Source organism: Dyadobacter sp. NIV53 (assembly GCF_019711195.1).
In the GTDB taxonomy this organism is placed as follows: domain Bacteria; phylum Bacteroidota; class Bacteroidia; order Cytophagales; family Spirosomataceae; genus Dyadobacter.
On sequence record NZ_CP081299.1, the window covers coordinates 1,211,104 to 1,268,774 of the forward strand.

Here is a 57,671-nt window from a genome sequence, read left to right on the forward strand (position 1 = left end):
AACAATCAGAATAATGTTACGCAACAAAGTCTGATACAGGCAATTGCTCCTTACAATGAAGATGTGCGCAATGATATTCTGATCGCAACCAAGTATCCTGACGTTCTGCAAAAACTATGACAGATACGTGAAAATACGACCAGTGCATTTCAGGCAACCATCCAGAATTATCCGCAAAATAAACAGAACTGGTTTTACGAGATTTCCCGTTATCCTGATCTGATGGATAAACTGGCAACGATGCCACGCAAACAGTCAAAAAATAATATAGAAGCATTGCTGAACAATCCTTCACCAGAATTGAAAGAAGCCGCGTGGAAATTGTATGATAAACATCACAACGACCTGGTTACCGTAAACAACCTGAACCAGCAGGCAGTGGGTTCTTTTCAAAATCTGATACAACTGTTAAACCCCGATGCAAAACAGGCGTTTAAAACTTTGCAGGAAATGCCAGATGTACTTTCACTTTTGAATGATCATATTGACATTACAACAGAATTAGGTCAGAATTTTAAAAACGATCCCTCCGGTGTTAGTCAGCAAATTGCAGAAGTGCACGATCAGCAGGAAAATCAAAATAAACAGGATCTTGCCAACTATCGTGATGAGTTATCACAAGATCCGCAAGCATTACAAGAATTGGCGCAGGCGTCACAACAATATGCAAATACCGGCGGATATAGCTATCCGGCTCCTGCCCAAACTCAGGTAATTAATTACGGAAGCCCGTATTCCTACTGGTTTGGTTATCCTTCCTGGTACAATTCACCTATGTGGTATCCAGGTGCATTTGGTTATGGATCAGGCATTTACTTTGGACTAGGAGGATATCCATCCATATATGGGTTGCCATCGTTAGGATTTTCAAACTGGTTTTTTGGAGGTGCTTATCGTCGTTATCCGAATCTGTACCGTCAATACGGACGTTATTATAACAGTTATGGATCCCGTGGCGGTTACGCATCCCCGGCCCGTAGTGCATTTATGGGAACAGCAAGCAGACATTTTGTTCCAAACATAAACGGCCGTTCAGGAGGATTTATTAACAACCAGGCGTACCGTCAATCATCAAGGAGTTATAGTGTTGCTCCGCGCCAAAACTCTTATGGTGGAAACGGTGGACATTCATATAGCCCTTCAAACGGAGGAGGTGCTCGTTCTTACAGCAGTCCGTCTTATGGTGGCCGCAGCATGGGTGGCGGATTTAGCAGAGGTGGTGGCGGTGGATTTGGCGGAGGCGGTTCACGCGGCGGTGGAGGTGGAAGACATTAACACTCATCAATAAACAAAAGGGCTGATCGTAAGATCGGCCATTTTTGTTTTAGCAAGATAGCGCGAACGTCCCCGTTCGTGATCACTATTGTAAGGCCTCTGGCCTTTATTTAAATATTAAATTACCAGGCCGGAGGCCTTACAAAAAGAATCACGAACGGGGACGTTCGCGCTATCTTCTATCATCAAAATGATACTTTTCTTATCATTCATCGTCGAAAAGAAAAATATCAATCATGGCAGAAAAATACAGATTTCACAAAGACGGTTTATTCTTTATCACTATCACAGTTGTCGGTTGGATAGACGTTTTTACTAGAAAAGAGTATGCTGATGATATTATCAAAAACCTAAATTTTTGTATTGATCAAAAGGGTCTGGAAGTTTACGAATTTTGTATTATGCCAAGTCATATACATATGATTTGTTCTGCCAGGAACGGAGAAGTTGGAAAAATAATAAAAGATTTTAAAAGTTTTACTGCAAAGGAAATGATCAAATTGATAGAAAACAATCCTCAGGAAAGCCGCAAGGAATGGCTTCTTTATTTGTTTCGCTACTTTGCAAAAGGTCAAGCTGACAAATCAAATTTCCAGTTTTGGCAACATAACAGCCACCCGATTAGTCTTGAATCAAATAAGTGGATAGAAGAGAAAACAAATTATATCTGGTATAATCCGGTCAAAGCGGGAATTGTAGATGAACCCCAACACTATATTTATAGCAGTGCTAATCCGTTTACAGAGTTAAAAATTATTTGTTAAGGATAGCGCGAACGTCCCCGTTCGTGATGTTTATTGTAAGGCCTCCGGCCGGGTAATTTAATATTTAAATAAAGGCTGGAGGCCTTACAATAGTGATCACGAACGGGGACGTTCGCGCTATCTTAGCACCTGATTCCGGATTCAAATTTGACACCAATCTCAACCCTCCTACCCTGATTCTATAAAAATCTTTGTATCCTGCCATTTTTTTTATATCCGGTAATTCTCCCAGGTTTAAAGCATTTTCAGCTATTTGTACCAAACTTTTCGCTTGCATCTGAATGTTAACAGGGCATTTTTTTCTTCTTTAAAAAAGCGCTTGGCCAAAATTACTTCCATCCCATAGCAGCTTTAAACTCAACTAAAGTCATATATCCATTTTCAGCTTCGACTGTTTGCATGATTTTTCCCAGATAACAATCTTCCAATTCTTCATTATCAATGATCGCAAGATTTTTTTCAACTTCTTCAATCGTCCAGTTTCCACACTTTTTTTGAGTGAAAAATTTGGAGGTGTTATTCCCAACTTCTCCGCAATAAAAGAATTCTTGTAAACAGATTTTTGAATAAAAACGCCAATATTTTTTCTTAAATCCTTATAATTTTATACTATTCCAAACATGGCCTTATTTTTTTATTAGCACAATTCACTAATTTTTCTTATTACCAAACATATAAAAAATTTGTTGATACTAAATTTAAACGCGAGGATAAGCACCAGAGATGGATTAGATTGATGGGGACATCTTCGCTATCTTACCCAATAATTGCTCTTCTTAAATAATCCGTTTATCTTTAAAAATCATCCACAAGAAATCTATAAATGGAAAGCAGCGACCTTAAAATACTTTTTTTTGACATTGGCGGAGTGCTGCTGAGCAATGGCTGGGGACACGAATCGCGGGAAATGGCTGCGGAAAAATTTGGATTGGACTACAAAGAAATGGATCAGCTCCACAATTTTATATTCAACGTATACGAAATTGGAAGCATTACTCTGGATCAATATCTTGATACTGTTATATTTAACCACCCGCGTGATTTTGTCCGGGAAGATTTCAAAGAGTTCATGTACGCTCAGTCGGTAGAATTACCGGATATGCTTGCATGGCTTAAAGAATGGAAAAAGGATTGCGGGTTCCGCATTATTTCTATTAATAATGAAGGAAAGGAACTCAATGAGTACCGGGTTCAGAAGTTCAAGCTGCATATATGCTTTGATGCTTTTATATCATCCTGCGAAGTGAAAATGCGTAAACCTGATCCGGGTATATTCCAGCTTGCCATGGGTATTGCACAAGCCACGCCAAGCCAGTGTGTGTATTTTGATGACCGTATAATGTTTACCAACACAGCAAAAAAACTAGGTATCCGTGCGTATCAGCATACTGGTTTTGAATCTACCAAGGCAATATTAGAAGGTTTGAAAAAAGAGCAGTTTGATCGGGTTATTTAAGGGTTTAAGCGCAGAGTTAGAATATTTTTGCGCAGGGTTTCACAGAGCTTTTTAATATTTACTTAGCGAAACTTAGTGCAAAACTGCTTTAACTCTGCGTTTAAACACATATTATCGTTTAACAACCGGCAATACAACCACAGAAGGATATTGCGCTGAATGAAATACTTTGTTATGCGCAATCACACCTTTCGATTCGTCATAATTGTTCCCGCCTGTATTCATATTTCTTTCAAAACGCGGGAAATTACTACTTGAAATTTCAATTCTTACCTGATGCCCCGGTTCAAAAAAATTACTGGTCGCCATCGGGCTTAAAGTAAGTTTATAAACTTTCCCGTTTTCCATCATTACTTCCTTATCAAACCCTTCACGATAACGGGCACGCAGAATAGTCTCATCCAGATTGTACGCTTTGCCGTCCGGATATACATCTATAAGTTTCACTGTAAAATCAGTATCCTTTACATCCGAAGAAACATACAGCGTGGTTTCAATTGAACCGGTAAGTTCCACACCGTCTTTAAATGGGTCAGTAGTGTAAACCAGGATATCCTGACGCGTTTCCATCTGGTGCTGATCCCACGATCCGCCCTGGATGGCAGTGCCGGTACAGCATACATTGCCGCCATAAGAAGGAACCGGGAATGCAGGATTGTAGGTAAAAGCATCCGGCCTTTCATCTTTACCAAGTGGCTTTACAGTCAAATTTCCATCTCCATAAAGACTGTTTGCACTTCCTTTGCCCGATAAATAATAGGTTGTTGGTTCTGAACCAGCAGGTGGCCAGGTTTCAGAAAACTGCCATTTATTGGATCCCATCGTGTAATATTGAACACGCGGCGTTTTTTTGAGAATATCATTTTCTTCTCCTTTCAGCCAATAATCAAAATAGCCATAGATAAGACTGTCGTAATCCAGCCGGGCATCTCCGACGCTGCGTTCACCGACAATTGTATTTTCCGTAGCGCGTTTGTAAGCACAATGAAGTGTAGGAGCGATGACCAGAAACTGTCCATCACGAATTTGCTGGTCTATTCCGTTTTTTCTTACATGATTGAATAATGCAAGATTGGGACCCATCGATACATCGTACCAGGATGTAAACCAGAAACTCGGAACGCCAAAAGGCATACTCTCATGGTACAGGCCTCCCTTGTACCATTCAGGATCATTGGGCTTTCTGACAATCATTTTCTCGTAAGTCCCTTTCGGCCCGTTCACATTCTGAATGATATCCTGAACCGGCAGGTGTTTCAAACCTTGCGCCCAATCCACTTTCGGCATTTCAGGTGCAAGGTCATAAAACCTCGAAACACGCGCCAGATCTTCACTTTTTGCATCCTTTGGAAAAATCGGACGAGCCAGATTATCTGTCTCTGTTCCGTAAAGCCAGGTTGTAAAAAGCATTTGCTGTGCACCGCCACGGTACCAGTTACCCTGCTCCATAAACGGCCCCACTTTGCCAACTCCTGCTCCAAAACCCATTGGAATCATTGCAGCATGAGCGGGATGATCCAAAGCTGCAACCGCCATTTGCCATTCAGCGGTGGATGAACAGCCAAGAGTTCCTATTTTTCCATTAGACCATGGTTGTGCAGCCATCCAGGTAAAAGCATCGTAACCATCCGTAGTTGGCGGGCCTAATATTTCCCAGTTTCCTTCCGAAAAAAACTTGCCGCGTTCGTTCTGCACTACGTATGCATAACCTCTTTTTACCGCATCCAGAGCCGCCTGGTAAGTTCCGGATTTCATTTCACCATCTCCCCAGGAATTGAAATTATAAGGAGTTTTGGAAAAAATAACAGGAACTTTTTTTTCCGTTTTAGGTCTGTACACATCACTTGCCAGTCGGACACCATCGCGCATCGGCATCATCACTTTTTGTTCAATAATGGCAATTTTCTGTAATTCTTTTAAAACATCGTCTTGGGCAAAAACAACCTTCGAGGTAAGGAAAAGTGTTAAAACAAAACTAATTATTCGAGTATTCGTATTTTTCATTTAAATGTGGTTTAGTAATAGAAGATTGCTTGAATTAAGTGATTTGTGTTATCAAAACAAAGGAATGTATCAGCTTAAAACTTAATGATACGACTGAACGAAATTTTGAAGACTCGTTTATCAAAAATTCAAAATTGTTTGAATTTCGCAAGCATCTGTTTGTTTGGCGCAAACACTTACCTTTCCTAACGCCATACCTTTGTTCCATCAGAATTTAAACAAAACAAAAGATGGAAAATAAAAAAGTATGGTTTGTAACAGGTGCCTCCAAAGGTCTTGGACTTACACTCGTAAAAGAATTATTATCACAAGGTTACCAGGTAGCGGCCACATCCAGAACGGTAGAATCTCTGACAAAAGAAGCCGGTGCATCATCAGATAACTTTCTTCCCTTAGAGGTAGATCTGGTAAGTGAAGAAAGTGTTAAAAAAGCAATTGATAAAACAGTTGAGAAGTTTGGCACCATTGACGTGGTAGTTAACAATGCCGGATATGGACAGTTTGGTACATTGGAGGAGATAACTGACAAAGCTGCCCGCCAGAATTTTGATATCAATGTGTTTGGTTCGTTAAATGTCATCAGATTTGCAATGCCTTATTTACGTGCGAACCGTTCCGGCCGGATTTTTAATATTTCGTCAATTGCCGGATTTTTGGGAAACTTTGCAGGCTGGGGAATTTATGCTGCTACTAAATTTGCTGTTGTAGGTTTCACAGAAGCATTGTCCGCTGAAATTAAATCATTCGGTGTGAAGGCAACTGTCGTATATCCGGGTTACTTCCGTACCAATTTCCTGGAATCCGATTCATTCAGCGTTATTGAAAGCAATATTGCTGAATACGCAGACGCCAAAGCTTCTCTGGATGCGCATCAGCAACAAATCAATGGCAATCAGCAAGGTGATCCGTTAAAGGCAAGCCTGGTTCTGATAAAAGTGGCAGCAGACGATAATCCCCCTTGCATTTATTTTTGGGCCAGGATGCAAATGACCTGGCAAAAACAAAAATTGAGGCGATTGAAAAAGATCTGACAAATTGGGAAGAATTAGCCACTTCAACAGCATTTGAAGTGGAAGCATAAATAACAATTGATGAATCACTGAAATATATTAACTCCGGGTCAATATCCGGAGTTATTTTTTTACACTAAAAATAAATTTCACTTCCTGCTCATTCTATTGCCTGTTTTCTGCTGACTTTTGTAATGTTTTAATAAAGGAATTAGCAACAGATGTACACTTCTCTCCTATTTTTTCATTCAATTGTCAGGTGGTTTGTACTGGCCAGTTTGATTTTCGCAATTTATCGGTCTTATACCGGATTTAAAACCAACGCTGTATTTTCTAAAACAGACGATTCAGTCCGTCACTGGACTGCAACCATCGCTCACATACAGCTGACGATTGGTTCTGTATTGTACTTTATCAGCCCGTTGATTAAATTTTTCCTTGCTAATTTTAAAGAGCAGATCAGGAATATTGACCTGGCCTTTTTTGGTTTAGCGCATATTTTGTTGATGACCATTTCCATAGTGATCATTACAATCGGATCAGCTTTGGCAAAACGCAAAAAATCTGATAAAGAGAAATTTCAAACTATTTTCATTTATTTTTCCATCGCATTATTCATCATATTCCTTTCTATTCCCTGGCCATTTTCTCCATTTGCGAACAGGGCACTGATCAGGACATTTTAGAGTGTGTTGGGATATTGAAAATATTAGGGATCGTATCAACTTTGTTGTGACCAAACTTCAAAGATGTGAACAAACAGTTTTTGGAACTGACCGATCCCCAATGGGAGGCAATTTTACCATTTTTTAATTTAAAAAGAAAAAGAAAATTAGATCTTAGGCAGGTGATGAATGCCTTACTTTATGTAGTCCGAACTGGTTGTCAGTGGAGAAACCTTCCTGCTCAATGGCCAAATTGGCAAGCTGTTTACTATTATTTTGACAAGTGGAAACGTAATGGATTATTTGAAAGGATCAACCGCGTCGTTAATCAACTGGATAGAAAAAATCAAGAAAGAGAAGAATATCCTTCCATATTTTGCATTGATAGTCAAAGTGTTAAACTGTCACCAGGAATTTTTGAAGATCGTGGAATTGATGCAAACAAAAAAGTTAACGGGCGTAAAAGACAGTTACTTGTTGACAGCGGTGGTCGCCTTTGGGCTGCCCATGTCCACGCAGGTAATATTGGAGATGGACCAGCAGCTCTAGCACTAGTACCACATATTTTGTATTATAGTGATCGTCTTGAAAAAATATATGGAGACCAAGCGTATAACGGCGTATTTGCTAAAAATATAAATGAATTTGGTTTCGATTTTGAAAAAGCTTCCCGTCCAGAATCAGCAAAAGGATTTGTTCCAGTGGCAAAACGGTGGGTGGTAGAAAGAAGCATATCTTGGACTAATTATTTCCGCAGGCTAGTCAAAGACTATGAATATACCACATCTTCGTCAGTTGCATGGCTATATTTAGCAAATACCCAATTAATGTTACAACGAATATGTCTTAAAAACCAAACTTAATTTCCCAACACACTCTTAGTTATTTCTGCCTGGGTTTCTTTAATGGAAGCTCGTGATATTTTACAGAGTACAACAATAATTACAAAAATCTAATGAAAAGAATCGCGCTGCTCGGCGGCACAAGCTGGCCTTCCACTATTGAATATTATACCAAACTAAACCAGCTGATTAATCAGGAATTGGGTGGGCATCACTCCTGCCCGATGATACTTTACAATATTGATTACCACGAAATAAAGTCCGGATATGCCAACGGCTGGAATGAAATTCCCGGATTGCTGAAAACAGAAATTGAAAATATTCTCAAACTAAATCCGGATGGCCTCATTATTTGCAATAATACGCTGCATAAAGCTTTTGACCTGATCAAAAATGAAATGCATATCCAAGTCCCGGTTTTTCATATTATAGATTTGACTAAAACTTATATTCTAGAAAACAACTGGCAACGCGTACTGCTATTAGGAACAAAGTTTACTATGGAGGATGATTTTTTCAAACAGCCTTTAATTGATGCAGGAATTCAGGTCGAAATCCCTGATTTACACGAACGTATTGAAATTCAGGAGATTCAATCGGAACTGGCAAAAGGAATTATTACCAAAGAATATGAAGAATATTTTCAAAAGCTTACCAATAAATACGTTGATTATGATGCATTTATATTAGCCTGCACAGAATTACCCCTTGCATTTGAAAAGGTAAATTCGAAACCGGTTTTGATAAATACCATTACATTGCAATGTCAAAAAGCAATTGAGTTCATTATCAATTAATTTAATTCTGCCGGAATAGTACAAAAATGCATTACAAATCCAATCCTGACCTGAAAAATATTAATTTGCCTTTTGACTGGAAGGGGACGCCTGTCGACAAACACGGAAGATTTGTGAACCATGAGTTTCCGTTTGTTAATTCTTTCAGTGATATGATTAAATGGCAGACTTCGAGGAATCCACAAAAAGAAGAAAAGAAAAATGATACCTGGAGACTTGAAGCAGATTTTGAAAGTGGTTTTTTAGAGTCAAAAACGGACTGTATTGTATGGCTTGGGCATGCTTCGTTTTTCATTCGTTTGGCAGGAATTTCAATATTAATTGATCCGGTTTTTTTCAATGTTTCTTTAATTAAGCGCTTATCACCCTTGCCGGTTTCTCCTGAGCAATTCCAAAATCTGGATTATATTCTGGTTTCACACGATCACCGTGATCATTGTGATGAAAAAAGTATTCGCTTACTGACCAGAAATAACCCCGAAGCAACCTGGCTTACGGGCCTGAACATGGACAAATTGCTGAAAGAATTTAGTGGAAGCAGTAAAATCCAGGCGGCAGGATGGTACCAGCTGTTTGAAACAGACAAGCGCATTAAAATAACTTATGTGCCATCCAGGCATTGGGGAAGGCGATCCATCAATGATACTAATCTGCGATTGTGGGGTGGTTATGTGATTGAAGGAATGGATAAAACAATTTATTTTTGTGGTGATTCGGGTTATGGAAGTCACTTTGCTGACATAGCCCAGGCCTTTCCAAACATTGATTATTGTATGATAGGAATAGGCGCTTACAAACCTGAATTTTTCATGGCACAGAGCCATACTTCACCGTCTGATGCTGTTAAAGCTTTCCAGGACACAAAAGCAAAAACGATGATTCCCATGCATTATGGCACTTTTGATTTATCCGACGAGCCAGTTGGCGATCCGTTTCGGGTTTTAAAAAAATTGGAAACAGATAAGGATTTAAAGGAGAAAATAAAATATTTGAAAGCAGGGGAAATGGTGCTGATGAATTAGGTTTTATTAGGCCATTCCGACGCAAACAGCTTAAATTCGCACATTAATCAAACCAAACAGTAAAAAATTTCATGAAGCAGTATCTTGTTCTTAGTATCGTGATTCTTCTTTTTGGCTGTAAGTCAGTGAAAGTTTCCGACAAAAGTTATACTTCCGATCAAATTATTATTCAGAAAGTAAAAAACAACGTTTACCGACATACAACTTACCTTCAGTCAGAAACTTTTGGAAAAGTATCATGCAACGGGATGGTCGTTTTTGATCAAAATGAAGCGATCATATTTGACACACCCATAGACGATTCTACGTCGTCAGAGTTGATAAACTGGATTGAAGACAGCCTGAAATGTAAAATCATTGCTATAATCCCAACGCATTTTCATGAAGATTGCCTGGGCGGATTGAAAGAATTTCATAAGCATAAAATCCCTTCCTATGCTTCCAACAAGACCATTAAATATGCAGGATTGAATAAATACGAAATTCCTCAAAACGGATTTGACAATTTACTCGAATTAAAAGTTGGAAGTAAAAAAGTTATTGCAGAGTTCAACGGGGAAGGTCACACCAGGGATAATATTATCGGTTATTTCCCAAGTGAAAAAGTAATGTTCGGAGGTTGCCTGATTAAAGAAACAGACGCTACGAAAGGTAATCTGGCCGATGCAAATGTACAGGATTGGTCCGCAACAGTAACCAAAATAAAACAAAAATATCCTGATACGGAAGTTGTAATTCCCGGCCACGGAAAGTCAGGAAATACTGCGTTGCTGGACTATACAATCAAGTTATTTAAATGAAGTTTTTACTTCTGGCAGCCGTAGCCTTGTCATTAAAATTCTTAATTAAGAGCGATGTACTGATATTTGAATTAATATCACAATTAGTAGAACTAGTTAAATAATATTAATGTTTGAAAATCACATTTGTCATGTTCTGTGTGTTTCTCTACAAAGGTTTTTTATAAATGGACTGACCACTAAGTTCTTGAAAATAGGATTGTTTCAAATTCAAATACCCGAAATTATGAAATTCTATTACTTCTCCTCCCTGTTGTTATCTATCCTACTTATCTGTGCTTGTGATGATCACACGCCAACCGATCCGATAAATCATTTAAGAGTGAAAAATCTGACGCGGATACTTCCAGACAAAAATGGAATTACAAATATAAGTGCGTTCAAATATGATAATGAGAATCGTCTCATTTCAATTATTTCATATCAAACTCCCGATAGTACAGCAGCAGCGGTTGGACGTACAGCATTTGAGTATGATGGTCAAAACCGGCTTTTGATAGTCAGGCAATCAATAAACCCCTCCGTTTCAGAAACATACAGATATGGTTATAATTCAAACAATCAGCTTGCTGTAATTGATTATGATGCCGGGAATCCTGAAATCTACCATATTACGTATAAGTATAATAGTAATATCTTAGAAAGCAGTTTGAGAGAATTTGACTTTAATGCTACCCTGAGATTTAAAAATGCAATAAACTATACATTCACAGGACAAAACCTCTCAGGAATTACTTCTGTCCAAACGATCGAAAAAGTAATTCCAACAGTTACGACATTTTCGGCCGCCTTTATCTACGACGATAAAATTAACCCTTTTTATGGCGTTTTTCTCGTTCCTGCACCGGTTCTGCCATCAAAACCTACCTCTGCGCAATTTAACTATTACACATACTACGGCGGTTATGATAACTTATTGACTCTGAGCCCTCACAATATGGTTAGCAATAGCCGGTCAACCGGTGAACAAATTACCTATAGCTATATTTATAACGACGCCGGATATCCCACAAGCCGGATTACACTTAAAAAAAGCAATGCGCAGGCTGATAGTTTGACGGAGGAGACGTTGTTGTATGAGTATGAAACTTACTAGTTTAAAACGAATCTCGTCGCATTATTCCGGGCGCACGGTTTGTAATTATTTCCAAAAACCCTGCGCCCGAATTCCGTTTGGCTGATCTTTTCTTCGTTTTAATTCTTTTCTCAGCAGTACACAAGTTGGAATATGCCCGGAAAGATACACGTCCGAATCAGCCAGATTTTCATTTTTTGTCCATTCCAATAATGAATTAAAACCACCTGAATCTTCCTGCAGAACAGGCTGGACTTTCCACTTGAAATATTCCAAAAATTCGTTGCAATGGCTTTCTTTCCCGATGGAAATTGCTCCGCTTAATAACTTATCACCAGCGAGTTGCTGCAAGGCCAGATAGTGGCCAATACTGCTCATATCACCCAAAACCATCATTTCTCCCCGATCAACAGGACGGTGCATCGTATTGCTGACACCAACGTATGTTATTTCATCGCCCTGCTGAAGTGATTTCACCCATTTGCTTCCCGGGCTGTCCTGAAGTGCATTGATATATAACGTACAGGTCCGGATATCGGCATCCCAGCCCGCAGGTGTATAATCGCGGTAAACACCGTTTGCTACTTTTACTTTAATATACTGTACTCTTGTCCAGGCAGACATATCCATATTGGAAAAATGAACGTCTACTTCGAAGAAAGTGGCAGGATTCCAGGCACGAACAGACAATACCGTCCCCGATTTTGCCCACGCGTTTTCTATTAAACTGATTGCTTTTTGTTTTATAATATTCATATTTAGAAGCTTTTAATTGCCCGCGTTTGGCTATTAGCTAATAGAAATAGATCGAAATACTAATTGCGCCGGCAATATTCCTGTGCTTTTAGAATTGACAGCAACACTATTTATTCATAATAATTTACAGATACAAAACAACACCGGAATGGTGGTAATGAAAATAGAGAAAGAGCGGTATTGATTGGACTATTTACGGTATTCACTTCTGAACTGTCCCGGTGAAGATTGGGTGACTTTTCTGAAAAGCCTTGAAAAATAAGTATGATCGTCGTAACCCAAAGAAAAAGCAATTTCCTTGACACTTAAATCGGTATAATAAAGAAGTCGTTTCGACTCCATGATTACCTCCCGCTGTATCCAGTGACTCACCGAAAAGCCGGTTATATTTTTAACAACTTCGTTGAGATATGAAGGTGTGATATTAAGCAACTGTGCATATTCCGAAGGGCTTTTTAAAGTTTTAAAATTTTTCGAAAGTATACTTTTGAACTGCCGTGTGATGGTTGCCGGGCGTAAATTATCTAATGGATCGGATTGCTTCTGCTCCTGAAAAACAGATGCAAAAATACCAAGGCAAACCTTGACCATGGACCTGGCAACAGGTTGATAGTTTAAATAGTTATCGCCGGACGAGATTTCTGACAAAAGCTGTAAACTTTTCACCAATAACCCTGCCTGCTCTTGATTGACCGAAACCGGTTGACTATTTGACGCATAGTTCTCAAAAACAGAACGCAGATTTTCATCCAGATCGGACAAATCAGTTGCCATAAACCAGCCGGATGCATGATTAAAAGACAAAGGCCGGTGAACCTGGCCGGGCAAGATGCAAAACGCATTGGCACCTTCAAGACTTACTTCCCTGAAATCTACCATAAACCGGCTGCTTCCTTTTTCATGAAAGAAGAAATTGCAATGGTTGTCCCGATGCGCTTCCATCATTAAAATTTCCTGAGAAATATCACCGTCCATCCGCCGCAGAAAAAAAGTGCGGTCTGTGTCATCTTTAAGGTAATGCAGTGGTATTATTGATTTTTCAGGCACAAAAAATATGTTCAGATTAACAATATTAATTCAAAAAAACACCTGTTTCTTCAATTTTACAGCCCGGTCAAGCATGTCTGTTGCCTGTAAAACCTTATTTTTCAAATAATAAGGATAATCGGGATTGGCTTTTAAAAATTGATTGGCTATTTCAGCAGCTTCCGGGCTGGAATGTCCGGCAAAAATATTGTGCGTCCAGCGTGTTGGAAAGAAAATATCACCGGTAAGTTGTATCTCCTGTAACATATCGAGCGAAGGACGCAGGTATTTTAAAGCGCTCTTTTGTCGCAATGGATGATGCAGGTAACTCAGTGCATCCAGTACCCAGGCCTCTTTTTCACGATTCTCAGGTTTTTTCAAGGATTCAAAAAATATATCTCTTTCATTTTCAATATTACTTAATGCAGGAATTACAAACTGCATTCTCGCCTTACGATCCGGATTTTTGGTATTGCTTAATTGTTTTATCAAAACCGTTTTCTGATTTTCCGGATCTTTCAATGCGATTTCACAAGCAAGCGAAATATTGTCTTCTTCGGACAGGACCAGATCTTTTACAATTAGCTTTTCAGTCCATAAACCTTCCAGTTTTTTCAACCCATCCGTTGTCATAACCATATTTTTAAATGCACGGAAATAGGAAGTTTTTATTCCTTTGTCTTTTGTATCTTCTAATAATGTCCACAAAAGTTTTTCCATTTTTTCCTGATGCGATTGCCGGATTTCGTCTGTAAGAAAAGCCCACCATGCCGTTTGCAGGTTTCCGAGCAGGTAATCAACAAGCAGAGGATTTTCCTCTTTTGGTAAAAGAGCAGCAATATTTATCACAAAATGTTCAGGTGAAATACCATCGCCGCGTACCAGGCCTTCCCATTGATTAACCAGCATTGCACCACGAAAAACAGGATCAGACGAGACAGAATCAGATTTTGAATTATAATTAATGTTGAAATCAGTCAAACTGGCACTATCCATTTTGAAATAACCATACCCAATTCCATCCGCGTTCGGGAAAGAAAACGAAGCTGAATTTGTATTCAGAATGCCTGGTTTCGAATCAATAATATTAAGCGTATTTTCCTGATAAACTCCTTTGTTTTTCCAGCCAAAACTCAATGACTGCTGCCAGATCCGATTGGAAACTGAATCTGCTTTTTGCCGGATTTTAATCCTGGAATTTTCTTTGGTCAGATCATACTCAGGCATTCCGCCCGTTTTGACCCACACATTACTCCAGTCGGCAATATCTAACGGTGAATTTTTATCAATAATCCCAATCAGGTCATCCCATTTTGCATTGCCAAACGCATACGTTTTGAGATATTCCTGTAAACTTTCCCGCATCATTTTTTCACCAATTTTCCTTTCCAGTTGCCGCATGACGATCGGTGCTTTCTGGTAAATAATAGCTCCGTATAATGTTCCGGCATTTTTCAGGTTTCCCAGTTCCTGTAATACCGGGTTCGTACCCGCAGTTCTGTCAACCTCGTAGGCACCCGGGTAATGAGCAAGCAAAAAACGCAGATTATGATTGATTTCCGGAAAACCGGGATGTACAATCTTGGCAGCCATAAAATTTGCAAAAACCTCCTTCAGCCACACATCATTGAACCAGTCCATCGTTACCAGATCGCCAAACCACATATGCGCCGACTCATGTGCGATTACGCTTGCTCTCGATAGTTTTTTGTTTACAGACGCATTTTCATCCAGAAACAGCGCAGATTCATTATAAAATATTGAACCCGGATGTTCCATTCCTCCATACTGAAAGGAAGGAATTAAAACGAAATCAAACTTTCCAAACGGGTATTTAATAGCTGTATAATCTTCAAGCCAGTTCAGGGCTTTTGCATGCAGTTCAAATACCTCATCCCGGTTACGAGCTACTTTTATTGTATCAGTTTCCCGGTAATACATGGTCATCGCCCGTCCGTTCACCGATTTCTCCGTTTTGAAAAACTTACCTGCCGCAAATGCAAAAAGATAGGAACTGATCGGTTTTGTTTTCTCAAAGTGAAAAATACCTTTTTCGTTTTTCACAGATTTTGCCTTTAAAGCTCCATTTGAAACTGCTTCCCAACCTGCCGGGGTCTTTAAAGTCAGCTCATAGCTGGCTTTAAGGTTTGGCTGATCAAATAATGGAAAACAGGTTGAAGCACGATCCGGAACAAAAAGAGTGTACAAATATTCTTCGCTGCGGTTCAGCGACATATCCCCTGCTTTAAAGTCTATTGAAATTTCGTTTTTTCCTTTTTTTAAATTTCCCGTTTCAATAACAATATGCTGATTGACAAAGGAATAAGAAACTTCTTTCCCAGCTGATCTGACAGAAGAAACATATGAGCTATCATTACTAAAATCCAGTATTACCGGCTGATCCAAGGAATTCAAATGAAACGAGACAACTACTTTGCCAAGAATTGCTTCATTTTTTAATGCAGGAATATTTAGCTCAATCGCATACTGGACACTATCAATTGTCTTTTTCCGAAGATCATTTAAAGCAATGGAAACCCCGCTTTCAGGAATTACGTTCGCTTGTTTTTTACAACTTAAATTGACGAGAAAAGTACCGATCAGAAACAGAAAAGAATAACGAAATTGCATGGAGTGAAAAAGCTTTGGATTAAAAAAACTGTTACAGCGAATTACACTGTACGGCAAAAAAACACTACTTCTCTTCTAATAAAATTAACTGGGTTCGCTGCTTATTTTTGAGGCCGGGATTATCATCGGTTACAACCAGCAATTTCCTTTTACCATTATCCGAAGGCCACCATGCCATTCCTTCCAGATTATCCGGCTGAAATGATAGTCCTTTGTTAAAATCGAATGCAGGTTCAGTGTCCTTTTTCAAGTGGGAACCATTAACAGTTACCTGCCACAGTTTTGCCTTTATTTTATTGGTGCCGCCATCACCGTTATCAAAACATCTTTCCAAAACCAGCAATTGATTTTCGTTAACTGAAAGGATTTCAGATATGCCTCCCCTTTTTTCAATATCACTATTGGGACAACCACTGCGGTCGATCACATAACTGAATGGAACGGGCTGCTGATAACTGGAATCAGTTTTAATGAATTTCAGAAAATGAATTGTATCCTGTCCTACCTCTGTTTCACCTGCCCAGCCTGCTTCCGGAGCAACCCAAACGTTCCCGCCGCCGGTCACCGCCATAGACTCAATTCCTTTGTTGTCGGCAGGAAGCGGTATCGGAGCAACCAGATATTTCATATTATTCAGTTCAGGAGGATACGAATCAAAATAGGATACATAACTAGTCGTGTCACGGTTTTCCCAAATGGGTACAAAATCGTTTTCAACAGCATATAGAAATCTTCCGTTTGCCTGGTCAAAACGAATAGATTCAAACCAGTAATTGGTGTATTTTGGCATAGCTACCTTATCCCATTTTGCAAAATCCCTGATTGTTTTTATGCTGTCAAAGATGAAATAAGAGCCACGGTCTGTCGCCAGGTGCCATTGTTTTTTAGCAGGAACATACTCAATACCTGAAACGCCATGTAATTGTCCGATTGGTTTCATTGACAGAACGGTACTGTCCGAAAAAGCAAATTGCAGTATTTGGGCCTGGATCTGTATGCAACAAAAACAGATCATCGTGATTAAAATTACTCGTTTCATTTTTGATTAGCCTGGATAAAGTTGTGAAGTGAAACAAAAATAGTATGGAATCACAAAGAAAGTATATACTGGATCCGCCTTTCTGCATTCTTCTGTCGCTTTTGTTACCTTTGTTTATGGAAAATACCAGAGAATTAAAAATTGCGGTTCTGATCGACGCGGATAATGTACCCTATTCCAATGTAAAAGGTATGTTGGAAGAAGTAGCTATTTATGGTACTCCTACCTTCAAACGCATCTACGGCGACTGGACAAAACCGACATTATCGGGATGGAAAACTGTATTGCTGGACAATGCAATTACGCCCGTTCAGCAATACAGTTACACTTCCGGCAAAAATTCTTCTGATTCCGCGCTGATCATTGATGCAATGGATATTCTTTATACAGGCCGTGTTGACGGTTTTTGTATTGTTTCCAGTGACAGTGATTTTACCAGGCTGGCTACCAGGCTTCGTGAAGCCGGTATGCAGGTATTTGGAATTGGTGAAAGGAAAACGCCTTCTGCATTTATAGCAGCCTGCAATAAATTCATTTATATAGAAATCCTGAAAAAAGAAGCCAAACCTGAAAGTCCGGCAAAGGAAACTTCAAAGTCTTCCAAGGAAGTTGTAAAAGAAGAAACTATTAAAGAAGAAATAACACCCGTTGCCAAAATCGACAAAGGACTGATCAGATTAATATCTGAAAGTATCAACGATATTGCTGATGAAGACGGATGGATATTTTTGGGTGTGTTAGGAAATATGATTTTAAAAAAACGGCCAGACTTTGATCCGAGGAACTATGGCCACAAAAAGCTCCTTGATCTGATACGCTCTATCAAAGCTGTTGAAGTAGAAGAAAGAAGAACCGGAAAAAATAATGCAGCGCATTTTTATGTAAAAACAAAATAAAAAAAGCGCATCGAATATAAGGTTCAATGCGCTTTTAGCCGTTAAATTTCTGTTTCATTTCCTGTTAATTTATTCATGCTGCATCCGATACTCTGATCAACGGATATCCGCCATAATTTTCCCACAAATCAGTAATCATATTTCTTTCCCTAACTGTCCGCGGCCGGAAGTCAATTACAATTTCGCCGTCTTTAATACGCGTTCTGTAATATTGGGCATAAATATCAGACATCACCGAACCAGTCAAAGCTCTTACACCTCCGTCATTAAAATCTCCTGCAACCATAAGTGCAACACCGGGAAATGCAACAAATTTGCCCAGACTTACCATAATGTCTGCAATGGTGTGATCTACATTTAAATTGTCGTGAGAGCTTTTGGCTAACTTATTCTGTGTCTCGTCGGACATAATGAGCGTAATTTCATCAGCAGTATAGCCAAGATCAATTAATATGTGGTATGCATTTTCAGCATCTTCTTTAGTTGCAAAAACACCTGTTACTGTACAGATATTTTTTTTGTTGTATCCATTTTCCATCTACACTGCGATTAGGTCAAAAAGTATTGTTCTTTCTTACCATTAAAAAATAATTATACCAAAAAATGAAAAATCCTTTTTCCAGGAGTTACAGCCTATCTGATTAAGGCGCAGTCGTTTCAGGGATATATACGGTGGATATTTTTGGTGGCGGTTATTCTACACTTTGACAAATTCACAAAGAAAAATCCCAAAAACAGTAACTATAAAAGTTGTTTGCCTTTCACAAAGGAGGCATTCCCGCCTTATGTAACTTTAAGTCAAATAAGCTAAATTCAAAATGAACAGATCTATTCTTAATAAACGTATTGCAGGAGCAAGCCTCCTTTTGCTGATCGGATTAAATATAACGGGTTTTGCCCAAACCGGAGTGGGTACCAAAGCGCCAAAGGGCGCTGAAGTATTTCTGGATGGAAGCCGTAAAATGCTGGATGAAAAATGGATATACTGGGAAGGCCCGAGGTTTGCTGCCAAACCACCCATTAAATGGACTGTTGTGAAAGATCCGGTTGATGGTGGAAATGTGATCAACTGTAACGACCCTGTTTCGGCAGGTGGTTTGTACGGATCAGCTGACATTGTGACCAAAAAACAATTCAGGGATTTTCGGGGGCATGTTGAATTTCTGATCACTAAAGAAGGTGGAAATAGCGGTGTTTATCTGCAAAACCGTTATGAAATTCAGGTACTGGATGGCGATACCACTTCGCACGGAATGGCCGCTGTGATCAACGAATCGAAATCTCCCTATCATGCTTACAATGGCATTGGCAAATGGAATTCCTACGATATTCTATTTCGGGCGGCCCGGTTTAAAGATGGAAAACTGACAGAAAAACCTATGGTCACTCTGTATTTCAATGGCAAAAAAGTACACAGCAATCAGCAGATAAGTCAGGTTTGGGGCGGCCCAAATTCAGGAATTGACGGTGGAAATGATGGTGGAAAAGGAATTACTGATACACCGGGAGGACTGAAATTACAGTCAGAAGGACACGATGTGTATTTCCGGAACATCTGGATTAAAGAGGAAAATTTGAAAGAAGCAAATACAGATTTCTGATGAATAATTGTTAGTTTACACAGTGGTACACTAAAAAAGACCGGATAGCGTGAACGGGGACGTTCGCGCTATCGCTATTAAAAACAAAACCAATAAATAATATGGAACACAGAGTTGTATTCGACTTTGAAGTGGAATTTACCAACGGAGGAGGCATACAAGGCCAGGATTTCAGGTTGGACATCGATGGCGATACCATTTCTGACTATGCCTTAGCAGATTATATTATCCAGGATCTGCGGTTATTAATGGTTGGAAAAGTTAACATTCTCAATAAAGTTTATATTCAGGAAAAGCATAAGCGTCAGATAATTGATACTATTCCGCGTGAAAACCTGATCGACCTGAGCCATACCATTTTTGACGGACTCATTACTTACAAAGGTCTCCCTGCTCCTATCATTTGTGATTATTTGAGCCGGGAAGATTCCAATGGAAAATATGAAGAAGGAACTACATTCCAAATCGGGAAGATCGAAATGGTAAGTAATACAGGCACTTACATCGACTGCCCGTTTCATCGTTACGAGCATGGAAAAGATTTATCAGAAACAGCCCTGGAAGCCTTTGCAAATCTGGAAGCTATTACTATTAATGTGCAGGGTATTATGGAAATAGGCGTGGAATATTTTAAAAATAAAGAGATCAGAAACAAAGCTATTCTTGTCAATACAGGTTGGTCAAAATACTGGAATACAGACTCATATTTCGAAAATCATCCTTTTATAAATAAAGAAGCAGCAGAATATATAAGAGATTGCCAGGTAAAACTGGTTGGGATCGACAGCCATAATATTGATGATACAAGAGGAAAAAGCAGGCCCGTTCATACTATTTTGTTAGGTTCTGAAATCCTGATTGTTGAACATTTATGTAATCTTGACAAACTGCCCGAAAGCAATTATAAGTTTAGTGCCGTTCCCCCAAAATTCAAGGGTGTGGGAACGTTTCCAGTCAGGGCATTTGCAACGGTATAAAAATCGTAAAAGCTCATCTTACAATCATTTATCCTTCATGAAAAATAAAATTATATTATCGCTGATATTCGGGGTGCTTTATGCGTGTGGGGTAAATGCACAAAGCCTGAACCGGGTAAAACCAGATAGTCTGTTTGCAATCATTTCCGACAACAATAAAGGGATGATGAGCGTAGCAATTTCTAAAAACGATTCAGTACTTTATCAAAAAGCAATTGGATTTGCATCCATCAATGATCAGGGTAAAGTTCCGGCTACTATTCATACCCGATACCGCGTAGGTTCAATTTCAAAGACTTTTACAGCAGTAATGATTTTTCAGCTGATTGAAAAAGGCAAACTGAGCTTGAATGATCCGCTGGCTAAATATTTTTCTACTATACCCAATGCCGATAAGATCACGGTCAGTAATCTGCTGAACCATAGAAGTGGTATATACAATTTTACGAATGACCCTGCTTACCTGCAATACATGACACAGCCTAAATCCCAAACCGAAATGGTGGAGATTATCGCTAAAAATAAATCTGATTTTGAGCCTGGTACAAAATTCGAGTACAGTAATTCAAATTATGTTTTGCTTGGTTACATCATTGAAAAAATTACCGGAAAAACTTATTCAGAAAACCTGGATCAGCGAATTGTAAAAAAGTTAAATCTGAAAGAAACCTATATTGGTACCAAAACAGATCTTAAAAAAAGCGAAAGTTATTCCTACCGGCTAAATGGTGTTTGGATACAACAACCTGAAACGGATCTGAGTACTGTTGCCGGCGCAGGTGCGGTTACTTCCACTCCTACCGAACTGAATATTTTTATAACGGCGCTTTTCAAAAACAAACTCGTTTCACCCACAAGCCTGACCCTGATGAAAACTTTAACTGAAGGCTACGGAATGGGGCTCTTTCAGGTACCTTTTGGTCAGAAAAAAGGCTATGGACATAATGGAATTATAGATGGGTTTGTCTCCAACGTTTTTTATTTTCCGGAAGATGATCTGGCTGTTTCTATTTGTTCCAATGGTGTTTCCTACCCATTGAATGATGTGCTTATTGCCATGCTGAATTCATATTACCAGGTTCCGTTCACATTACCATCTTTCAAAACCATTGCCTTAAAACCGGAAGAACTGGATATCTATCCGGGAATATATTCAAGTACTATGTTGCCCATTAAAATTACTGTTACCAAAACCACAAACGGTTTGATCGCGCAAGCTACCGGACAAGGCCCTTTCCCTCTGAGTGCATCGGAAAAGGATATTTTTAAATATGATGGGGCTGGTATTATTATGGCTTTTGATCCTTCCAAAAACGAATTTATATTAAAACAAGGCGGTAGGAATTTCCTTTTTACCAAAGAAAAATAAGGTTATCCCTAAACAATACCGGAAGGGTTTTGGTATTAAATCATTAACAATTCGATAAAAACAGCAAATAGGATGATAGCCGAAAAATTCAGCTTAGCTGGTAAAACTGCTTTAATTACGGGTTCCAGCCAGGGAATAGGAAAAGGAATCGCTCTGGCTTTTGCCGAATATGGTGCAAACATTATTCTGCATTGTAAAACAGATAAAAATGAAGCTGAGGAAGTGGCTAATGAAGTAAAAGGTATTGGAGTAGATGTTCATATTATTCAGGCTGACCTTTCTCATTCCGGAGCTGCGGCAGATTTATACCAAAAAGTATCTGAAATAGTTGAACAACTCGATATCCTGGTCATTAACGCTTCCGCCCAGATTCCTGCACGTTGGACGGAGGTCAGTGACAATGATATTGACATACAGGTCAATACGAATTTTAAATCCACCTTTCAGCTGATGCAGCAATTTGCGCCTGGCATGGCCGAAACAGGATGGGGCCGCATTCTTACCATTGGCAGTGTACAGCAAACCAGGCCTCATCCTTCCATGATTATTTATGCTGCTTTGAAATCTGCTGTTTTGAATCTTGTTCAGAATCTTGCAATGCAGCTGGCAGACAAGGGCGTGACAGTCAATAACCTGGCGCCTGGTGTAATTGCTACACCTCGGCTGGACGAGGACGTCCCCGAACCGGAAGAACGCATAAATAAGCGCCTGGAAACACCATCAGGAAACCTGGGAAACCCCGAAGATTGCGCCGCCATGGCACTTTTGCTGTGTTCAGCAGCAGGAAATTTCATTACCGGCCAAAATATTTATGTGGATGGTGGATTGAGTCTGTAAAACCTTGTCTATATTCATTTTCAAAACCTTAATTATTAAAAAATGAAAAACAGACTTCTATTACTATTGATGTTCACCATTTGCTTTTCAGTTTCGGCACAAACAAAAAAGACATATCCGGTAGGTCAAATCAAGACTTCTATGGGCGAAATACTGTTCTGGTTATACGACGAAACTCCGAACCATAAAACCAGTTTTATGAAACTGGCCAATGAGAGTTATTGGGATTCTTTAACTTTCAATCGGGTCATAAAAAACTTTGTGGCTCAGGGCGGCTGCCCGGATACACCAGCCGGTTTTTCAGATTCCCCTTACTTGCTTAAACCTGAATTTAACAGTAAAATACGGCATGTATACGGCGCAGTTGGTGCAGGCCGCGATGATAATAAGGAAATGTTATCGGCCGGATGCCAGTTTTATATTGTCCAGAACAAAGATGGTATTGCACGGCTAGACGATAAATACACCGTTTTTGGACAGGTTTTTAAAGGAATGGATATTATCGATAAAATTGTCAGCGTCAAAACCGACAGTACCGATACGCCATTAACGCCCATCAAGCTCGATGTGAATGTGGTGAATATGTCTGAAAATGAATTAAAGAAAAACGGATATAACCTGAAATAACAAAAAACCCGGAGCTAAAAACTCCGGGTTTTTGATTGAAGGTATTTCGAGAACCTTATTTTTTCTTGTAATCAATTTTAAAAATAGTCCCGTTCAAATCGTCCGTTACATACAATGCTCCGTCCGGGCCCTGTGCTAATCCGCATGGACGGTGCTCTATCGGGCCTGTCGGTTTTACCAGATCAACACCAGCAAAATTATCCGCGAATATTTCCCACTTACCGGCTTTGCCATTGACGAAAGGTACAAAAGCAACAAAATATCCTTTCTTCAATTCTGCCGACTGGCTGTGAAAAGCGATAAAAGCCCCGTTTTTGTATTTGGCAGGAAACATATTTCCCGTATAAAACATAAGCGCATTAGGGCCCAAATGGGCAGGAAACGCAGCTACCGGATTGATTGCCTTTTCACCTGCCGTTTTTATCCCGTCACCACCGTATTCGGGAGCCATCATTTTTTTATTCTGGAAATGATCGTAATAAATGTATGGCCATCCTGCATCGTCGCCCGCTTTTAACCGATATAACGTTTCAGCCGGTAGCTCAGCACTTTGTTTTGGTGTATAATATTTCGGGTAAAAATCATCGAATTTTCCTCTGCCGTGGATCGTTGCGAAAAGTGAGTTCGTTTTAAAATCCCAGTCTATACCCACTGCATTTTTTACGCCCGTTGCATATCTGACGCCATCCGAAAAGGTTTGCCCGGATTTACCCGCATTGAATTTCCAGATCCCGCCAGCAGAATCCAGGATTGAACAAGGTGACATTCCCTTTCCTGATCCTGCTTCCCGGCAATTATCATTATAAGAGCCTATTGTTACATAAATATTGCCATTGTTATCCAAGGCGAGTGGCTTGGCATTATCACGGCCATGATCAAGCAGGCCGTCGACAATTTTTTCAGGTTCATCAAAATTGAGAATTTCCTCTTTTTCGTTCAGTTTATAACGATAAATTGCCTTGTTGGAAGAGCTGTACAAATAACCATCTTTTATTTTAATGCCCGTACCAGGATAATTACCAAACAGCTTTTGATCATCAATCACACCGTCACCATTGGTATCTCTCAGCAGATAAATTCCTTTGCCGTCCTTTAATTTTGAAAGTTTTACATAGATATCACCACTTTTCCCAACTACAATGTGGCGGGTTGTGCCGAGATCGGAACCAATGATTTTTGCTGAGAAGCCGGCAGGAAGTTTAAGGTCCTTTGCATCTACTACTGTTTTATTTGCAGGTTCGGAATGAATATTCATTGTTAAACCGGATTGGATCAAAAAACCGCTTAATCCGGCTGTTACCGCCAGCATACCGGCAGCTAGTAAAATTTTTTTTTGCATGAAACAATTGAAAAATAAAAATAAAAGTCAGTAATTGTCTTTAATTAAATACAATTATTAAAGGTTTGTGTGTATGAGTTATTACTCAAATTTACTCTAACTATTTCGGTTCAATTCTAAATTTGAAATGATTTTTTATAATTTCTCTTCCTTAATTCATTAAGCTTGCCTTAATTGCAGCACAAAACTTTAATCAACCAAAAAAACATTCACTAAACTAAAAAAATAATAGTTATGGGACCATTCGATGACGATGACGACGATTTATTTGATGACGACTTACCAGGCAACTATCCTGCCTCTGACGATATTTTCAGCCGTGGGCTAATTGACGAAGAAATTGATCCTGAATTCATTGGCCGCGACAAACTGGCGAATGAAGAATCAACCGGATGGAATGAAAAAGATTTCGACGATGACGAAGTGGGTGATGATCTGGATGTACCCGGATCCGAGCTCGATGATGACGATGAAATTGATGGTAATGAAGATGAGGAAAACAACTATTACAGTCTTGGAGGAGACAATCACAACGATCTGGAAGAAAACCAGGGAGACTAAATTTAAGTTTAGAGTTCAGAGTTTAGAGTTCAGAGTTCACAGGGTTAAATAATGGTCCGGGAACCGACAATTAAATTATCGTTTTTCTCTGAATATATTTTACAGCATTTTCCAATACTGCTTCTCAGGGCGGCCGTTTGTAAATAAACGGCCGTTTTTTATTTAAAACACCATTTTGTCAGAGGTAAGTAACTTTGGATTATATATTTCTTTTGTAATAAAAATTAAAGAAATATTATGGCCCAGTTTACACCGGATGCTTTTAAAAATGAGCTGATAAATATTCTTGGCTATTGGGAAAAGTATGGACAGGATAAAGAAAACGGCGGCTTTTATGGAAGAGTAAATTATGAAAACCAGCCGGTACCTGACTCAGACAAGTCTGTTGTTCTCACGGGCCGTATTTTATGGACCTTTTCAATGGCTCACCGCCTTTTTAAAGAAGCCGGATATCTTACACTGGCCGACAAGGCTTACCAACAACTCATCAAACATTTTTTTGATCCCGAACATGGAGGTGTGTACTGGTCTGTAAAAGCAGATGGAAAACCCGGTGATACCAAAAAACAGGTCTATGGCAACGCATTTGCCATGTATGGATTAAGCGAATATTATCGTGTTACCAACTTTCCTCCTGCTTTGGAAAAGGCAAAAGAGCTTTTTAATTTAATAGAAAAACACGCATTTGATCCAAAAAATGGAGGTTACCGGGAAGCATTTGCCCGGGACTGGTCGGCCACTGACGACTATATTTTAAGTAAAAGTCCATGGATAAAAAGCATGAACACGCATTTGCATCTGGTGGAAGCTTATACGAATTTATACAGCGTTTGGCCTGATCCAAAATTGAAGATCCAGACTACAAACATGCTTGAAAGCATCCTGACACATATTATAAACGGAAAAACGAACCGTATGCAAATGTTTTTTGATGAAACCTGGAAACCAAAGGACAACATTATTTCCTATGGACATGATATTGAGGCTTCCTGGCTGTTACTCGAAACGGCCGAAGTGCTTCATGACGAAAAACTGATTGAAAAAGTAAAGAAAAAATCAGTGCAAATGGCAGAAGCTGCCAGCTCGGGGCTAAGTCCGGATGGTGCGCTCAATTACGAATATGACCCCGAAACAAAACACACCAAAACTGAAAGAAGCTGGTGGGTTGCGGCGGAACAAATGGTTGGTTTTTATAACGCATATCAGCTGACCAGGCAGGATCAGTTCAAAGTAAAATCAGAAAAAAGCTGGGACTACATTGTAAATGAATTTATTGACTCTGATAAAGGAGAATGGTTTGGAACGGTTGCAGAAAACGGCACGCCTGTAAAAGGAGATAAAATCAACTTTTGGAAGTGCCCATATCATAATAGCAGAGCCTGCGCCGAAATGTGGCGGCGGGTTGGAAAGGTTCAAAAAGGCTGATCAGTTAATGAACATTTCATCCACCAGTAACAAAGCTTTATTTCCTTTGCTCTTATGCCATTCCGGCATTTTGTTTAGTGGTTTGGCCACGATTTTCAGATAAGTAATACTTTCTGGTTTAAACTTCCCTTCTACGACTTTCAGCGACGGCTTGTCTCCTTTCCGGGGTAGAGCAGGTTTCATTTTAGTCAATAATTTCAATTGGTTCGCATTGTTTCCACCCCAAACCTCGACAACATCAGGAGGAAATATGCCCGTATCTTCTTCAATCATATAATGCAGCCCGATAGAGGAAATTGTAACCGGTTTTTTAAATTCCGAAACGAGCGCCATGTCGTGATCTCTTTCCCCTGCCCAATTGTTGGCCCAGGCCGGATTGTTAGCACCAATTGCACCTAATTTATGATCAAAAAATGTATGTGCGCCTTCCGCCTGATGAACACCATTTAACGGAAAAAGCAGGTGAACACTATCAGGAATATATGCACTCTTGAAAAATTCAAAAGTTGCCATATCACTTCCAAACCAACCGTTTTTAAATGCTTTGGCTTTTATTAACGCACTTCCGTTCAATACGGTTTTATTATCAAATACGGGTGATTTAATGCTGTCAGGCTCGGTTCCGTCTATTGTAAACCGGATGTCTACACCTTTAATCGGATGCCTGAGCTGCAAAGGTACCGTTTGCGCAAAAATCGTCGAACTGTTTTTAACCTGTGGCGGATTCAGCTTTAACGGACTTTTTCCGTCATCTTTAAAACCACCAATAAAGGTGATATTTTTATAGTTTTTTTGTAATTGGGCAATCTCAGGTTCTGATATGCCTGTTTCCCAAAGTGATATTGTTTTTAAATTTTTAAGGCCTGGAATCTGTGTTTGTAATTCCTTAAAATTCATCTTCGTACCCGATAAAGTCAGGCTTTGCAAATATTTTAAAGAAGTAAGTTCTTTCAGGCCTTTTGCCGTTACATCTGTGAAATTCAGGTCCAGTTTACGAAGATTTTCAAATTGGCTTACCCGTTTCAGATCCTCATCTTTTACTGGCATTTTATTCATGTTCAAAGAAACAATCTGCCTTTTAACCTCTTTCAACTCGTCTAGTTGTTTGGCATCAAAAGCACTTCTGTTATAAATATTAACGGATAATGCAGGGGATTCCCGGGCAAGATTCGCAACTGTACGGTAGTCATTATTCAGTTTCTTTATCGTTTCTTCATCAGCGGCTTCGAAGTCAAATGAATCTTCGGTGCTAATTACCGGTTTCAATTTGGCCATAGCAAGAATCCGTAATGAATCGGTTGCAGGTAAATCAATTACTTTCTTGCTGAAACCGGCGTTCTGTTTTACCCAAAGTGACAGCAGAATAACTTCCTGAGGTGTGAGCTGCGCTTTTCCGGATGGAGGCATATGTTTTTTGTCATCAGCCGGCAAGTGTACACGTTCCAGAAGCAAACTTATTTCAGGATTTCCAGGGACAAATAATTTCCCGGATTTCCCTCCTTTCAATATTGACTTTGAATCGGTTAATATTAATTCCCCTTTCAGTTTGTCAGGATTATGGCAACTCACACATTTCTGCTCAAAAATGGGTTTGATCACATCATTAAATACCATAGCTTTTTCAAGCGGAACCGCTTCAATTTCCTTTTGGGCCATGACCGGTTCAAAAATAAAATCACTTCCATGGGTGAGTGCGGCTCCATAATGACCAGTCAATACCAAACCAATGACAGTGATCAACGCGCTGGCTTTTGCTACGGGTGCTTTGTACCAATTGTTATTTCGTATCCAGTAAATAAAAGAAGAGATAAAAAATATTCCGGCACCTGTCCATTTATGCCAAAGTAATGTACTTCCGGCATAGCCTTCCTCGCGGGATAAAAACAAGCCCATTATGACTGTTACTGCGGCAAACAGCGCACCAATCAGCAGCAGGTTTTGTAAAAAATTACGATAAAAAGTATTAGATGCATTCTCAGGCCTGAACCGGAAAAACTCCATAAGCATTGCGCCAAGCAAAATTACGATCGGAAAATGCAGAATTAACGGATGCATTCGTCCGATTGTTTGCAGCCAGGCAGGAATAATTAATTTGCTTTCAAAAAGGAATAAAAAAGCGATAAAAATATTGAAAGCAAATAATAACTGACCGGCAAACCTTTTTAATCGTATATGCATTAGAAAATTATATTCAAAATTCCTAAAAGTGTAATTAGCTAAAGGCGTTCCATAGCGCGGCCAATTGCTGACAGCCAAAAGCCATCAGCTAATAATATCATTCACTACTTTTCCTGAAACATCCGTAAGCCTGTATCTTCTGCCCAGATGTTTGAAAATGAGTTTCTCATGATTTAAGCCTAACTGATGTAAAACTGTTGCCTGAAAATCATGCACATGAACCGGGTTACTCGCAATATTGTAACCTAATTCGTCTGTTTCGCCATAAACCATACCTGGTTTAATTCCACCGCCAGCCATCCAGATCGTGAAGCAACGCGGATGATGGTCCCGGCCATAATTATCAGCCGTTAATTTTCCTTGTGTGTAACTGGTACGGCCAAATTCGCCACCCCAGATAACAAGTGTTTCATCCAGCAATCCTCTCTGTTTCAAATCCGTTACCAGTGCCGCAGAAGCCTGGTCCACATCTTTTGCCTGATTGGCAATTTCGAAAGGAAGGTTTCCGTGCTGATCCCATCCCTGATGATAAAGCTGCACAAAGCGAACACCATTTTCTGATAATTTTCTTGCCAATAGACAATTGGCGGCATATGTGCCGGGTACCAGGCAGTCAGGCCCATACAATTTAATAATATCGTCGGGTTCTTTGGAGAGATCCATTACTTCGGGCACAGCAGTCTGCATGCGATATGCCATTTCGTACTGCTTTACTTTGGCAGTAATTTCAGGATCACCAAATTCCTGGTAAGACAATTCATTCAGTTGTGATAAATTATCCAGCATATCGCGGCGGTCCTTCCGGTTCATTCCTTCCGGGTCGCGCAGGTATAAAACAGGATCTTCCCCTTTGCTGAACTGTACGCCCTGATGTACCGAATCAAGAAATCCGTTTGACCATAATTTAGAATAAACTCCTTGTCCGTTTCCAACCCCACGGGAAAGCAAAACAGTAAAATTGGGCAGGTTTTTATTTTCATTACCCAAACCATAACTAAGCCAGGAACCCATACTTGGCCGGTTTCCCTGCTGTGAACCGGTTTGTAAAAATGTCAAAGCCGGATCATGGTTGATGGCTTCGGTATACATGGATTTTACGAAACAAAGGTCATCTACAATTTTGGCCGTGTATGGTAGAAGGTCACTGACCCATGCACGCGATTGACCATATTGTTTAAAATCGACAAATGACCCAACCAGCGGAAATGATGCCTGATTGGCCGTCATACCCGTTAATCTCTGGTTTCCACGAACTGATGGCGGAATCTCTTTACCTGATAAATCCCTGAGTTTGGGTTTATAATCGAATAATTCCTGCTGGGATGGTGCTCCGTTCTGGAATAAATAAATGACACGTTTTGCCTTTGGTGCAAAATGAGGAATGCCGGGAGCAAATCCTTCTTCTTCCATTGCCCCTTTTCCAAACAGATCCGGCATGAGCAAAGAACCCAAAGCAACGCCTCCGATTCCTAAACTTAAAGAAGACAAAAAGCGCCTTCTGTTAAAATTCAGGCCATGTTCCAAAATTTCCTTTTCCATTTCTTTTTAGCTTTTAGCAATTAGCAGTTGGCTATTATATTATACAATTAAGGTTATAAAAAACCTTATCAGGCTTAACTTCTTAATGGTTGGTAAGCGGCAAAACGAACAACATTCATAGTTTAACTAACTGGACATCAACCATTATATCATTTAAAATTTACAATTAACCACTAATATTTAACAATTAAACTAAGTTTTAGTAATCGTTTCTTCCAGGTTATAGATGGTTGTAACAACACGCATTAACGCTGCCAGCGTTTTCTTATCCAGATTCTTCGTCATTGGATACTCTCCTATCGCAATTGTTTTTTCAGCAGTTGCAGGCGTCATAATTTTCAGCTCCTTTTCATAATAAGCCGTCAGGACTTCTACCTCTTTTTCACTTGGTGTACGACAAACAATAAGCCGGAATGCCTTGATAATTTTGTCTTTGGAAACACTTTTTTCGAGTAACAATTTCGCTGCCAGTACTCTCGACGCTTCCAGCACAGCAGGGTCGTTCATCATAACCAATGCCTGTAATGGGGTATTGGTTTTCAATCTTTTCACCTCACATAAATCCCGGTTACTTGCATCAAAAATACCCATTGTCGGTGGCGGGACAGTACGTTTTATTAATGTATACATTCCTCTTCTGTAAAGACTTGCGCCATGATCCTGATTGTAAATGGACAATAATCCCCGGCCTGATGTAGCACCTTCCCATAACCCCGCTGGCTGGTAAGGTTTCACACTTGGCCCGCCAAGGGTTTTATTCAGCAACCCGCTGCTCGACAATACGAGATCTTTAATAAACTCAGCATGAATACGATAACGTGAACCTCGGGCCAATAAAATATTTTCCGGATCTACCGCTAATTTCTCCTTTGTAATAATAGCAGATTGCCGGTAAGTGGCCGAAGTAACCATTTGTTTTACCAGTCTTTTGATATCCCAGTCGTGCTCCATAAAATCAGATGCAAGCCAGTCGAGCAAGGCAGGATGTGACGGAAGCTCTCCTTGCATACCAAAATCACCGGAAGTTTTGACAATACCTTTTCCAAAAAATTCCTGCCATAAAATATTCACATATACTCTTGCAGTTAATGGATTTTTTTATCAAACAGCCATTGTGATAAACCCAGGCGGTTTTTAGGATATTTTGCATTGAATGGTAAAATAGATGCCGGTGTGCCAGGCTGCACTTCGTCCCCGGGTGCATCGTACACTCCCCTTTTCAAAATGTGTGTTTTGCGCGTCGTATCCAGATCACCCATTACTGATACGATCAGGCGGTTTGTGTCCGGCTTATTGACGAAAGTCAGGATGTTCTTTACGTCATCATTACTGATTTCCATTAGTGGCTTTTTAGCATATGTTTCCGGACCGCCAATAACCGATTCAATTCCCTCCTCTCTTACATTATTAAAAAAAGCGAACATCTGGTAATATTCTTTCTGAGAAAAAGGATCATACTTATGATCATGACAATGCGCACATTCAAGCGTTACACCCAGTAACCCTTTGCCAAACAAATCGTTACGGTCTGTCACATACATGATCCGGTATTCTTCGGGAATAACCCCACCCTCTTCTGTGATTTTATGATTCCGGTTAAAACCTGTTGCCAGTAATTGTTCTTTTGTAGAATTTGGCATTAAATCACCCGCAATCTGCCAGGTCACAAAATCATTGTAATGCATATTTTTATTGAAAGCATGAATCACCCAGTCGCGCCATGGCCATTGCGTACGGTAGCCATCATCCTGATAACCATGTGAATCAGCATATCGCGCAAGATCCAGCCAGTGTAGTGCCATTTTTTCCCCGTAAGCCGGATTTTGCAGCAACTGATCTACCATTTTTTCATACGCCTTCGGACTATTATCTGCCATGAATTCGTCCATCATTTTGAGTGTCGGAGGCAGCCCGACCACATCCAGGCTTAGTCGCTTCAGCAATCTTTCTTTGTCCGCTTCTTCATTAGGAGCCAATCCTTTTTGTTCCTGTTTTTGTAAAACGAAATAATCAATTTCATTTCTTGGCCATTCCTTCATTTCAACTTTCGGAAGTGCAGGTTTTTTAGGAGCAACAAAAGCCCAGTGTTTTTCATACTTCGCACCTTGTTTGATCCATTTCCCGATCAGGTCTATTTCACGGTGTGATAGTTTTAAATTGGAAGCTGGAGGCGGCATCAACAAGGATGTATCAGCAGTAGTTATTCTCAGGTAAGCTTGTGATAATTCGGGTTTTCCGGCAACGAGTGCATGAGCTTTAGGGTTTTCTTTTAGAGCCTGAAAAGCATTTTCAGCAATATCCAGGCGTAAACCGGCCTCTCTTTTATTGGCATCGGGTCCATGGCAGGCAAGGCATTTATCCGACAAAATTGGCCGGATATCAAAATTATAACTGATCTCTTCCGGTAACTTTTCTTCCTTTGTTTGACTCGAAGAATCGTTGTCACAACATTGAAACGCCAAACCAAAGACTGTAATGAGAATTAAGGTTATTGAAGTTCTAAACATAACGAAGGATCACAGATTAAAACAACATACACTTTGTAATATAACTAATTAACTAAAAAAATGTACATTTATTGGAGCAATTTAGTCAATTATCTGTCAGTCAACTATCCTGCACTATGCTGTTTTCTCAAATTATGTGCCCTGAAATACATTTAAATTAAAAGCGTTCTGATTTATAAATAGAAAATCCCGGCCAATTATTCAGCCGGGATTTCCTTATTTTTTCGAAGCGATCCAGAAATTCACTTTGTCTTCCAGTAATTTTAAAGGCACGCAACCAGACTCCAGTACCAGATTATGAAATTCTTTGATATCAAATTTGGCACCCAGTTCTTTTTCAGCTTTTGATCGCAGTTCACGGATCTTTAACTGACCAATTTTATAAGATAAAGCCTGGCCACCGGCTGCCATATACCTTTCAATTTCCGCAGTAATACTTTCTTCCGATTCGGCTTCATGATCCAGTGAATACTGAATGGCCTTTTCGCGGGTCCAACCTTTGGAATGTAATCCTGTATCCACAACCAAACGGATAGCGCGATGCATTTCCGCACTTAACATGCCAAAATATTGATAAGGATCCGTATATAACCCAAGTTCCTTGCCCAGTGATTCACAATACAAAGCCCAGCCTTCGCCATAAGCGCTATACCACAAATTTTTACGAAATTCAGGAAGTTCCTTATTTTCCTGTTGTAACGAGATTTGATAATGATGTCCCGGAATGGCTTCATGCAGGAACAAACTTTCATCTGAAACTACATTATACTTTTTAGCGTTGGGAACCGGAACATAAAAAATGCCAGGCCTGGTACCGTTTGCAAGGCCCGGATTGTACTCCGCAGATGCAGAAGCTTCCCGGAATGCCTCAGTACGGCGAACCTGAAAAGCAGTTTTCGGGGTCAGGTCAAACAGCTTTTTCAGATTTGGCTTCATTGTTTCATGAATGTGGTTAAAATTGGCAATAACCTCCTCCGGCTTGCTGAATGGCATCAGTTTCTGATTGGAGCGAACATCATTAAAGAAAGATTTCAGGTCACCTTTAAATCCAACCTGATTTTTAACAGTTTCCATTTCCTTTGAAATTCGCTCCACTTCATTTAATCCGAGCTGATGAATTTCATCAGCGGTCATTTCGGTTGTCGTAAAATATTTGATACTAAAATCGTACAAAGCTTTGCCGTCGGGAAGCGCATCGAAACCTGATGTTTTACGGCCGGCAGACAAATATTCCTTTGCTGTAAATTCATGCAGTTTTTTAAACACCGGAATGATTTTATTTTCCACCATCGCAGCATATTCTTTTTCGAGCTTAGTTTTGTCCGCATCAGAAAAATCCTTCGGAAAATTCTTTACAGGAGTATAAAACAAATGTCCTGTGGCTGGTCCATGATCCATGTCTGCCAGTTGTGGTATCAGCTTTTTGATCAGCGATGTTGGTAAAACATATCCCTGCTTCAATCCGGTTTTCATATTTACCATCGCTGTATCTGCCCATACCACAAATCCATCCAGTCTTTTTAACCAGTTTTCGTAGTCTTTTACGGTTTTAAAAGGTTGAATACTAGTACCGCCCGCCAATTGCGCAATCATGAGATGAGTCGAAAAGATCTGATTAAGCGGCATCAGTTCGGTATGAAAACGTAAACCTTCCAGATTGATATTGCATTCCCAAAGCACAAGGTCATAACTTACTTTTTCCTCAGCAGATAACTTTTCCCTGTCATATTTTTTCAGTTCAGCCTGGTACTTTTTGTAAAATGCAGTCAGTTTGTCCTTCCCGGCTTTTGTGAGATCATCCGACATTAGATCGTTATAACGGTTATCTCCGTTCATGGTTGCTTCAAGCGGATACAACGGAAGCCGTTCTTCGTAATAAGCATCAAAAAATTTACTGACCGGCATCGCCGATTCATCGTTCGTGGATTTTTGTTGACAAGCCTGCATAAGCATTCCAAAAGTGATGGCGAATAGCGTATATTTCAGCATTTTATCGATTGTTTATATTGAAAAAGTAAAATAAGAACCTTTAAATGATTATTTCGACTCTACGACCAATTTATCGAATATTTATTTACCGGTAATCAACAGACTAAATGAATACATTTCAAAAACGTAACTTGCGCGACCGGAAATTACCTCACGTTATTAAAACTCATTCAGCTAATATAAAATGGACATATTAACATTCATACAGGAAAACTTTCTTGCCGATATTAAAACTTACAAGCCAACAAAATTTACAAAACCTGATAAGTTAATTGAAATCGCATCTGCGTGGAAAGGCCTGGAAATGGTTATCGAAGATATCATTGAACACTTTGGACTGGACCGAAAACGCTGCATAGAATTTGGCGTTGAATTTGGCTACTCCTCGGTGGTGTTTTCTAATTATTTTGAGAAAGTTGTAGGTGTTGATACATTTGAAGGCGATGAACATACGGTTAATAAGGGCGATCATTTCGAAGAGACAAGAGCAAGACTTGCTTCATTTACCAATATTGAACTGTTCAAATCGGATTATAAGGACTGGATTGTAAAAGATTCGGGACACTATAATCTTGCCCACGTAGATATCGTACACAATTATAAGGAAACATTCGAGTGTGGTTTGTGGGCTGCACAACACAGCGATTGTACTATTTTCCACGATACTGAAAGTTTTCCGGCAGTAAGACGCGCTGTTATCGACATTGCAAAAGCAACCGGCCAGAAAGCATACAATTATCCCAAACATTATGGGTTGGGAATACTCGTCAACACAAAAGCAATTAATAAAATAAAAGAAGAATATGAGTAAAAAAGTACTGATTATTGGTAGTTCGAATACTGATATGGTGGTAAAAACAAAAGAATTTCCAAAACCTGGTGAAACTGTTTTAGGCGGAACTTTCCTGATGAATCCTGGTGGAAAGGGAGCAAACCAGGCTGTTGCCGCAGCCAGGCTTGGAGCTGATGTACGCTTCGTAACTAAAATTGGAAAGGATATTTTTGGTAAGCAGGCCGTTGAAGGATTTAAGAAAGAAGGTCTAGATATTAATAATTTGATTGAAACCAGTGAATTTGCATCAGGCGTTGCGTTGATTACAGTAAGTGAAAGTGGTGAAAATGAAATTGTTGTGGCATCCGGTGCCAATATGGATTTAAAACCGGACGATCTTCCTGATTCAGTTTTTGAAGATGTATCATACGTTTTAGTACAATTGGAAATACCGCTTGAAACTGTTAGATATATTGTAAAAAAATGCGATGAACTTCATATCAAAGTAATCCTGAATCCTGCTCCTGCTGTAAAACTGGATGATGAGCTACTGAAAGGAATTTATCTGATTACACCTAATGAAACTGAAACACAGATCATTACCGGCATTTTACCGAATGATGCCGACTCATTAAAAGATGCCGCTTTGCATTTTCGAAAAAAGGAATTGAAAATATTATTATCACCATTGGAAAAAAAGGTGTTTTCTTAATGAACGAACAACACTGCGGGATCATCCCGGCCATGGAAGTAAAACCGGTTGACACCACTGCCGCTGGTGATGTATTCAACGGTGCGGTTCTGACTGCTTTAGCGTCTGGAAAAGACTGGATCGAAGCCTGTCAATATGCCTGCAAAGCCGCTGCCATATCTGTTACCAGAATGGGTGCACAAAGTTCGGCTCCGTTTGAAAATGAAATAGAATAAAAATATATAACCTCCACTTCACAACATGCAAAAAATACCCGTTATAATAGATTGCGACCCTGGCCATGATGATGCATTGATGCTAATGCTGGCGTTTGGCAGTGGCAAATTTGATGTAAAAGGGGTTACGACTTCAGCCGGAAATCAAACACAGGACAAAACCCTGGCCAATGCGCTGAAAATCCTGACACTTATCGGAGCTGACGTTCCGGTGTACAGAGGTTGCGAAAAACCACTTTTCCGAAATCTGATCATCGCGGATTACGTACATGGTGAAACCGGGCTGGACGGCCCGTCCCTTCCACAACCTGCTTTTCAGGCAAAATCTATTTCGGCAGTTGAAGGAATTGCTGAAATTCTGAGTAATAGTACTGAAAAAATAACGATCGTACCAACCGGGCCTTTGACCAACATTGCGACTTTTTTATTGGCTTATCCGCACTTAAAGCATAAAATTGAACGTATTTCATTAATGGGGGGCGGAATTTTCCGGGGCAATATGACTCCCCTGGCAGAGTTCAATATATTCGCTGATCCGGAAGCAGCACATATCGTTTTTAAATCAGGTTTACCGATAACCATGTGTGGCCTCGACGTTACACATAAGGCATTGGTTTTCCAAAAAGACATTGATATGTTCAGGTCTATTGGTAATAAATCCGGTTTGGCAACTGCTGATCTGATGGATTTCTTTTCGATATTTTACAGGGCAAATCGTCTTGAACTGGATGGCGGAGCGGCTTTACATGATCCGTGCGCTATTGCCTGGCTGATAGATCCGGATATGTTTTTAACCCGGTCATGTTATGTGGATGTAGAGCTCAATGGCAGCCTGACAACCGGCACTACCGTAGTGGATTTTTATAATGTGATGGGTAAAGAGCCCAATGCGGAAGTTGTGTATGATATAAACCGGGAGAAATATATTCAAATGCTTTACGACGCGATCAGTACGTTACCATGAATTTACAGATTCATCTTTTACACCAGTTCCCCGCAGAAGGTTAGGGTATGTTAACGGTGGCATGGCTGATCAAACAAGCTTCGTGAAATGGTTGTTTCGATCATCCGTGCCACCGATTCCATGGCTATTCCTATATCAGCTTCACAGAAACCGTTTTCCCATTTATTTCAAAAAAATCAAATTTCCCATCCGTTTCAGGTTTCACCGTTTTTCCATTAATCTCCCATTTCTTGTATTTATTTCCTGGAAAAGAAATAATGAGTTTCCAGTTCTCTCTGGATTGTTTTACGTCAAGTTGTAACGCTGTTGCGGTCTTCTGATATTTTATATCTATTTCATTATCACCAATCATCACCTGATCCAGACTGGCATTATTCCACCTTGCCGGCATTTGCGGCCTGATAGTGATTGTTTTGGCTGATGCGTACGGTTTTATTCCAAAGAACTGAGTAACAATTGGTACTGCATAACTATAAATATTCCAGGCTTGTGACATCATTCCATAGTCAGGCGACACTTCGTATATAGAACCAGGCAATGCGTAACTGAACGATTTGGTCATTCTTTTTAAATAACCTAATGCTTCATCCGGCCGGCCGTAATTATTTTCTGAAATGGCCAGCACACCCGTTGGAAGCGTCATTACAGCACCTGTATAAGTGAAAACTTTTTTATTTCCAGCCGCTGAACTTTCATCTTTTCCTGCCGACTCATCGCGATCAATTCCTGTAACAAAGACACCAAACGGATTCACAAATTTTGAGGCGGTTTTCAAAGCCGCCAAAGCCTTGGCGCTATCTGCAATTCCCATCTCCATGGGTGTATTAACAACCCAATTGTGATGTACAACAAATCCCTGTTTCTGATTTGCCGGAAAGCTTTGCAATTTTGCTTTTGTTGAACGTAGTTCTTCCACGGCCCAAGGCTTTTTAAGCGTATCTGCCCTAACAATCGCATCATCGATCAGATGAATTGCCTGAATGGTTGTACCAATAAAATCAGCATAGGAATTACTGTTTGCAACCCAAAAATCTTCATTGATCTTTTTTCTAAGCTGATCAGCAATGTCTTTATATTTTTTTGACAGTTCGCCTTCTCCCATTTCGGCAGCCATCTGAGCGGCATCCATAAAGGCTTTTTGCGTATAAACCGCTACATCAATCATCTCGCTGTTCATACCATGGATTTCCATCATACCAAAACCATCCGGTAACAAATTCCCATCTTGGTCATTTTCCTTTAACAGCCAGGCAAGGCCTTTTTTGATAGTCGGATAGTACTTTTTTAGAAACTCTTTATCACCTGTCCACAAGTAAACTGTCCAGATTAAAGTCGCGAATTGTGGCGTTTCGTTAACATTACCAGGATTGAAAACCGCCCCGTTTGTTGAGACTTCATGCACAATGCGTCCGTTGCCGTTTGCTTTTTCGGATAACCGGTAAATATTAGCAATGGATTCGTAGACCAAATCTTTTTGTCCGGTTACAATTAATCCCTGAAGAGCGTATTCGCTGTCTACACCAAACCACCATGGATAATCAGGTGCACCTGCCGAAAGGCCACGTCCGGTTTCCGGAACATCCCTTACCAACCAGTCTGTATTGTATTTGATCCATTGAAATGCCTGTTGCAAATCATTGTCCGGAACCGTTAATCGGGTCTTTTTAGCCAATTCAGCATATCTTTCTTTTTTAGCATTCAATAGTTGAACAGCATTTCCTTGTACAAAATCCAATGTTTCTTTCGCTTTGGATAGCGATTGGTAAGAACCGGAAATGGTAAATGGAAGACTTACCGAAGAATTGGCTGGAATTTCAATGTCATAGGTCAGAGAAGCCCGGCATCCTTTTCCCTGTGGTTTGTAATCACAGCTTTGAATATTCTTCTCATGACTTTTTGGTGCAAGGTTAGAGCCAAACATTACGTACCATTCATTCAGACTATCCTTTGCAATCCAGCTTTTAGATTTTTCATCCCAGGAAACTGCATCAATACCATCAACCATATTCGTTTTTTCTCCCAGCCAAACCGGACGCAAATCCGTGTAAGCATTAAAATCAAAAGTGATGTTTTTAGCCTCATTTCCTTTATTTACAAAAGAATATTCAACAACAACCGCTTCTTTTCCGTCAGGAGCGAATTGAAAACGTTCCACCTCTAAATCGTGCAAACCGGAAATGAAAACGTGTTTGTTAGCGAACGGATAATTGATAAACGTATCTGCTTTTGTAAGGCAGATAGATTCACCATCAATTGTTAAACTAGCTGTAAATCCATCCATCAACTTGATCGGATGATCCCAGATCCCGCCCATTTCCCCGGCAACATGCCAGCCAAGATCAGGAAACTGTCCATTCTGATTACCAACCATATACACACGGTCTCCGGCGGTAACATAGGGAGAATTAAGATAAGTACTTTTGCCTATAATATTCTCAGATTCTGAAACGATATTCGATAACCGTTTCTCTGACTGTGTACTTTTTGTACATTGGGTAAGTGTTACCAATGTAAACAATGAAGCTAAAACTGCAATTGTAAAATTGACATTCTTTTTAGTTTGTAATGAAGTTGTTGTTTTTAAATGCTTTACCATATCCTAAAATATCCATTAATTATAATATTTTTTGAAGGTAAGGAAATTATAAAACATTTATCATTTATCGGAGTAGTGACCTTTTGCCGCGATGATAAAAACAGTGATTATTTCTTCTGTTATTTGATAAACCAGTCTGTGCTTTTTATCCAGTCTTCTTGACCACAAACCCGTAAGGTTATGTTTAAGTGGTTCGGGTTTTCCTATTCCTTCATAAGGATTCTGCCCTAATTCTTCAAAAATTCGTTCGATTCGATTTATGAGAGCTTTTTCACCTGATTTATAAAGAAAAGCCAGATCCTTCTTTGCTTTATCAGAAATAATTAAATGATATCTGCCCATATATTTTTAAGATCCCTGATTGTAGTTACTCTACCCGCTTTGACATCTTCGATGCCTTGTTTAATAGCGTTGAGTATGTTAGGATCAGAAAAAAATATCGGTTTCAGTACTTTCATCAATTGGCGTAAGCAATACAGACTTTCTATTTTTTCCACGGTGAATAATTACTCTTTCTGATTCAGCTAAATCTAAGTAATCTTTTTGTTTTTCCCGAAACTCTCTTGACGAAATCACCCTCATATTGTGTACTTTATTGTGTACACAAATATAACTTTAAAAAAGATCAGTATAACATTAATTTCTTTAAATCCGGTAATCTGGTTAATGAACACCATGAAACTTATACTCCCTGTTAGTTAAAGAAGCACTGAAACACTTTCTTCAACTTCGTGATTAGCTGCTTTTTGAAGAACTATCGCATTGCCAACATAGAGAATTATGAGTCCGCCGATTGAACAGAAAGCCATCATTCCTACCATAGGCATGGCCGTGTTATTATGCAGAAAACTTACAATTGCAGAAATAATTGCCCCTGCTCCCATTCGCCAGCTCCCCATCAATGCTGATGCGCTTCCAGTGTGTTTTTTGAACGGAGCCAATGAAAGTGCGGAAGTATTTGGCCCTGTTAAACCTTGTCCTGTTAAGAATACGAACATCATTCCAATAAGACTATATAACCCAAACCAATTATTGTAAACACCAGTAATCAACAGCATACCGACTACACTCTGGTAAATCAATGTGATTTTAATAATTTCCTGGCTTTGGAATTTTTTGAGGAGAAAATGATTCAGCTGGGTCGATCCAATCATGGCGAAGGCCAGAAACGCAAATATCCAACCGTATTGCTGCTCAGTAACTTTATACAGATTCATGAAAACATCCGAAGAGCCTGATATATATGCAAACGGAGCCGCTGTTGCAAGTCCGCCAGCCAATGTATAAACCAAAAATTGTGGCTGGCTAATTACTATAAAATAACTTGATAATACCGATTTAGGCTTTAAAGAGACCGAATTGTCAGGCATTTTACCAACAGGCAGAAAGAAATAAATTCCAGCGATCATGATGGCAACGATACCAGCCAGAATGATAAATAGCCAATGCCAGGAAAAACCAACTGTAACATAACCGCCAACGGTTGGGGCAATCATTGGAGAAACTGCAATAACCAGTGTGATCATCGAAAAAACTTCCGCTCGTTTGTTGGAGGGAAACAAATCGCTCACCAATGCCTGCGAAGCAACTAATCCGACACATCCACCCATTGCCTGGAAAAAACGCATCAGGATCAATTCGTCAACCGAAGAAGTCATAGCACATCCAATGGACGCTATTACATATAAAATTAATCCGGCATACAAGGGTATTTTTCTTCCAAACCTGTCCAATAAAGGGCCATATAAAATTTGCCCGATACAAATCCCGATCAGGTAACTGGTAAGGGAAAGCTGAACTTTATCAATAGTAGTGTTCAGGTCATTTGCAATTGTCGGAAAACCCGGCAAATACATGTCAATAGAAAAAGGGCTTATTGTAGCAAGCGAGCCCAGAATAAGAATGATGAAGGAATATCGTTTACGACTCATGAATCAAATAGAACTTAATGAAGTATTAACGGGTGAAATATATCTTTAAGTTCCTCACTTTTAATAAGTACAACAATAAAATAATATAATTATATCTTTATTGCAAGCTATTTATTTAATGACTTAAATGACATTTTATAAATGATATTATTTACAAAATATTTGTTTGTGAAAGTAGACCAAGACTGTACATTATATTTATCAAACCCAAAATTTCATACATTTAGCTATTGATAATTAAACCCGGTTTAATTTTTAACCAAACAAAAAATCACTTATTCCTTACAACCTATGAAACTAATCTCATTTTTGGTAGCAGTGCTCGTCATGAACGTTTACACACCAAAAAAACAGGAAACAACAACAATTCCATTATGCCATTCTCCCGCTAACGACATGGCCATGCTCGCAGCAAGTCCGGCTTTCCAGCAACTCCATGAAGTCCCGGTTCCATTTCATTATGCAGGCGAAGGAGAAATGATCAGTTTTCCTACTTCCGATGGTACACCTGCTTCAGGATTTTTACTAAAATCAGCCAAAAAATCCGATAAATGGTTATTGGTGTATCAGGAATGGTGGGGATTGAATGATCACATCAAACAGGAATCTGCAAAACTGTATAAGGATTTGGGTGATGTGAATGTACTGGCACTGGATATGTATGACGGAAAAGTAGGTACAACCCGTGAAGAAGCAGGTAAATTAATGCAATCTGCCAGTAAAGAACGCCTGGCAGCGATTGAAAAAGGCGCCATTACTTACGTTGGAAAAAAGGCTAAGATTGCAACGATCGGCTGGTGTTTTGGAGGAATGTTATCGTTACAAAGCGCTATAATCGGCCAAAATCAGATTGTAGCCTGTGTGATGTATTATGGAAGTCCGGAAAAAGATATTGATAAACTTAAAACACTGGATACGGACGTTTTGGGGATATTCGGCAGCCAGGATCAGGGAATAAATCCTGCAACAGTCGAGCAGTTTGAAAAGGATATGAAAGCCGCTGGAAAGCAGTTAACAGTAAAAATGTATGACGCTGTACACGGTTTTGCGAATCCAAGTAACCCTAAGTATGATCCGGCTGCAACTGCTGACGCCTACAAACTTTCATTAAGTTACCTTAAAAAGAAATTAGGCTAAAAATGCAATAAAAGACTTTCCAGGACTTGAAGTCCTGGAAAGTCTTTTATTGCATTTTTAAATACCACAATTATTACTTTTTCGTCACTCTGATTGAAATGCGGCGGTTTTTTGCCCGTCCATCCTCGGTATCATTGGAAGCAACCGGATGCTCTTCTCCATAACCTTCTGCTTCCAGCCGGGATTGATCAATTCCCAGATCAGCGAGCGATTTTTTTACTGATTGTGCACGATCCGTAGAAAGTTTCAGATTTGCAGCAGGATCACCCGTTTTGTCTGTATATCCTCCTAACTTTACATTAACAGCCGGATATGCCTTCAAAATTTCAGCCACATTTTCCAATTGTTCCCCCGATTCTGATTTTAGTTTAGCACTGCCGGTTTCAAATAACAAGCGGTCAAAATCAAACCAGGTTTCTTTATCAGCCCCTCTGTCAGATTCAATAAAATCAAGCAAAGAAGGTTCAACAGGATTGCCGGAAGAAGCAATGTTAAGCTTCATCCCGTTCATTTCCAGAATCGCCGTTTCTGTTGCAACCGGTATTTCAACAACCTGTTCGATTACATCTCGTTCTACAATTGTAGTATCCTTCACAGCAATATGCGGTGCAATCACGAGCGAAACAATAGACATCAGTTTGATAAGGATATTCATCAGAAGGGCCAGAAGTATCTTTAAAAGGATCACCTACCGTATCACCTGTTACTGCGGCTTTGTGCGGCTCAGATTTTTTGTAATAGGTAACACCATTGATTACTGCCCCCTTTTCAAAAGATTTCTTGGCATTATCCCAGGCACCACCTGCATTGTTCTGAAAAATTCCCATCAGAACGCCTGATACTGTAACCCCGGCCAATGTTCCACCTAGTACTTCCGGGCCAAATAAAAATCCGACAATGACCGGTACCAATAATGCGATCAGTCCGGGTGCAACCATTTCACGAATGGACGCTTCGGTTGAAATTGCCACACATTTATCATACTCCGGCTTTGCAGTTCCCTCCATAATTCCCGGTATTTCCCTGAATTGACGGCGTACCTCTTCTACCATTTTCATGGCAGCCCGGCCAACCGCCGCAATGGCAAGGGAAGAAAATATAAATGGAATCATTGCTCCGACAAATAAACCTGCGAGTACATTCGCTTTATAAATATCAATTGAATTTATACCTGCAACTCCACAAAAAGCCGCAAAAAGTGCAAGAGAAGTTAGTGCAGCTGATGCAATGGCAAAGCCTTTTCCTGATGCCGCGGTGGTATTACCCACAGCATCCAGAATATCAGTACGGCCACGCACTTCCTCAGGCAAATGTGCCATTTCTGCAATCCCACCAGCATTATCGGCAATTGGCCCAAATGCATCAATCGCAAGCTGCATAGCTGTTGTGGCCATCATACCCGCAGCTGCGATGGCCACACCATATAAACCGGCAAACTCGTAGCTGATGTAAATACCGGCGGCCAGAACCAAAGTCGGAATAACCGTTGATTCCATCCCAACAGACAAACCACCAATAATATTAGTCGCATGGCCGGTTGAAGACTGATTGACAATAGACTGAACCGGGCGCTTGCCCATGGCTGTATAATACTCCGTAACCGTAGACATGATAGCGCCGACAATTGAACCTAAAAGTATGGCCCAAAATACATCCAAAGATGTAAAGTCAACACCCCGGATCGTGAGTGTTCCATTAGGCAACATCCACATAGTCAACGGATAACTCACAATGAGCACCAGAATTATAGAACCCCAGTTTCCTCTGTTCAGAGCACCCTGTACATTGCCATGATCGTCACTTACACGCACGAGAAGCATACTGATAATAGAGGCAATTAATCCGATTCCCGCTATAACCATAGGCAACAAAATAGGAGATATTCCGCCAAAATTATCAACACTTTGTGTTACAATTTCACGTCCCAACACCATGGTTGCCAAAATAGTAGCAACATACGATCCAAACAAATCTGCACCCATTCCTGCAACGTCACCCACATTATCACCTACATTGTCAGCAATAGTTGCCGGATTTCTCGGATCATCTTCGGGTATTCCGGCCTCCACCTTACCTACCAGATCGGCACCAACATCAGCGGCTTTTGTATAAATCCCCCGCCTACGCGTGCAAAAAGTGCTATAGATTCAGCACCAAGTGAAAAACCAGCCAGTACTTCAAGGACTTTCTCCATGCCCAGGCCGTTCACATCCTTACTATCACCAACAAAAAATGAATATAAAATAATGAACAAGCCACCCAGGCCGATAACCGCCAGACTTGCCACTCCGATTCCCATAACAGAGCCGCCGGTAAACGAAACTTCAAGTGCTTTGGTAAGACTGGTACGTGCGGCCTGAGTTGTACGAACATTTGATTTGGTTGCAATATTCATCCCGATGTACCCTGCGAATGCAGAAATAAAAGCACCGGCAACAAAGGAGGCACCAATAAAAACACTGGAATTTTCGACCAGTGTTCCTGAATAACCTAATAAAATACTGACAATAATACCAAAGACGATAAGAACCCGCCATTCAGCTTTGAGGAAGGCCAGAGCACCATCAGCAATGGCGTCTGCTATTTCTTTCATTTCCGGGCTTCCGCTATCCTGACGGATCACCCATCCTCTTTTAAAAAACATCACCAGCAAGCCTACGAAGCCTAATGCCGGCACTAAATAGGTAATATTACTCATGCGCGATTAAGGGATTAGATTAAAAGGTTGAAAATCCCGTAAATATAGAGAATGGCACCTCATAACAAAATTACTTACCGCTTATTTTTGGTTAATTACTATATAATTTATAAAAATATCATGACAATTTTGATTCAAAAAACCTCAAACTTATTGTATTATACTGACAATCATACAGTAAGCATGAATGATACTTAACAGGGTTAGTTATTAAACAAATGACTATTACTTTGCCAGTTTTTGATGATAAAATCCGGATAAAAACTGGTATAGTTCAGGGTGTTTTTCATAAAACTCTTCGGGGTCACTGAAAAAATATTCACTTACTACTGCCAGAAATTCAGCATTATTTGTGATAGCATAAGGATTTATATCTGAACTGCCACTTTTTATCTGGTTCATTTCTTTTCTGATCAAATGCAGCCATGGGAGCGTAAAATTTTGTTCAATCAGCCGCTCAGGAATACCATCCGTTTCACCGTCCTCTCTGTCGAGCAGATGAACAAATTCATGAATACCAACATTTTCTTCTCCCTTTTGCCCATTGAAACCTGCCAGTAAAGAAGGTTTTGAAAGTAGCAACGAATGATTCATATACCGGTTGCCAACCATGCCTTCAATATTTTCTGAGGATTGATTATCTCCTTCAATTTCAAATTTCTGACTGAACGATTTAGGATAGACCAGCACTTCATTTAATTCCGGGTAATCGAAAGCAGGAAATGCAAACGTCGGGATTATTGCACTAGCGGCCACCAACAATTTTACCTCATCATCAATGTCAGTATCGATTCCCTCAACTTTCTTTTCAGTTAAAAATATTTGTACTCTTTTTTCAAAAAGCGCTCTTTTAGTATCGTTTAATTTTTGAAAGAACAGTGAGTGTTTAGTAAGAATGTCCCGCCATTCTGTTGGAAATACAGTTTTAAATAAGGAAACCCGGCGGTAGGTTTTTTTATAATTATTCCGGTGAATCATAGCAATCATTATAACTGATAAAAGACCGGCAAAATATAAAATCTGTTTTTGACTAAAATAAGCCAGCAAGCCAAAAAATATCATAACGACCAATTGCAGACCAATGGACCGAAGTTTGGCCGATTTTAAATTATTTTGGTAATAGGTTAAAAGATTGTCTGTGGAAGAGATTATCGGATCCATAATAAATGATTTAGTCAATATTGGTTTGTTATATCGCTACGAGATTGAGGGAATTAATAATATTGGATTTTTGCTTCCTCGCGGCGGACCGTCGATATTACATCAAGGCGATAAAAAGAATTAATTGCATTAGAGTTGTATTGCGCTATTTCCTAAACATTTTCAACAAAATAAACGACAATCCAAAACCAATTAAACCAGAAAAAACAGCAAGGAATGTTCCTCCAATAAAATATTGCACAAAATTAACGTGAATAGATTCCATTGTCAGGTCTTTTACAGAACCTAATTGTGTGCCGTTCTGATAGAATATTCCACCAAGCTTATAGCTCCCAAAAATAATAAACGGGATCATCGGTGGTAAACTGATATTGGCGGCTGCCAGAAACAGTACTTTATTCATTTTAAAATACATCGAAATCGGAATACCAACTAATAGCTGAAATCCCCAAATCGGCAGAATCCCCATAAAAAAACCAAAACCAACAGAAGCCGCTTTGCTCATATTAGACTCGCCGGGTTTTATTGCTTCCTGCTTAATAATAGCAAAAAGTCCTTTTTTACGAATATAGACAAACAGCCGTTTAGGTAAGTAATAGAGCAGGGTGAGAATGACCAGCCAGGTGTTGAGTATACTAATTCTCGTAAAATCGCGAAAGGGACGAAAATGTGAAATACGTTCGTTTTTATCGTAAATAACCTGAATATTAATGGGAATGATCCTTACATTTTTCCAGGCCAATTTAACAATTACCTCAATTTCAGTTTCAAATTTTGTTGTAAATAATCTGGTATTTTTAAGCGGTCCGAGAGGATAAAGCCTGAAACCTGTTTGTGTATCCGGCAATGTCAAACCCGTTTCGAATTTAAACCAGAAATTAGAAAATTTATTCCCAAATGAGCTTTTACCCGGCACTCCCTCTTGCTCCATATTCCGCGAACCCATAAGTAAGGCACCTGGATTTTGATACGCTGACTCAATAAACAAAGGAATATCCTCCGGCAAATGCTGTCCATCGGAATCTATTGATATAGCATTTTTATAACCCAGTCTGATTGCTTCCTTAAAACCGCGCCTTAATGAAAAACCTTTTCCGCGGTTAACTTTGTTGGTTAAGATTTGTATTCTATCCTGATAGGTTGAAAGGATTTCGTTTGTGTTGTCTGACGAACCATCATTGATGATAATTACATCCTTTTCCTGAGCATACAGCAAAACACCATCAATAACACGTTTAAGTGTTTTTTGATTATTAAATGTCGGAATCAAGATGCAGCAGTGAATGTCTTGGAGGGTCATTGCGGAGATAACACTGAAATGTAAGTTTTACTTTTAAATGGTTTAAAAGTAACTTTCTTTATGATACATACGATAGCTGTGCTTTAAAAAATACATTTCCTTCAAAAGCTCCTGAGGCTGTAACTTCCAGTAATTCTTCCTGTTTAAATTTAATATCTATTTGTAAAACCGGTGTTTCGTCAGGATTAATCACCTTCAAAAACTTGCAGGTTCGCATCGTTTTCATTCGTAAACTTTTATTTAATTGTTGTTCAATAATCTCCTTCACAACTTGTAACTGAATGACTCCGGGAGTAACAGGTGAACCAGGAAAATGTCCGTCAAATATAGAATGATTTGCATTCAGTCTAATTTCCGCTGAAATGGTTTCGGAAGTGGAATTCAGGCTGTTTATTGTGAATAGGTCGTTCAGGAACATGAATTATATGGTAATTATCAAAGAGAAGCAAATGAGAAGTCAACTTTCAAAAAGTTGACTTCTCTGTGTTCCACTATAAATTCAAAAATACACTTTCTGCAATTGGCTGATTGATCTTTTCATTCTGGAATTTCATCGTGTTCTTATCACCGCTTTTTTCAAAAAATGTAAGTTCCTTTAAACGTAATGTACTTTTGGAAAACATCAGATTAATTTTCGAATACACATTTTTCATTCGTTTATTAACTGGAATCAAGGTAACCTGATAATTATCAGTACTTTCCATTAATATTTGCTTAAAAGCTTTATTTTCCTGAAAATCACCATTAACCAGCCCTATCATAAGTTCCTTGATCTGAGCGGCCATTCTACCAGCCGAACCAATATTTTTTTCTTTGCCTGCCTCCTGGACCCGTAATTTATTACCATTAATTAATATGATATATTTAAACGGCGTTTGCTGTTCCCAACGCATTTTGTCATTCTTTTTGTAATAAAATATACCGGAAGATTTTTCAGGTTCTTTCAAAACCGCCAGATGTTTTTCTTCCTTAAAATCTGCCTGGATAGAATTGGTTGACCTGGAAGATTTTCTCAGTTCATCCAGGATTGTTTCAGGATTTGAAACGGGTTTAAATGTTTGCGCAAAGCCCGGGGAACACAAACAGACATAAAATAAAAAGCAAAACCCAAAACAAAACTTAAACATAAGGCTCTTTATTTATGACTTTGGATAGCAGTTCAATATCAATTTTTTTATTATTAATGTGCTCAATAATATCTTCCAGAGCATCAGCAGTAACTGAAATATGGTCGTGTAATAAAACAATGTCACCCCGTTTTAAATTGGAAATTACCTTTTCAATAAGATCATATTTACTTTTTGCCCTGGTATCCATGCTACGCAACGACCACCCAATGGATTGCATGCCGGTTTGTAATAATGCCCCATTATATAATGGATTGGTAACTCCAAATGGAGGACGAAAAAAAGCAGGTTTTTTGCCGATAGTTTGCAAAATAAACTCATTGCATCGTTGAAGGTCTTTTGTTAGTCTGGAGGTAGAAAAAAATGCAATAAGGTAATTGTGGCTGTATGAATGATTGGCTATAATATGTCCGTCTTCGTATATCTGCCGTAGCAGATCAGGGTATTTCTCAGCCTTTTTACCGATGATGAAAAAGGTGGCTTTTACCTTCTTCTCCCTTAATATTTCCAGTATCCTTGGTGTGGTTTCCGGATCAGGCCCGTCATCAAAGGTAAGAGCAACTGACTTTTTGCCTTTGTTAACAGACTTTATAAAATAATTGGCCTGGATCTGATAAGAACCGTAAGCAGTGATACCCAGATATAATAAAAATATAGCCAGGACAACAAACCACATATAGTCGGTTTCCATAAAAATAACACTGCATAAAACAATGACAGTTAGGGAAACGAAAGTAACAATGTTATGCTTCAATGGATTGAACAAGGGTTAGTCCTAAATTTATTTTATTCAGATTATTACAAATCAATACATTCCGAATGTCTTTATTAACTTGAATACTGTCTATTGCGAAATGTAAAGCAAAAGCCGAATTTGTAAAATACATACCGGAATATAAAGAATAATTGATGTAACCGGACGGAACAGATATATGGTCAAAACGATTATGAACAATAGATTCTACATCATCTTCATCATGAAAACCGCAATACAAAACCTGGTCTATTTCTTTACGTTCCAGTGAATTATTTTCCAGAAATAAGTCGACTGATCCCGGAATATCCCTGACAAACCCAATCGTTTCTACATCCGTAATCCTTGCCAGGGCTTCATTGGTTTTTTCATTGGATAACATAAAAAACGATGCTCCGGACGATAGTAACACTGGTGCCAAATTAAGCTCACTGCCTATTTTATTCAAAATCTCTATATGCTCATCAGCCGCACCAACCAATACATTTTTATCTTCTTCATTTAATAATAACAAACCATCAAGAAGAGCATGTTCAAAAGATAATGAGTTTTGCGTATGGGTCATGTTATATCCATGATTACCAATACTTAATGAGATTTGCCCTGCAATCGTGTTATGTGTGGATTGTATAAATGAAGTGGGCGGAAGCAGACCTTCGATGGTCAGATAATTATTAAGAAATTTCTCTGTGTCCTGTAAACAACCTAAACCTGTGCCAACAATAATCGAGTCCGGCTGCTTTATTCCAGACTGTTCCAAACAATCTTTTGCACAAGTTACAGACATCCGTAAAATCTTGCTCATTCTGCGTAGCAAACCGGCGTCAATATAATCCTTAAAATTGGGCACAATCAATTCAGAAGATTCTTTTAAGGGTTCAATAGAACCGGAAAAACCGGCATTTTTGAATGTCGGCTGATGAGAAATAGTTGAAACTGCTGAAATGTAGGGCAATTTAATTGTTAATTATTAATTGTAAGTTATTAATGCGTATTGGCGGCACCTCTAATTACCCAAGCTGATAACGGGCAATTTGAATCAGCCGTGCCACGGATTTCACCTGGATAGTTTTTATTCAACATCTGAAAATACCAATGATGAATTGTTACCTCCAAAACCGAAGCTATTGGATAAAACTGTGTTTACAGGTTTGTCAACCAATAATTCTGTAACTGGTACCAGTCCGGTTTCTTCAATGACCGTTTTATAATTCAGGTTTGGATAAATCAAATTATGTTGTATTGCCATGATAGAAAAAACCGCCTCAATTGCTCCTGCTGCTGCCAATGTATGTCCGGTAAATGGTTTGGTCGAACTAAATACGGGCACATTCTCACCAAATATATTCTTCAAAGCAACGGATTCGGACAAATCATTATTTTTTGTTCCCGTACCATGCGCGTTGATATATGATATTTCCTCCAAAGATCTTCCGGATTTGGCAATTGCGTTTCCAATAGCCATTGTAGCTCCTTTTCCATCAGGCGAAGATGCAGTCTGATGATAGGCATCAGCGGCATTAGACCAGCCATTTACATAACACAAGGTTTTATTTCCGGAAAGAGCTATGCTTTTTTCATTTTCCAAGAGAAGAAATCCAGCTCCTTCACCCAGATTCAGCCCGTTTCTGGATTCATCAAAAGGACGGCACCACTGATCATCATATATCATGAGCGACCGGAATCCATTGATAGTAAATTTGGTTAACGCGTCAGTTCCGCCTACCAGCACACGATCCAGTTTTCCCTGGATCAGCATGCGTGCACCAAGCATAATTGCATTAGCTCCTGATGAACAAGCAGTTGACAATGTATTGATATAACCAGATATACCTAATTCTGCTGCGATTCTTTCGGTTGTGTTACCGCTGTCATGGCATTTTAGTAAGTTATAATCCGGATTGGTATGAGCCAGATAATCTGCATAAAAAACTTCACTTCTGTCCATTCCGCCAACAGATGTAGCTGAAATAATTCCGGTTTTTAGTTTCTTATCCTGGTTCGTTTTACCCCATGCCTGTCGTGCAGCAGCAAGGCCTAACAACGACGTACGTGAAATATTTGGATTTTGAACACCTAATCGGGTTATCAGATCCTGGTTCGAAATTTTAACCTCACCAGCCAGAAAACCTCTTTTTTCATCCAGATACTTTACCGGTGCAATTCCCGTACGGCTCTCTTTCAGCGAAAGTAAATTTTCCTCAACTGTAAGGCCAATGGCAGAAATAATACCAATTCCGGTAATCCGAATGCTCATTTATAAATGGGAAAAGACATTTTGCAAAAATAAAATCCTGAATAAGAGCAGCTAAGCAATCTGTTCTGCTTTCCTTTTCCGAATATAATCCGCCATAGTACTAACAGATAAAAAAGCTTCCTTTCCTTCGTCAGGATTTACTACTTGTATGCCATGATATTGTTCCAATAAAACAATCAGTTCTAAGGCGTCAATTGAATCCAGGCCTAAACCCTGATCACTAAACAGCAATGCGTCGTCATCAATGTCCGATACCTGCAAATCTTCCAGATTCAATTGCTCTATAATCTGCTTTTTTAAGTCTTCTTTTAAGTTATCCATTTCTGGAATTTATCTTTAAATGTAAAATTATAACAAACCGGGCCCGGCAATTTGTGCCAGGTTTCCTGTATTGAATTCGTTTCCTGCCAAACCTTCTTTTTCAACCAGAAATACAAAAACATTCACCTGCTCTCCTGTAATTCCAAGCCATCCGCAAAGTACCGCCTTTGTTCCGGCTGACATCAGAATATCTATGTAGTTAACAAAAAAATCAGGTGCAAATTTAGGCAAAACGGCAAACATATTCTCACCATACCATTTGTTTAAAATTGCAATTTCGCCCAGTACAATATTAGGCAGTGTATATACAAATAATGCCGGACTAGGTGTTCCCTGTTCCTTGTACGACTTTTCAAAGCGTAGATCGCTGTCCGCACTTGAAAACTGATTAGCAAAAAGCATGGCTATTTCATCATCATTATAGGAAGTTATAAGAGAAGGCTGAGCCCTTTTTATCATTTCAGAAAGCAAATATCCTGATTGGGAAAGGGTATCCATTTTATAAAATTTGGGATAGACAAATTCCTGGCTTTTATACAATTGTTTGAACCAGCTATCCTCAGATTCCCTGTCACGTTCTGCAATTATCTCTCCGTTTACGGAACAGTTTTCATTATTTAAATGGCAATATGATGTAATGAAACTCATAGTTTCTGAATGATCAGCGAGGCATTTCCTCCGCCAAATCCCGAGGCTGTTTTTAAAATAGTATGAAGTTTAGCTTTCTTATTTTCTGTAATGACGTTTAATACCTTTGAAGTACCGGTTTCACTAAAACCCAGGCTTTTTACCAGTATTTCCTTTCGTATCATTTGTATAGAAGCCGCAGTTTCAATTACACCTGCCGCACCCAAAGTATGTCCAAAATATCCCTTAAAGCTATTCAGTGGCACATCTGTCAGACTCAGCCGGTCGAAAGCAATAGATTCCATTTCATCATTGTAAATGGTACCAGTGCCATGGGCAGAAATAAAATCTATTTCATTATCAGAAATTTGATTGATTTCCATTGTTTTCTTTACACTTCTGTATAATCCCTCACCAGTTCTGGACGGGCCTGAAATGTGATTGGCATCGTTCGCTGACGTTCCTTGTAACAATTTCAAAGGCGATTCTTTAAAAATTGATACTGTATTAGAAATTACTACTGCACCGCAACCCTCTCCCAGCGAAATTCCTTTTCTATTGGCATCAAAAGGGATACAAGGTTCATCGCTCATTGCAAAAAGTGATTGAAAACCATAGACCACAAAATCCGAGATCAGGTCACAGCCAATTACAATGGCATGTTCATACAATCTGGCAGCAATAAAATTACGGGCTGCGTTAATCGCCAATACTCCTGAAACACAGGCATTGGAAATAACAATAGGCTGATTTACAAGCTCAAATCTGGCCATTAATGAAGCAACCGACTGCCCGAACGGATCGGTCATATTGTCTTTCAACTCGCCCTTGGTCGAACTAATGATCAATATAGTTTTGGCCGACGACAGAACATTCTTATCTATTTTTCCCGATACTGATATGAGCATCGAAGCAGTCAGGTTTTCAAACTGACTTTCCTGAGGTAAGCTCAAAATCTTTGAAAGGTGAACAGAAATTTTGTTAAATCCTGCATTTGGTATCAGAGAAATTCCCGTACGGTTTTCAGCCATGGCAGAAAAATTTTTTGCTGCGGTTTCTCCTAATGGGCTAATTATTTCTTCTGCACCTATATAAATCATACTCTGAATATCCGAATTTGAATGGGTTTTTTAAACCCCAAATAATTATCTGTTATATTTTTTATTAAAAAACAACATCATTTTTTTCTTTCCAATGACTATAAAAATCCGGTGTAAGCAGTTCTAATGTCCGGCTTTCTTTTTCCAAAAATACCTGCATAGTTTTTCCCACAGCGCAAAGCTCACCAGTTGTCAGATTAACAACTTCATATTCAAACATGATTTTAGCAGATTTTGACGGAATGTATTTGGTGATCACTTTAATGGCCTGGCCATAATAGACAGCCGCTTTATGGTCAATTTCTGATTTTACAATAGGTGTAAAATAGCCCTGATCGAAAATTGTAAGATATTCAAGTCCAAAGGTTTTGCCAAAAGCTTCCCTCCCATCTTCAAAAAATTTCAGGTAGTTGCCATGCCACACAACACCCATTGCATCGGTTTCACTAAATCGTATATCAATTTCAATTTCAGAAGAAAGCATATTCCATTATTACATTTAGGAGTGAACAAGAATAGTCATTTTTTACGATTATCACTAAAACCGTTACAATAAATGACATTTAGAACTACTTCACTCTAACATTCACGATTCTGAAATTACAATTTTCATTTCGCATTCCATTAACATACGGCCATCCAGAAAATTTCGACCAAGTACCATAAAAATATTTCCTAACTGATGTGTAGGAGTTACTATTGTATTGATTTTTGAATTAACCGGCGGTAATTCATGAATTATCAAACGGGAAATTGCACCTATAAAACCAATTCTGGGATATTCATTTTCTACCCTGTCCAGATAACCAAAAGAAGCGGCGCAAGTCTGTGCAATATTTTCTATCAATCCTGATTCCTGAAAAAAATCATCTTTCAGCAAAATATTGCTTTCATCAATAAAAAAATCTGATTCAAAGACTTCCTTGCTGACATGCAGTAAATTACCGATCATGATAAACGGAAACCGGTGCGGAATGTAATCTTTTATATTTTCCTGACGAACAATCATTATTGAAAAAAATTGAAGTAGTTAAACCATTGTTCCGGATATTGACTGACCTTTTTTTCCAGCTCTGCCACATATAGTTTAGCAATTTCTTCGGCTTTCATTTTAGTGATTATAGGTAATGTAGCACTTAAATGATAGCTGTATTTCCCATCTTTAGCAGCAAAAACGAAGGTAACCGGCGCATCAAATTTGGAAGCAATTACGAAAGGGCCAATCGGGAATTTCGCTTTTTTACCTAAAAAATCAAGTTCTGTAAATTTGGCCCCTTCCATGTACCGGTCCGCATGAATGGCAACAAACTCATTATTTATCAATGCATTACGGATTGCAATAATATGCGACAAATCATTTTTAATAGCAATGATCTTGAACCTCGAACCGCCTGTTGAAAGCTCCATGTATTGCTTGATACTTTCCACTTCTGCATCCAGCATCACAATATTAATTGTAGGTGTAATCCTGCCTTTCAGCAGGTTTCCGGCAGTTTCCCAGTTTCCTAAGTGAGCACTCAATAATATTCCGCCTTTTCCTTTTTCCCGGATATCAATCAGAAATTCTTCGTTTTCAAAAGTGTGAGAAAACATCCCTTCTTTTCCCAAAAGAAATGCAGCACGGTCTACAAGTGTTTGTCCAAAAATGTAAAAATTCCGGCGAACCATCTTTTTTGCAGCTTTGCCCGAAATATGAAGCGTATTCTGGTAAAAATCGAGCAGGATATTTCTGGGTTTGGATGCAAATAAGTAGTAATAAAAAGTGACTACTCTTAAAAGCAGATAGGCAAATCCAAGACCCAGAAATTGAATGAAGAAAAGAAAAATTTTATATCCCGTCAGTGAGCCCCTGGTTTTACCATCCCAGGAGTTATCTTGGGCATTCCCATCCTGACGGCTCATTGGTTATAATGCAAGTTTCTTTTGAACAAGATTGAAAAAATCTCCAAAAGTGACAATTTCTTTAAAATCCTCGCCTGTCATTTTTATATTCAGGTTCTCCTCAATAAGCACAACAAGATCAACATAATCCAGACTATCCAGATCAAGTGTTTCTTTAAGGCTGTTTTCAGGAAGAATCAGATCTTTATCCACTTCAAACTCTTCAGACAAAAAACCCCTGGTATCCTCTATAACTTCTTCCAAACTCATTTTAACGTCTTTAGCGTACATGGCTTACAAAATTAATTTATTCTTTTCTGATAGTTTTCAAAATCCTGTCAAATTTCCAATAACAATTTTACATCTAAACAATATATCTATAAGAGGTATATATTGCATGTAACCGGTTATCTCCAATATGGAACAAATGCTAAATTAAGCATTTAAAACCTGTGATCCTTGCCGGTTACGAAGTAGAACAACTTTGATAACCGAATTAGATTAAGATTTTTTAATGATCAATGTAGAATTGGTACCACCAAATCCAAAAGAATTTGACAAGAAACAATTGATTTTCTGTTCTTTGGTTTCAGGAATTATGTTGATAAGAGCAGAATCCTCGTCCGGGTTTTCGTAATTAATGTTTGGAGCAATAAAATCCTTCTGCATCATTAATATGGAATAAACGATTTCACTGGCACCCGCCATCCAGCATTCATGGCCGGTCATCGATTTGGTAGAACTGACCGGGACATTACCACCAAAAACATCGAATATAGCTCTTGCTTCACTTCCATCACCCACAGGAGTTGATGTGGCGTGGGCATTGATGTAGTCAACATCGCCCGCTTTTATATTCGCCTGGCTCAGTGCCATTTGCAGAGACCGTATCTGTCCTTCAATACTCGGATTTGAAATATGATCCCCATTTGAAGAAAACCCGTATCCGATCAGTTCTGCAATAATTTTAGCTCCCCGTTTCGTCGCTGCTTCATAAGATTCCAGAATAACCGTTGCCGCCCCACCGCTTGGAATAAGCCCGTCCCTGTCTTTATCAAATGGCCTGGAAGCTTTCGCAGGTTCAGATTCGCGTACTGAAAATGTACCCAGG

Annotated in this window: 50 protein-coding genes and 3 pseudogenes (2 of these 53 only partly in view); 23 read left to right on the forward strand and 30 right to left on the reverse strand. The window is 39.3% G+C overall.

The window, feature by feature from the left end; genetic code table 11:
- The 4 genes from KZC02_RS04710 to KZC02_RS04725 form a co-directional block, all read left to right on the forward strand.
- Positions 1–120, forward strand: partial view of a hypothetical protein gene (locus tag KZC02_RS04710; RefSeq protein WP_221393058.1) — the final stretch only. It extends 162 nt beyond the left edge of the window; 120 of the gene's 282 nt are visible here — the last part of the coding sequence; its start codon lies beyond the left edge, outside the window; it ends in the stop codon at positions 118–120.
- 102 nt (positions 121–222) lie between these two features.
- Positions 223–1,275, forward strand: coding sequence for a hypothetical protein (locus KZC02_RS04715; protein WP_221393059.1), 1,053 nt, complete (start codon positions 223–225; stop codon positions 1,273–1,275).
- Positions 1,276–1,511: 236 nt separating this feature from the next.
- On the forward strand, positions 1,512–2,039 hold the full coding sequence (locus KZC02_RS04720) for an REP-associated tyrosine transposase (RefSeq protein ID WP_221393060.1): 528 nt from the start codon (positions 1,512–1,514) through the stop codon (positions 2,037–2,039).
- Between the two features lie 823 nt (positions 2,040–2,862).
- A complete protein-coding gene (locus KZC02_RS04725) occupies positions 2,863–3,495 on the forward strand; it encodes an HAD family hydrolase (protein WP_221393061.1) in 633 nt (210 codons plus the stop codon).
- Positions 3,496–3,606: 111 nt separating this feature from the next.
- Here the strand turns inward: KZC02_RS04725 and KZC02_RS04730 are convergent, their stop codons facing one another.
- Positions 3,607–5,499 carry a CocE/NonD family hydrolase gene (locus KZC02_RS04730; protein WP_221393062.1) on the reverse strand — a complete coding sequence of 631 codons (1,893 nt, stop codon included), beginning with the start codon at positions 5,497–5,499 and terminating at the stop codon, positions 3,607–3,609.
- A gap of 230 nt (positions 5,500–5,729) precedes the next feature.
- Here KZC02_RS04730 and KZC02_RS04735 point away from each other — a divergent pair, with 230 nt between their 5' ends.
- The 7 genes from KZC02_RS04735 to KZC02_RS04765 all read left to right on the forward strand — a co-directional run bounded on the left by KZC02_RS04735 (position 5,730) and on the right by KZC02_RS04765 (position 11,731).
- Positions 5,730–6,530 carry an SDR family oxidoreductase gene (locus tag KZC02_RS04735; protein WP_310590403.1) on the forward strand — a complete coding sequence of 267 codons (801 nt, stop codon included), beginning with the start codon at positions 5,730–5,732 and terminating at the stop codon, positions 6,528–6,530.
- A gap of 200 nt (positions 6,531–6,730) precedes the next feature.
- Positions 6,731–7,195: a hypothetical protein gene (locus KZC02_RS04740; protein ID WP_221393063.1), complete on the forward strand. Its 465-nt coding sequence runs from the start codon at positions 6,731–6,733 to the stop codon at positions 7,193–7,195.
- A gap of 65 nt (positions 7,196–7,260) precedes the next feature.
- Entirely contained in the window at positions 7,261–8,037 is a 777-nt protein-coding gene (locus KZC02_RS04745) for an IS5 family transposase (protein ID WP_221389948.1), read from the forward strand.
- 92 nt (positions 8,038–8,129) lie between these two features.
- Positions 8,130–8,813 carry an aspartate/glutamate racemase family protein gene (locus KZC02_RS04750; RefSeq protein WP_221393064.1) on the forward strand — a complete coding sequence of 228 codons (684 nt, stop codon included), beginning with the start codon at positions 8,130–8,132 and terminating at the stop codon, positions 8,811–8,813.
- A gap of 26 nt (positions 8,814–8,839) precedes the next feature.
- The gene (locus tag KZC02_RS04755) at positions 8,840–9,835 is read left to right on the forward strand and encodes an MBL fold metallo-hydrolase (protein ID WP_221393065.1); all 996 of its coding nucleotides are present in this window, start codon (positions 8,840–8,842) and stop codon (positions 9,833–9,835) included.
- Between the two features lie 71 nt (positions 9,836–9,906).
- The gene (bla, locus tag KZC02_RS04760; RefSeq protein ID WP_221393066.1) at positions 9,907–10,635 is read left to right on the forward strand and encodes a subclass B1 metallo-beta-lactamase; all 729 of its coding nucleotides are present in this window, start codon (positions 9,907–9,909) and stop codon (positions 10,633–10,635) included.
- Between the two features lie 226 nt (positions 10,636–10,861).
- Complete coding sequence (locus KZC02_RS04765) at positions 10,862–11,731, forward strand: hypothetical protein (RefSeq protein WP_221393067.1); 870 nt, start codon at positions 10,862–10,864, stop codon at positions 11,729–11,731.
- A gap of 45 nt (positions 11,732–11,776) precedes the next feature.
- Here the strand turns inward: KZC02_RS04765 and KZC02_RS04770 are convergent, their stop codons facing one another.
- From KZC02_RS04770 to KZC02_RS04785, 4 genes are all read right to left on the reverse strand, one after another.
- Positions 11,777–12,466, reverse strand: coding sequence for a hypothetical protein (locus tag KZC02_RS04770; protein WP_221393068.1), 690 nt, complete (start codon positions 12,464–12,466; stop codon positions 11,777–11,779).
- A 189-nt stretch (positions 12,467–12,655) separates the two neighbouring features.
- Positions 12,656–13,513 (reverse strand): AraC family transcriptional regulator, encoded by an 858-nt coding sequence (locus KZC02_RS04775; RefSeq protein WP_221393069.1) that lies wholly within the window; start codon positions 13,511–13,513, stop codon positions 12,656–12,658.
- A 30-nt stretch (positions 13,514–13,543) separates the two neighbouring features.
- Positions 13,544–16,123, reverse strand: a complete 2,580-nt coding sequence (locus KZC02_RS04780) for a M1 family aminopeptidase (protein ID WP_221393070.1) — start codon at positions 16,121–16,123, stop codon at positions 13,544–13,546.
- 64 nt (positions 16,124–16,187) lie between these two features.
- Positions 16,188–17,162, reverse strand: a complete 975-nt coding sequence (locus tag KZC02_RS04785; protein WP_221393071.1) for an esterase-like activity of phytase family protein — start codon at positions 17,160–17,162, stop codon at positions 16,188–16,190.
- A 116-nt stretch (positions 17,163–17,278) separates the two neighbouring features.
- Here KZC02_RS04785 and KZC02_RS04790 point away from each other — a divergent pair, with 116 nt between their 5' ends.
- Positions 17,279–18,058, forward strand: a complete 780-nt coding sequence (locus tag KZC02_RS04790) for an NYN domain-containing protein (RefSeq protein ID WP_221394939.1) — start codon at positions 17,279–17,281, stop codon at positions 18,056–18,058.
- 73 nt (positions 18,059–18,131) lie between these two features.
- Here the strand turns inward: KZC02_RS04790 and KZC02_RS04795 are convergent, their stop codons facing one another.
- Complete coding sequence (locus tag KZC02_RS04795; RefSeq protein ID WP_221393072.1) at positions 18,132–18,596, reverse strand: hypothetical protein; 465 nt, start codon at positions 18,594–18,596, stop codon at positions 18,132–18,134.
- Between the two features lie 280 nt (positions 18,597–18,876).
- Between KZC02_RS04795 and KZC02_RS04800 the strand changes: the two genes are divergently transcribed.
- The 5 genes from KZC02_RS04800 to KZC02_RS04820 all read left to right on the forward strand — a co-directional run bounded on the left by KZC02_RS04800 (position 18,877) and on the right by KZC02_RS04820 (position 23,469).
- Complete coding sequence (locus tag KZC02_RS04800; protein WP_221393073.1) at positions 18,877–19,659, forward strand: DUF1080 domain-containing protein; 783 nt, start codon at positions 18,877–18,879, stop codon at positions 19,657–19,659.
- Between the two features lie 101 nt (positions 19,660–19,760).
- Positions 19,761–20,636: a cyclase family protein gene (locus KZC02_RS04805; RefSeq protein WP_221393074.1), complete on the forward strand. Its 876-nt coding sequence runs from the start codon at positions 19,761–19,763 to the stop codon at positions 20,634–20,636.
- Between the two features lie 37 nt (positions 20,637–20,673).
- Positions 20,674–22,005 (forward strand): serine hydrolase, encoded by a 1,332-nt coding sequence (locus tag KZC02_RS04810; RefSeq protein ID WP_221393075.1) that lies wholly within the window; start codon positions 20,674–20,676, stop codon positions 22,003–22,005.
- Between the two features lie 72 nt (positions 22,006–22,077).
- Positions 22,078–22,842: an SDR family NAD(P)-dependent oxidoreductase gene (locus tag KZC02_RS04815; protein WP_221393076.1), complete on the forward strand. Its 765-nt coding sequence runs from the start codon at positions 22,078–22,080 to the stop codon at positions 22,840–22,842.
- Between the two features lie 42 nt (positions 22,843–22,884).
- Positions 22,885–23,469 carry a peptidylprolyl isomerase gene (locus tag KZC02_RS04820; RefSeq protein WP_221393077.1) on the forward strand — a complete coding sequence of 195 codons (585 nt, stop codon included), beginning with the start codon at positions 22,885–22,887 and terminating at the stop codon, positions 23,467–23,469.
- Positions 23,470–23,524: 55 nt separating this feature from the next.
- Here KZC02_RS04820 and KZC02_RS04825 read toward each other — a convergent pair whose 3' ends face one another.
- Positions 23,525–24,808: a sorbosone dehydrogenase family protein gene (locus KZC02_RS04825; RefSeq protein WP_221393078.1), complete on the reverse strand. Its 1,284-nt coding sequence runs from the start codon at positions 24,806–24,808 to the stop codon at positions 23,525–23,527.
- A 234-nt stretch (positions 24,809–25,042) separates the two neighbouring features.
- Here KZC02_RS04825 and KZC02_RS04830 point away from each other — a divergent pair, with 234 nt between their 5' ends.
- Both KZC02_RS04830 and KZC02_RS04835 read left to right on the forward strand, forming a co-directional pair.
- Positions 25,043–25,369 carry a hypothetical protein gene (locus KZC02_RS04830; RefSeq protein ID WP_221393079.1) on the forward strand — a complete coding sequence of 109 codons (327 nt, stop codon included), beginning with the start codon at positions 25,043–25,045 and terminating at the stop codon, positions 25,367–25,369.
- Between the two features lie 237 nt (positions 25,370–25,606).
- The gene (locus tag KZC02_RS04835; RefSeq protein WP_221393080.1) at positions 25,607–26,794 is read left to right on the forward strand and encodes an AGE family epimerase/isomerase; all 1,188 of its coding nucleotides are present in this window, start codon (positions 25,607–25,609) and stop codon (positions 26,792–26,794) included.
- Here KZC02_RS04835 and KZC02_RS04840 read toward each other — a convergent pair whose 3' ends face one another.
- The 4 genes and pseudogenes from KZC02_RS04840 to KZC02_RS04855 all read right to left on the reverse strand — a co-directional run bounded on the left by KZC02_RS04840 (position 26,795) and on the right by KZC02_RS04855 (position 35,007).
- Entirely contained in the window at positions 26,795–28,972 is a 2,178-nt protein-coding gene (locus KZC02_RS04840) for a c-type cytochrome domain-containing protein (protein WP_221393081.1), read from the reverse strand.
- Between the two features lie 84 nt (positions 28,973–29,056).
- Positions 29,057–30,511 carry a DUF1501 domain-containing protein gene (locus KZC02_RS04845; protein WP_221393082.1) on the reverse strand — a complete coding sequence of 485 codons (1,455 nt, stop codon included), beginning with the start codon at positions 30,509–30,511 and terminating at the stop codon, positions 29,057–29,059.
- Between the two features lie 192 nt (positions 30,512–30,703).
- Positions 30,704–33,018: pseudogene (locus tag KZC02_RS04850) on the reverse strand (PSD1 and planctomycete cytochrome C domain-containing protein).
- Between the two features lie 216 nt (positions 33,019–33,234).
- Entirely contained in the window at positions 33,235–35,007 is a 1,773-nt protein-coding gene (locus KZC02_RS04855) for a DUF885 family protein (RefSeq protein WP_221393083.1), read from the reverse strand.
- A gap of 184 nt (positions 35,008–35,191) precedes the next feature.
- On the opposite strand from KZC02_RS04855, the gene KZC02_RS04860 reads away from it, so the two are divergent.
- From KZC02_RS04860 to KZC02_RS04870, 3 genes and pseudogenes are all read left to right on the forward strand, one after another.
- Positions 35,192–35,818, forward strand: coding sequence for a class I SAM-dependent methyltransferase (locus tag KZC02_RS04860; protein WP_221393084.1), 627 nt, complete (start codon positions 35,192–35,194; stop codon positions 35,816–35,818).
- Positions 35,819–35,852: 34 nt separating this feature from the next.
- Positions 35,853–36,706, forward strand: a pseudogene (rbsK, locus tag KZC02_RS04865) (ribokinase).
- 25 nt (positions 36,707–36,731) lie between these two features.
- Positions 36,732–37,670, forward strand: a complete 939-nt coding sequence (locus KZC02_RS04870; RefSeq protein WP_221393085.1) for a nucleoside hydrolase — start codon at positions 36,732–36,734, stop codon at positions 37,668–37,670.
- Positions 37,671–37,800: 130 nt separating this feature from the next.
- On the opposite strand, the gene KZC02_RS04875 is transcribed toward KZC02_RS04870, so the two are convergent.
- The 3 genes from KZC02_RS04875 to KZC02_RS04885 form a co-directional block, all read right to left on the reverse strand.
- Positions 37,801–40,266, reverse strand: coding sequence for a glycogen debranching protein (locus KZC02_RS04875; protein WP_221393086.1), 2,466 nt, complete (start codon positions 40,264–40,266; stop codon positions 37,801–37,803).
- Between the two features lie 60 nt (positions 40,267–40,326).
- Positions 40,327–40,608 carry a Txe/YoeB family addiction module toxin gene (locus tag KZC02_RS04880; RefSeq protein WP_221393087.1) on the reverse strand — a complete coding sequence of 94 codons (282 nt, stop codon included), beginning with the start codon at positions 40,606–40,608 and terminating at the stop codon, positions 40,327–40,329.
- A gap of 356 nt (positions 40,609–40,964) precedes the next feature.
- Positions 40,965–42,197, reverse strand: a complete 1,233-nt coding sequence (locus tag KZC02_RS04885; protein ID WP_221393088.1) for a multidrug effflux MFS transporter — start codon at positions 42,195–42,197, stop codon at positions 40,965–40,967.
- A 291-nt stretch (positions 42,198–42,488) separates the two neighbouring features.
- Between KZC02_RS04885 and KZC02_RS04890 the strand changes: the two genes are divergently transcribed.
- The gene (locus KZC02_RS04890; protein ID WP_221393089.1) at positions 42,489–43,334 is read left to right on the forward strand and encodes a dienelactone hydrolase family protein; all 846 of its coding nucleotides are present in this window, start codon (positions 42,489–42,491) and stop codon (positions 43,332–43,334) included.
- Positions 43,335–43,407: 73 nt separating this feature from the next.
- Here the strand turns inward: KZC02_RS04890 and KZC02_RS04895 are convergent.
- From KZC02_RS04895 to KZC02_RS04970, 16 genes and pseudogenes are all read right to left on the reverse strand, one after another.
- Positions 43,408–46,032 (reverse strand): annotated as a pseudogene (locus tag KZC02_RS04895) (sodium-translocating pyrophosphatase).
- Positions 46,033–46,257: 225 nt separating this feature from the next.
- The gene (locus KZC02_RS04900) at positions 46,258–47,193 is read right to left on the reverse strand and encodes a zinc-dependent peptidase (protein WP_221393090.1); all 936 of its coding nucleotides are present in this window, start codon (positions 47,191–47,193) and stop codon (positions 46,258–46,260) included.
- A gap of 145 nt (positions 47,194–47,338) precedes the next feature.
- Positions 47,339–48,463 carry a DUF2062 domain-containing protein gene (locus KZC02_RS04905; RefSeq protein WP_229253994.1) on the reverse strand — a complete coding sequence of 375 codons (1,125 nt, stop codon included), beginning with the start codon at positions 48,461–48,463 and terminating at the stop codon, positions 47,339–47,341.
- A gap of 88 nt (positions 48,464–48,551) precedes the next feature.
- Positions 48,552–48,911: a 3-hydroxyacyl-ACP dehydratase gene (locus tag KZC02_RS04910; protein ID WP_221393092.1), complete on the reverse strand. Its 360-nt coding sequence runs from the start codon at positions 48,909–48,911 to the stop codon at positions 48,552–48,554.
- A 73-nt stretch (positions 48,912–48,984) separates the two neighbouring features.
- Positions 48,985–49,620: an outer membrane lipoprotein carrier protein LolA gene (locus KZC02_RS04915; RefSeq protein ID WP_221393093.1), complete on the reverse strand. Its 636-nt coding sequence runs from the start codon at positions 49,618–49,620 to the stop codon at positions 48,985–48,987.
- Entirely contained in the window at positions 49,613–50,374 is a 762-nt protein-coding gene (locus tag KZC02_RS04920; protein ID WP_221393094.1) for a polysaccharide deacetylase family protein, read from the reverse strand. The genes KZC02_RS04915 and KZC02_RS04920 overlap by 8 nt, the downstream gene beginning before the upstream one ends.
- Complete coding sequence (locus tag KZC02_RS04925) at positions 50,364–51,329, reverse strand: beta-ketoacyl synthase chain length factor (protein WP_229253995.1); 966 nt, start codon at positions 51,327–51,329, stop codon at positions 50,364–50,366. The genes KZC02_RS04920 and KZC02_RS04925 overlap by 11 nt, the downstream gene beginning before the upstream one ends.
- Before the next feature lie 117 nt (positions 51,330–51,446).
- Positions 51,447–52,631 carry a beta-ketoacyl synthase gene (locus tag KZC02_RS04930; RefSeq protein WP_221393095.1) on the reverse strand — a complete coding sequence of 395 codons (1,185 nt, stop codon included), beginning with the start codon at positions 52,629–52,631 and terminating at the stop codon, positions 51,447–51,449.
- A gap of 51 nt (positions 52,632–52,682) precedes the next feature.
- On the reverse strand, positions 52,683–52,952 hold the full coding sequence (locus KZC02_RS04935; protein ID WP_221393096.1) for a phosphopantetheine-binding protein: 270 nt from the start codon (positions 52,950–52,952) through the stop codon (positions 52,683–52,685).
- 27 nt (positions 52,953–52,979) lie between these two features.
- Positions 52,980–53,600, reverse strand: a complete 621-nt coding sequence (locus tag KZC02_RS04940; protein WP_221393097.1) for a hypothetical protein — start codon at positions 53,598–53,600, stop codon at positions 52,980–52,982.
- Positions 53,597–54,679 carry a beta-ketoacyl synthase N-terminal-like domain-containing protein gene (locus KZC02_RS04945; protein ID WP_221393098.1) on the reverse strand — a complete coding sequence of 361 codons (1,083 nt, stop codon included), beginning with the start codon at positions 54,677–54,679 and terminating at the stop codon, positions 53,597–53,599. Before KZC02_RS04945 ends, KZC02_RS04940 begins: the two co-directional genes overlap by 4 nt.
- A gap of 64 nt (positions 54,680–54,743) precedes the next feature.
- Entirely contained in the window at positions 54,744–55,163 is a 420-nt protein-coding gene (locus KZC02_RS04950) for a thioesterase family protein (protein ID WP_221393099.1), read from the reverse strand.
- Between the two features lie 102 nt (positions 55,164–55,265).
- Entirely contained in the window at positions 55,266–55,688 is a 423-nt protein-coding gene (locus KZC02_RS04955; RefSeq protein ID WP_221393100.1) for a hypothetical protein, read from the reverse strand.
- Positions 55,688–56,581 (reverse strand): lipid A biosynthesis acyltransferase, encoded by an 894-nt coding sequence (locus KZC02_RS04960; protein ID WP_221393101.1) that lies wholly within the window; start codon positions 56,579–56,581, stop codon positions 55,688–55,690. Before KZC02_RS04960 ends, KZC02_RS04955 begins: the two co-directional genes overlap by 1 nt.
- A 3-nt stretch (positions 56,582–56,584) precedes the next feature.
- Positions 56,585–56,851 (reverse strand): phosphopantetheine-binding protein, encoded by a 267-nt coding sequence (locus KZC02_RS04965; RefSeq protein WP_221393102.1) that lies wholly within the window; start codon positions 56,849–56,851, stop codon positions 56,585–56,587.
- A 210-nt stretch (positions 56,852–57,061) separates the two neighbouring features.
- Positions 57,062–57,671: the 3' portion of a beta-ketoacyl synthase gene (locus tag KZC02_RS04970; RefSeq protein ID WP_221393103.1), read on the reverse strand. It continues 608 nt past the right edge of the window; only the last 610 of its 1,218 coding nucleotides appear in the window; its start codon lies off the right edge, out of view; the stop codon is at positions 57,062–57,064.

Bases quoted from the DNA above. Each gene is read 5' to 3' on its own strand.
- KZC02_RS04715 (WP_221393059.1), top strand. From the start codon at position 223: ATGGATAAACTGGCAACGATGCCACGCAAACAGTCAAAAAATAATATA.
- KZC02_RS04720 (WP_221393060.1), top strand. From the start codon at position 1,512: ATGGCAGAAAAATACAGATTTCACAAAGACGGTTTATTCTTTATCACT.
- KZC02_RS04725 (WP_221393061.1), top strand. From the start codon at position 2,863: ATGGAAAGCAGCGACCTTAAAATACTTTTTTTTGACATTGGCGGAGTG.
- KZC02_RS04730 (WP_221393062.1), bottom strand. From the start codon at position 5,499: ATGAAAAATACGAATACTCGAATAATTAGTTTTGTTTTAACACTTTTC.
- KZC02_RS04735 (WP_310590403.1), top strand. From the start codon at position 5,730: ATGGAAAATAAAAAAGTATGGTTTGTAACAGGTGCCTCCAAAGGTCTT.
- KZC02_RS04740 (WP_221393063.1), top strand. From the start codon at position 6,731: ATGTACACTTCTCTCCTATTTTTTCATTCAATTGTCAGGTGGTTTGTA.
- KZC02_RS04750 (WP_221393064.1), top strand. From the start codon at position 8,130: ATGAAAAGAATCGCGCTGCTCGGCGGCACAAGCTGGCCTTCCACTATT.
- KZC02_RS04755 (WP_221393065.1), top strand. From the start codon at position 8,840: ATGCATTACAAATCCAATCCTGACCTGAAAAATATTAATTTGCCTTTT.
- bla (WP_221393066.1), top strand. From the start codon at position 9,907: ATGAAGCAGTATCTTGTTCTTAGTATCGTGATTCTTCTTTTTGGCTGT.
- KZC02_RS04765 (WP_221393067.1), top strand. From the start codon at position 10,862: ATGAAATTCTATTACTTCTCCTCCCTGTTGTTATCTATCCTACTTATC.
- KZC02_RS04770 (WP_221393068.1), bottom strand. From the start codon at position 12,466: ATGAATATTATAAAACAAAAAGCAATCAGTTTAATAGAAAACGCGTGG.
- KZC02_RS04780 (WP_221393070.1), bottom strand. From the start codon at position 16,123: ATGCAATTTCGTTATTCTTTTCTGTTTCTGATCGGTACTTTTCTCGTC.
- KZC02_RS04785 (WP_221393071.1), bottom strand. From the start codon at position 17,162: ATGAAACGAGTAATTTTAATCACGATGATCTGTTTTTGTTGCATACAG.
- KZC02_RS04790 (WP_221394939.1), top strand. From the start codon at position 17,279: ATGGAAAATACCAGAGAATTAAAAATTGCGGTTCTGATCGACGCGGAT.
- KZC02_RS04795 (WP_221393072.1), bottom strand. From the start codon at position 18,596: ATGGAAAATGGATACAACAAAAAAAATATCTGTACAGTAACAGGTGTT.
- KZC02_RS04800 (WP_221393073.1), top strand. From the start codon at position 18,877: ATGAACAGATCTATTCTTAATAAACGTATTGCAGGAGCAAGCCTCCTT.
- KZC02_RS04805 (WP_221393074.1), top strand. From the start codon at position 19,761: ATGGAACACAGAGTTGTATTCGACTTTGAAGTGGAATTTACCAACGGA.
- KZC02_RS04810 (WP_221393075.1), top strand. From the start codon at position 20,674: ATGAAAAATAAAATTATATTATCGCTGATATTCGGGGTGCTTTATGCG.
- KZC02_RS04815 (WP_221393076.1), top strand. From the start codon at position 22,078: ATGATAGCCGAAAAATTCAGCTTAGCTGGTAAAACTGCTTTAATTACG.
- KZC02_RS04820 (WP_221393077.1), top strand. From the start codon at position 22,885: ATGAAAAACAGACTTCTATTACTATTGATGTTCACCATTTGCTTTTCA.
- KZC02_RS04825 (WP_221393078.1), bottom strand. From the start codon at position 24,808: ATGCAAAAAAAAATTTTACTAGCTGCCGGTATGCTGGCGGTAACAGCC.
- KZC02_RS04830 (WP_221393079.1), top strand. From the start codon at position 25,043: ATGGGACCATTCGATGACGATGACGACGATTTATTTGATGACGACTTA.
- KZC02_RS04835 (WP_221393080.1), top strand. From the start codon at position 25,607: ATGGCCCAGTTTACACCGGATGCTTTTAAAAATGAGCTGATAAATATT.
- KZC02_RS04840 (WP_221393081.1), bottom strand. From the start codon at position 28,972: ATGCATATACGATTAAAAAGGTTTGCCGGTCAGTTATTATTTGCTTTC.
- KZC02_RS04845 (WP_221393082.1), bottom strand. From the start codon at position 30,511: ATGGAAAAGGAAATTTTGGAACATGGCCTGAATTTTAACAGAAGGCGC.
- KZC02_RS04855 (WP_221393083.1), bottom strand. From the start codon at position 35,007: ATGCTGAAATATACGCTATTCGCCATCACTTTTGGAATGCTTATGCAG.
- KZC02_RS04860 (WP_221393084.1), top strand. From the start codon at position 35,192: ATGGACATATTAACATTCATACAGGAAAACTTTCTTGCCGATATTAAA.
- KZC02_RS04870 (WP_221393085.1), top strand. From the start codon at position 36,732: ATGCAAAAAATACCCGTTATAATAGATTGCGACCCTGGCCATGATGAT.
- KZC02_RS04875 (WP_221393086.1), bottom strand. From the start codon at position 40,266: ATGGTAAAGCATTTAAAAACAACAACTTCATTACAAACTAAAAAGAAT.
- KZC02_RS04880 (WP_221393087.1), bottom strand. From the start codon at position 40,608: ATGGGCAGATATCATTTAATTATTTCTGATAAAGCAAAGAAGGATCTG.
- KZC02_RS04885 (WP_221393088.1), bottom strand. From the start codon at position 42,197: ATGAGTCGTAAACGATATTCCTTCATCATTCTTATTCTGGGCTCGCTT.
- KZC02_RS04890 (WP_221393089.1), top strand. From the start codon at position 42,489: ATGAAACTAATCTCATTTTTGGTAGCAGTGCTCGTCATGAACGTTTAC.
- KZC02_RS04900 (WP_221393090.1), bottom strand. From the start codon at position 47,193: ATGGATCCGATAATCTCTTCCACAGACAATCTTTTAACCTATTACCAA.
- KZC02_RS04910 (WP_221393092.1), bottom strand. From the start codon at position 48,911: ATGTTCCTGAACGACCTATTCACAATAAACAGCCTGAATTCCACTTCC.
- KZC02_RS04915 (WP_221393093.1), bottom strand. From the start codon at position 49,620: ATGTTTAAGTTTTGTTTTGGGTTTTGCTTTTTATTTTATGTCTGTTTG.
- KZC02_RS04930 (WP_221393095.1), bottom strand. From the start codon at position 52,631: ATGAGCATTCGGATTACCGGAATTGGTATTATTTCTGCCATTGGCCTT.
- KZC02_RS04935 (WP_221393096.1), bottom strand. From the start codon at position 52,952: ATGGATAACTTAAAAGAAGACTTAAAAAAGCAGATTATAGAGCAATTG.
- KZC02_RS04940 (WP_221393097.1), bottom strand. From the start codon at position 53,600: ATGAGTTTCATTACATCATATTGCCATTTAAATAATGAAAACTGTTCC.
- KZC02_RS04945 (WP_221393098.1), bottom strand. From the start codon at position 54,679: ATGATTTATATAGGTGCAGAAGAAATAATTAGCCCATTAGGAGAAACC.
- KZC02_RS04950 (WP_221393099.1), bottom strand. From the start codon at position 55,163: ATGCTTTCTTCTGAAATTGAAATTGATATACGATTTAGTGAAACCGAT.
- KZC02_RS04955 (WP_221393100.1), bottom strand. From the start codon at position 55,688: ATGATTGTTCGTCAGGAAAATATAAAAGATTACATTCCGCACCGGTTT.
- KZC02_RS04960 (WP_221393101.1), bottom strand. From the start codon at position 56,581: ATGAGCCGTCAGGATGGGAATGCCCAAGATAACTCCTGGGATGGTAAA.
- KZC02_RS04965 (WP_221393102.1), bottom strand. From the start codon at position 56,851: ATGTACGCTAAAGACGTTAAAATGAGTTTGGAAGAAGTTATAGAGGAT.